General features: G+C 39.9%; 58 protein-coding genes (1 of these 58 running past the window's edge). 26 read left to right on the top strand and 32 right to left on the bottom strand.

Going from position 1 to position 57671, the window contains the following annotated elements; genetic code table 11:
• A protein-coding gene (glnE, locus tag D5018_RS06365; RefSeq protein ID WP_121838204.1) for a bifunctional [glutamate--ammonia ligase]-adenylyl-L-tyrosine phosphorylase/[glutamate--ammonia-ligase] adenylyltransferase crosses the window boundary here: on the bottom strand, positions 1 to 1688 show its 5' portion. The gene continues 1174 nt to the left of window position 1, outside the view; 1688 of the gene's 2862 nt are visible here — the first part of the coding sequence; the start codon lies at positions 1686 to 1688; the stop codon falls past the left edge of the window.
• A gap of 158 nt (positions 1689 to 1846) precedes the next feature.
• Here glnE and D5018_RS06360 point away from each other — a divergent pair, with 158 nt between their 5' ends.
• From D5018_RS06360 to D5018_RS06305, 12 genes are all read left to right on the top strand, one after another.
• A complete protein-coding gene (locus tag D5018_RS06360; protein ID WP_121838176.1) occupies positions 1847 to 2797 on the top strand; it encodes a hypothetical protein in 951 nt (316 codons plus the stop codon).
• Between the two features lie 11 nt (positions 2798 to 2808).
• Positions 2809 to 3708, top strand: a complete 900-nt coding sequence (locus D5018_RS06355) for a DUF350 domain-containing protein (RefSeq protein ID WP_121838175.1) — start codon at positions 2809 to 2811, stop codon at positions 3706 to 3708.
• Positions 3709 to 3797: 89 nt separating this feature from the next.
• Complete coding sequence (locus D5018_RS06350; RefSeq protein WP_121838174.1) at positions 3798 to 5531, top strand: polyamine aminopropyltransferase; 1734 nt, start codon at positions 3798 to 3800, stop codon at positions 5529 to 5531.
• 76 nt (positions 5532 to 5607) lie between these two features.
• Entirely contained in the window at positions 5608 to 6021 is a 414-nt protein-coding gene (locus D5018_RS06345) for a YjfI family protein (protein ID WP_121838173.1), read from the top strand.
• An 11-nt stretch (positions 6022 to 6032) separates the two neighbouring features.
• Positions 6033 to 6722 (top strand): PspA/IM30 family protein, encoded by a 690-nt coding sequence (locus D5018_RS06340; RefSeq protein WP_121838172.1) that lies wholly within the window; start codon positions 6033 to 6035, stop codon positions 6720 to 6722.
• A gap of 386 nt (positions 6723 to 7108) precedes the next feature.
• Positions 7109 to 7741 carry a hypothetical protein gene (locus D5018_RS06335; protein ID WP_121838171.1) on the top strand — a complete coding sequence of 211 codons (633 nt, stop codon included), beginning with the start codon at positions 7109 to 7111 and terminating at the stop codon, positions 7739 to 7741.
• Positions 7742 to 7812: 71 nt separating this feature from the next.
• A complete protein-coding gene (locus D5018_RS06330) occupies positions 7813 to 8154 on the top strand; it encodes a hypothetical protein (RefSeq protein ID WP_121838170.1) in 342 nt (113 codons plus the stop codon).
• A gap of 21 nt (positions 8155 to 8175) precedes the next feature.
• Positions 8176 to 8994: a potassium channel family protein gene (locus D5018_RS06325; RefSeq protein ID WP_121838169.1), complete on the top strand. Its 819-nt coding sequence runs from the start codon at positions 8176 to 8178 to the stop codon at positions 8992 to 8994.
• 180 nt (positions 8995 to 9174) lie between these two features.
• Positions 9175 to 9579, top strand: coding sequence for a curli production assembly/transport protein CsgE (locus D5018_RS06320; protein ID WP_121838168.1), 405 nt, complete (start codon positions 9175 to 9177; stop codon positions 9577 to 9579).
• 15 nt (positions 9580 to 9594) lie between these two features.
• Positions 9595 to 9987 carry a curli assembly protein CsgF gene (locus D5018_RS06315; RefSeq protein WP_121838167.1) on the top strand — a complete coding sequence of 131 codons (393 nt, stop codon included), beginning with the start codon at positions 9595 to 9597 and terminating at the stop codon, positions 9985 to 9987.
• 9 nt (positions 9988 to 9996) lie between these two features.
• Complete coding sequence (locus D5018_RS06310; protein WP_121838166.1) at positions 9997 to 10779, top strand: CsgG/HfaB family protein; 783 nt, start codon at positions 9997 to 9999, stop codon at positions 10777 to 10779.
• A 178-nt stretch (positions 10780 to 10957) separates the two neighbouring features.
• Complete coding sequence (locus D5018_RS06305) at positions 10958 to 11623, top strand: helix-turn-helix transcriptional regulator (RefSeq protein WP_121838165.1); 666 nt, start codon at positions 10958 to 10960, stop codon at positions 11621 to 11623.
• Between the two features lie 387 nt (positions 11624 to 12010).
• On the opposite strand, the gene D5018_RS06300 is transcribed toward D5018_RS06305, so the two are convergent.
• Together D5018_RS06300 and D5018_RS06295 are read right to left on the bottom strand one after the other, a co-directional pair.
• On the bottom strand, positions 12011 to 13540 hold the full coding sequence (locus D5018_RS06300) for a curlin (RefSeq protein WP_121838164.1): 1530 nt from the start codon (positions 13538 to 13540) through the stop codon (positions 12011 to 12013).
• A 14-nt stretch (positions 13541 to 13554) separates the two neighbouring features.
• Positions 13555 to 13995: a curlin gene (locus tag D5018_RS06295; protein WP_121838163.1), complete on the bottom strand. Its 441-nt coding sequence runs from the start codon at positions 13993 to 13995 to the stop codon at positions 13555 to 13557.
• Positions 13996 to 14415: 420 nt separating this feature from the next.
• On the opposite strand from D5018_RS06295, the gene D5018_RS06290 reads away from it, so the two are divergent.
• The gene (locus tag D5018_RS06290; protein WP_121838162.1) at positions 14416 to 16941 is read left to right on the top strand and encodes a S8 family serine peptidase; all 2526 of its coding nucleotides are present in this window, start codon (positions 14416 to 14418) and stop codon (positions 16939 to 16941) included.
• Between the two features lie 39 nt (positions 16942 to 16980).
• Here the strand turns inward: D5018_RS06290 and D5018_RS06285 are convergent, their stop codons facing one another.
• Positions 16981 to 17622 (bottom strand): CYTH domain-containing protein, encoded by a 642-nt coding sequence (locus D5018_RS06285; protein WP_121838161.1) that lies wholly within the window; start codon positions 17620 to 17622, stop codon positions 16981 to 16983.
• A 293-nt stretch (positions 17623 to 17915) separates the two neighbouring features.
• On the opposite strand from D5018_RS06285, the gene D5018_RS06280 reads away from it, so the two are divergent.
• From D5018_RS06280 to D5018_RS06250, 7 genes are all read left to right on the top strand, one after another.
• Entirely contained in the window at positions 17916 to 18596 is a 681-nt protein-coding gene (locus D5018_RS06280; protein ID WP_121838160.1) for a TIGR00153 family protein, read from the top strand.
• 24 nt (positions 18597 to 18620) lie between these two features.
• Positions 18621 to 19889 carry an inorganic phosphate transporter gene (locus D5018_RS06275; protein WP_121838159.1) on the top strand — a complete coding sequence of 423 codons (1269 nt, stop codon included), beginning with the start codon at positions 18621 to 18623 and terminating at the stop codon, positions 19887 to 19889.
• Positions 19890 to 20003: 114 nt separating this feature from the next.
• Positions 20004 to 20612, top strand: a complete 609-nt coding sequence (locus tag D5018_RS06270; protein ID WP_165905007.1) for a TIGR04211 family SH3 domain-containing protein — start codon at positions 20004 to 20006, stop codon at positions 20610 to 20612.
• Between the two features lie 300 nt (positions 20613 to 20912).
• Positions 20913 to 24092: a bifunctional proline dehydrogenase/L-glutamate gamma-semialdehyde dehydrogenase PutA gene (putA, locus tag D5018_RS06265; RefSeq protein WP_121838157.1), complete on the top strand. Its 3180-nt coding sequence runs from the start codon at positions 20913 to 20915 to the stop codon at positions 24090 to 24092.
• A 148-nt stretch (positions 24093 to 24240) separates the two neighbouring features.
• The gene (locus tag D5018_RS06260) at positions 24241 to 24837 is read left to right on the top strand and encodes a hypothetical protein (protein ID WP_121838156.1); all 597 of its coding nucleotides are present in this window, start codon (positions 24241 to 24243) and stop codon (positions 24835 to 24837) included.
• A 139-nt stretch (positions 24838 to 24976) separates the two neighbouring features.
• On the top strand, positions 24977 to 25792 hold the full coding sequence (gene tcdA, locus D5018_RS06255) for a tRNA cyclic N6-threonylcarbamoyladenosine(37) synthase TcdA (RefSeq protein ID WP_121838155.1): 816 nt from the start codon (positions 24977 to 24979) through the stop codon (positions 25790 to 25792).
• Positions 25793 to 25866: 74 nt separating this feature from the next.
• Positions 25867 to 26478 carry a superinfection exclusion B family protein gene (locus D5018_RS06250; protein ID WP_121838154.1) on the top strand — a complete coding sequence of 204 codons (612 nt, stop codon included), beginning with the start codon at positions 25867 to 25869 and terminating at the stop codon, positions 26476 to 26478.
• A gap of 94 nt (positions 26479 to 26572) precedes the next feature.
• Here the strand turns inward: D5018_RS06250 and D5018_RS06245 are convergent, their stop codons facing one another.
• From D5018_RS06245 to fkpA, 3 genes are all read right to left on the bottom strand, one after another.
• Positions 26573 to 26701: a DUF3149 domain-containing protein gene (locus D5018_RS06245; protein WP_121838153.1), complete on the bottom strand. Its 129-nt coding sequence runs from the start codon at positions 26699 to 26701 to the stop codon at positions 26573 to 26575.
• A gap of 131 nt (positions 26702 to 26832) precedes the next feature.
• Complete coding sequence (locus D5018_RS06240; RefSeq protein ID WP_121838152.1) at positions 26833 to 27201, bottom strand: YacL family protein; 369 nt, start codon at positions 27199 to 27201, stop codon at positions 26833 to 26835.
• A 102-nt stretch (positions 27202 to 27303) separates the two neighbouring features.
• Complete coding sequence (gene fkpA / locus D5018_RS06235; RefSeq protein WP_121838151.1) at positions 27304 to 28092, bottom strand: FKBP-type peptidyl-prolyl cis-trans isomerase; 789 nt, start codon at positions 28090 to 28092, stop codon at positions 27304 to 27306.
• 314 nt (positions 28093 to 28406) lie between these two features.
• Here fkpA and D5018_RS06230 point away from each other — a divergent pair, with 314 nt between their 5' ends.
• From D5018_RS06230 to lpoB, 3 genes are all read left to right on the top strand, one after another.
• Positions 28407 to 28619 (top strand): SlyX family protein, encoded by a 213-nt coding sequence (locus tag D5018_RS06230; protein WP_121838150.1) that lies wholly within the window; start codon positions 28407 to 28409, stop codon positions 28617 to 28619.
• A 97-nt stretch (positions 28620 to 28716) separates the two neighbouring features.
• Positions 28717 to 30087, top strand: coding sequence for a COG3014 family protein (locus tag D5018_RS06225; protein WP_121838149.1), 1371 nt, complete (start codon positions 28717 to 28719; stop codon positions 30085 to 30087).
• 41 nt (positions 30088 to 30128) lie between these two features.
• Positions 30129 to 30725, top strand: coding sequence for a penicillin-binding protein activator LpoB (gene lpoB, locus D5018_RS06220; protein ID WP_121838148.1), 597 nt, complete (start codon positions 30129 to 30131; stop codon positions 30723 to 30725).
• Positions 30726 to 30792: 67 nt separating this feature from the next.
• Here the strand turns inward: lpoB and D5018_RS06215 are convergent, their stop codons facing one another.
• Together D5018_RS06215 and D5018_RS06210 are read right to left on the bottom strand one after the other, a co-directional pair.
• Positions 30793 to 31359 carry a phosphoribosyltransferase gene (locus tag D5018_RS06215; protein WP_121838147.1) on the bottom strand — a complete coding sequence of 189 codons (567 nt, stop codon included), beginning with the start codon at positions 31357 to 31359 and terminating at the stop codon, positions 30793 to 30795.
• 177 nt (positions 31360 to 31536) lie between these two features.
• The gene (locus D5018_RS06210; protein ID WP_121838146.1) at positions 31537 to 32493 is read right to left on the bottom strand and encodes a HEAT repeat domain-containing protein; all 957 of its coding nucleotides are present in this window, start codon (positions 32491 to 32493) and stop codon (positions 31537 to 31539) included.
• 245 nt (positions 32494 to 32738) lie between these two features.
• On the opposite strand from D5018_RS06210, the gene D5018_RS06205 reads away from it, so the two are divergent.
• Positions 32739 to 33200, top strand: a complete 462-nt coding sequence (locus D5018_RS06205; protein ID WP_121838145.1) for an Sbal_3080 family lipoprotein — start codon at positions 32739 to 32741, stop codon at positions 33198 to 33200.
• Positions 33201 to 33334: 134 nt separating this feature from the next.
• A complete protein-coding gene (locus D5018_RS06200; protein WP_121838144.1) occupies positions 33335 to 33877 on the top strand; it encodes a BREX system ATP-binding domain-containing protein in 543 nt (180 codons plus the stop codon).
• Positions 33878 to 33928: 51 nt separating this feature from the next.
• Here the strand turns inward: D5018_RS06200 and D5018_RS06195 are convergent, their stop codons facing one another.
• The 23 genes from D5018_RS06195 to msrP form a co-directional block, all read right to left on the bottom strand.
• Entirely contained in the window at positions 33929 to 35167 is a 1239-nt protein-coding gene (locus D5018_RS06195) for a beta-ketoacyl-ACP synthase (RefSeq protein ID WP_121838143.1), read from the bottom strand.
• 1 nt (position 35168) lies between these two features.
• Entirely contained in the window at positions 35169 to 35894 is a 726-nt protein-coding gene (locus tag D5018_RS06190; RefSeq protein WP_121838142.1) for a 3-ketoacyl-ACP reductase FabG2, read from the bottom strand.
• Between the two features lie 2 nt (positions 35895 to 35896).
• Positions 35897 to 36370, bottom strand: a complete 474-nt coding sequence (locus D5018_RS06185; RefSeq protein WP_121838141.1) for a hotdog family protein — start codon at positions 36368 to 36370, stop codon at positions 35897 to 35899.
• Complete coding sequence (locus tag D5018_RS06180; RefSeq protein ID WP_121838140.1) at positions 36370 to 37581, bottom strand: beta-ketoacyl-[acyl-carrier-protein] synthase family protein; 1212 nt, start codon at positions 37579 to 37581, stop codon at positions 36370 to 36372. Before D5018_RS06180 ends, D5018_RS06185 begins: the two co-directional genes overlap by 1 nt.
• Before the next feature lie 3 nt (positions 37582 to 37584).
• Positions 37585 to 38154: a DUF3261 domain-containing protein gene (locus tag D5018_RS06175; RefSeq protein ID WP_121838139.1), complete on the bottom strand. Its 570-nt coding sequence runs from the start codon at positions 38152 to 38154 to the stop codon at positions 37585 to 37587.
• The gene (locus tag D5018_RS06170) at positions 38151 to 39425 is read right to left on the bottom strand and encodes an NAD(P)/FAD-dependent oxidoreductase (RefSeq protein ID WP_121838138.1); all 1275 of its coding nucleotides are present in this window, start codon (positions 39423 to 39425) and stop codon (positions 38151 to 38153) included. Before D5018_RS06170 ends, D5018_RS06175 begins: the two co-directional genes overlap by 4 nt.
• Positions 39391 to 41796, bottom strand: a complete 2406-nt coding sequence (locus D5018_RS06165; RefSeq protein ID WP_121838137.1) for an MMPL family transporter — start codon at positions 41794 to 41796, stop codon at positions 39391 to 39393. The genes D5018_RS06170 and D5018_RS06165 overlap by 35 nt, the downstream gene beginning before the upstream one ends.
• Before the next feature lie 13 nt (positions 41797 to 41809).
• Positions 41810 to 42526: an outer membrane lipoprotein carrier protein LolA gene (locus D5018_RS06160; protein ID WP_121838136.1), complete on the bottom strand. Its 717-nt coding sequence runs from the start codon at positions 42524 to 42526 to the stop codon at positions 41810 to 41812.
• Positions 42526 to 42948: an acyl-CoA thioesterase gene (locus D5018_RS06155; protein ID WP_121838135.1), complete on the bottom strand. Its 423-nt coding sequence runs from the start codon at positions 42946 to 42948 to the stop codon at positions 42526 to 42528. Before D5018_RS06155 ends, D5018_RS06160 begins: the two co-directional genes overlap by 1 nt.
• Positions 42945 to 44507, bottom strand: coding sequence for an HAL/PAL/TAL family ammonia-lyase (locus D5018_RS06150; protein ID WP_121838134.1), 1563 nt, complete (start codon positions 44505 to 44507; stop codon positions 42945 to 42947). The genes D5018_RS06155 and D5018_RS06150 overlap by 4 nt, the downstream gene beginning before the upstream one ends.
• The gene (locus tag D5018_RS06145) at positions 44504 to 46213 is read right to left on the bottom strand and encodes a glycosyltransferase family 2 protein (RefSeq protein WP_121838133.1); all 1710 of its coding nucleotides are present in this window, start codon (positions 46211 to 46213) and stop codon (positions 44504 to 44506) included. Before D5018_RS06145 ends, D5018_RS06150 begins: the two co-directional genes overlap by 4 nt.
• Positions 46214 to 46219: 6 nt before the next feature.
• On the bottom strand, positions 46220 to 46573 hold the full coding sequence (locus tag D5018_RS06140) for an ApeI family dehydratase (RefSeq protein WP_121838132.1): 354 nt from the start codon (positions 46571 to 46573) through the stop codon (positions 46220 to 46222).
• Complete coding sequence (locus D5018_RS06135; RefSeq protein WP_121838131.1) at positions 46566 to 47930, bottom strand: AMP-binding protein; 1365 nt, start codon at positions 47928 to 47930, stop codon at positions 46566 to 46568. The genes D5018_RS06140 and D5018_RS06135 overlap by 8 nt, the downstream gene beginning before the upstream one ends.
• Positions 47927 to 48448 (bottom strand): COG4648 family protein, encoded by a 522-nt coding sequence (locus D5018_RS06130; protein WP_243637392.1) that lies wholly within the window; start codon positions 48446 to 48448, stop codon positions 47927 to 47929. Before D5018_RS06130 ends, D5018_RS06135 begins: the two co-directional genes overlap by 4 nt.
• 23 nt (positions 48449 to 48471) lie before the next feature.
• Positions 48472 to 48720, bottom strand: a complete 249-nt coding sequence (locus D5018_RS06125) for an acyl carrier protein (RefSeq protein WP_121838129.1) — start codon at positions 48718 to 48720, stop codon at positions 48472 to 48474.
• Positions 48721 to 48731: 11 nt separating this feature from the next.
• Positions 48732 to 48983 (bottom strand): phosphopantetheine-binding protein, encoded by a 252-nt coding sequence (locus D5018_RS06120; protein ID WP_121838128.1) that lies wholly within the window; start codon positions 48981 to 48983, stop codon positions 48732 to 48734.
• Between the two features lie 2 nt (positions 48984 to 48985).
• Entirely contained in the window at positions 48986 to 49801 is an 816-nt protein-coding gene (locus D5018_RS06115) for a lysophospholipid acyltransferase family protein (protein ID WP_121838127.1), read from the bottom strand.
• Between the two features lies 1 nt (position 49802).
• The gene (locus tag D5018_RS06110) at positions 49803 to 50522 is read right to left on the bottom strand and encodes a beta-ketoacyl synthase chain length factor (protein WP_121838126.1); all 720 of its coding nucleotides are present in this window, start codon (positions 50520 to 50522) and stop codon (positions 49803 to 49805) included.
• 272 nt (positions 50523 to 50794) lie between these two features.
• Complete coding sequence (locus D5018_RS06105; protein WP_121838125.1) at positions 50795 to 51385, bottom strand: hypothetical protein; 591 nt, start codon at positions 51383 to 51385, stop codon at positions 50795 to 50797.
• Positions 51386 to 51552: 167 nt separating this feature from the next.
• Positions 51553 to 53829: a DNA topoisomerase IV subunit A gene (gene parC / locus D5018_RS06100; RefSeq protein ID WP_121838124.1), complete on the bottom strand. Its 2277-nt coding sequence runs from the start codon at positions 53827 to 53829 to the stop codon at positions 51553 to 51555.
• The gene (locus D5018_RS06095) at positions 53822 to 54925 is read right to left on the bottom strand and encodes a PQQ-dependent sugar dehydrogenase (RefSeq protein ID WP_121838123.1); all 1104 of its coding nucleotides are present in this window, start codon (positions 54923 to 54925) and stop codon (positions 53822 to 53824) included. The genes parC and D5018_RS06095 overlap by 8 nt, the downstream gene beginning before the upstream one ends.
• 269 nt (positions 54926 to 55194) lie before the next feature.
• On the bottom strand, positions 55195 to 55794 hold the full coding sequence (msrQ, locus tag D5018_RS06090) for a protein-methionine-sulfoxide reductase heme-binding subunit MsrQ (protein ID WP_121838122.1): 600 nt from the start codon (positions 55792 to 55794) through the stop codon (positions 55195 to 55197).
• On the bottom strand, positions 55794 to 56828 hold the full coding sequence (msrP, locus tag D5018_RS06085) for a protein-methionine-sulfoxide reductase catalytic subunit MsrP (protein WP_121838121.1): 1035 nt from the start codon (positions 56826 to 56828) through the stop codon (positions 55794 to 55796). Before msrP ends, msrQ begins: the two co-directional genes overlap by 1 nt.
• 246 nt (positions 56829 to 57074) lie before the next feature.
• On the opposite strand from msrP, the gene D5018_RS06080 reads away from it, so the two are divergent.
• Positions 57075 to 57545 (top strand): hypothetical protein, encoded by a 471-nt coding sequence (locus D5018_RS06080; protein ID WP_121838120.1) that lies wholly within the window; start codon positions 57075 to 57077, stop codon positions 57543 to 57545.
• Positions 57546 to 57671: the final 126 nt, after the last annotated feature.

Raw genomic sequence — 57671 nt, 5'->3', positions numbered from 1 at the left:
ATCAACTGATTGCGAGCACCGGGGTTTTCACATAATAAATCGAGGTAAGTGGTTCGTCCTATTACTCGATTTAATACCAATGCAATCGCCGAAAAAGCCAGTGCCGATTTAGACTGCTGACATAACTCTGCAATCAAATAAACCATGAGCTTATCAAGGGCGTCTCTCCCTTTGGGTCCTATGGGCTTTTTAAGAATATCCGCCCGCCAAGAAAACACTTTAGTGAGCAATTCACTGGCCTCAATGCCCTGCTTTTGAGCTAGGCGTTCCGCAACTTCAAGCTCTTGCTCATGCCAAATTTGTTCAGCCCAATCACAGCTATCTTCCTCTTGCTGAGTTTCACCAATACAAGCCTGAAAATGCTTATGGATGTTTTCCATATGTTCAATGATTTTCTGCTGTAAAGAATTTGGGCTATCTTCATCCATTGCCCAAGTAAGGCGCTGCCAATTCAAATCATTATCTGGCAAGGTTTGGGTTTGCTGATCATCAATGGCCTGTAATAAGTTCTCTACCCTTCTTAAATACAGGTAACCCGCTTTCAGCTCCACTTTGTCATTAAAGCCTATAAAGCCGTGATGGAAGACATTCTCAAGTGCGAGTAACAGGTTTGGTTTTCTTAAATCGGGTTGACGCCCACCATGGATCAACTGAAAGTTCTGCACAATAAACTCTGCTTCTCGGATCCCACCAGCTCCCAATTTAATATTATTATCAAGCTGGCGACGACGTACCTCTTGGTTGATCATACGCTTCATTTTTCGTAATGAATCGATAGCCGTATAGTCGATATAACGACGATATTTAAAAGGCCGTAAAAGCTCTTTCAGCTCACGTTTGTGTTGACAAAAAGGCCCTAAAACTCTGGCTTTGATCATCGCATAGCGTTCCCACTCACGACCTTGCACTTGATAATAATGCTCAAGGGCACTGTAACTGCACACTAACGGACCACTTTCTCCATAAGGACGCAAACGCATATCCACTCGATAAGCAAAGCCATCAATGGTGACTTGATCTAACAAGCTGATTAGCTTTTGTCCCATACGAGTAAAAAATTCTTGGTTATCTCTTGTTTTTCGCCCTCCTACCGTTTCTCCAGCTTCAGGATAGGCAAATATCAAATCCACATCAGATGAAAAATTCAGTTCACCGCCGCCTAGCTTACCCATGCCCATGATCATCAATGGCTGAGCCTCACCTTTAACATTAACAGGTGTGCCATATAAGCCACACAAGCCTTTATAAAGCCAGTCGCGAGTGCCGATAATTGTTGCTTCCGCTAATTTAGATAAATCATATAAGGACTGTTCTGTCGTGCAGTAACCTAAAAAGTCACGCCAAGCTATGGTTACCATCTGACGTTGTCTGAATAAACGAATGATCCGCTTTGCATCAGCGTCGTCTTTTACCTCATCTAACTGCCTGAGCAAGCGGCTGCGATAAAATTCACTTAGGCAATCTTCATGCAATTCTTCTAGAATATTAGCGATCCATTGAGGGTTGCGTAGCAGTTGTCGATAAACGAAGTCACTTAGCCCAAAAATTTGTTTCAATTCTTGTTGTTGCTCAGAATTAAGTTGTTGATATATTTCAGGGAAGCGATCTTTCAATTGCTGTACGCTTTGGGACGCAATTTTTTCAATATCAAGATTAAAAGGCTTGTTAGTCTGCTTATCCATAGTCATAATCATTTACAAAGCGCACACATTCGACATATTATGTCGGCTTATGCTATACAGTTAGAGTCTCTATTGGCAAGTATACCAATTAGATGAATCCTAAGGCTGTTGATCTTTCGTGTTTTTTTAATGATCAACACATACAAATTCACATGGGAGTGCATATGGCAGGAATGCTACGCCAAGCCATATTAATTATGAGTATTGGACTGAGTTTGCTCGTGTTAACGGGTTGCGGTGATGATCGCCCAGAACAAATCCAACACTACCAAAAATTAACCGATAATCGTTTAGCGACCTTGGCACAAGAGTTGAGAAACGGCCAATTACGCAATGCCGAATTACTCAAACAATATTCGGCCATTCTCGCTAAGCAGAAGCCGCAGTATACCGCGCTATTACAACAGCTGGCGAAAGATGCCACCGATCAAGGGCCGATTTTTAAAGGGCTAACAAGACGATTATCAGAATCTAAAGACTCTGCTAATTTCATCGATCTTGATGCACAGCTTGCCGAAATCGAAAACTTATATCAAGCCGCAGCTCCATCCTTATACAATGATATGCTTTCCGATCCTGTAAACGTCATTGCTGATATGTCTGGTGGAACACTTGCTAGAGTCAATTCCATCAGCAGACAAGCTGATTTAATGGCGAATAACGCTTCGGACTTTGGTGCAGGTAGCCAATTAGTGGGCAACCCTAGTTATGGTCAATGGCAAACAGGCAGCAATGGCATATCGTTTTGGGAGTGGTACGGTATGTATGCTTTGTTTTCTAACTTAGCGTCTCCGGTTCGTTATGATTCTTGGTCACGCCATCGAGGGTACAGCTATTATGGCGATGTAGGACGCTATCGATACACCTCCCCTAAGCAGATGAAAAAGCAGCAATCTGTTTATCAAAAAACACAAAGCAAATTTAAGCGCCAAGGTAAGAGCTTTACCAGTCCTTACGCCAAAACTCGCACAGGCTCTACCAGTTTGAGCCGTGCTAGCCAAGTGAGTGCATCAACCAAATCATCGAGCAGTAAATTTCGCTCTAATTACTCTAAAAGCAGTAATTTTCGTAACTCTTCTAGTCGAACGTCACGCGGTATCAGTCGTGGGAAATAAAAGGATATATCATGTCATTTTTTGAGGATTTCGGCCTAAGCCAACAATTGCTGATCATCTTGTTGATAGATCTAGGTATTGCCACCCTACTGTTGACGTTAATGCGTTTCATTTTGGGCTGGAGTGCTAACGTAAACACCCAGAAAGAGTTAGCAGAAAAGGATAACTTTGCCTTTGGTATCAGCACAGCAGGAGCCGTGGCTGCTTTAGGTATTGTGCTCACTGGCGCCATCACAGGTGAAGCCGCTAGCAGTTACACCGCTGAAGCAATAGGTTTACTCAGCTATGGTATTGTCGGCATTGTGCTTATTAAGCTTGGCCGTTTTATTCATGATAAAATTGCCCTAAACCAATTTAATAAAAATGAGCAAATTATTAGTGGTAACCTTTCGGTAGCCATTGTTGATGCCGGTGCTGTGATTGCAACTGCCATCATTATTCGTGCGACTTTATTGTGGGTTGAAGATTTATCCCTCAATACATTTATTGCCATTTTTAGTAGCTTTATTATTGCTCAGTTGATGTTAGTTTTATTAACTCGCTGGCGTGAAAATCGCTATCAAAAACGCAATCAAGGGCAAGGCCTTCAACAAGCCTTAATTCAAGGAAATACGGCCTTAGCTTTGCGTCATGCAGGTTATATGATAGCCATGGGCTTGAGCTTTAATGCAGCCAGTCATTTTATTGAATATGTACCCGATGCGTATGTGAGTAACCTGCTGGCTTGGTTGGTATTTTCAATCATCATGTTGGTTGCGCTCTCAATCTTGCAATTTATTGTGAAAGCAACGGTACTTGCTAAAATCAATCGCAGCGCCGAGGTTGAGTTACAACATAATGTTGGTTTAGCCGCTATTGAAGTAGCGATTAGCTTTTCGGTAGCCATGATCTTAACCGCCTTGATGGCATAAGCAAATCAAGCTGTGAAATAAAGCATCTCTCATATCCCTGAGTTCGAGAGATGCTTATTTAATTTTTAATTTCTTTTAAGGGATGTTCGATGACCATCGCCGCCCAAACATCATCTTCATCAAATCGCTCACTCACCAAATGGGATGATGCCCTGCTACTAATAACCATGGCTCTATTAGCAGGCTGTGGCTTAATTTATGAGTACTTGCTCTCTCATTATGCAGGTCGAGTTCTTGGCGCACTTGAAGCTGCAATCTACACCATGATTGGCATCATGATTGTGTCGATGGGATTAGGCGCATTTGCCGCACGTAAAATTCGTTGCGCGTTTACTGGCTTTGCGGTTTTAGAGTTAATTGTGGCTATTTGCGGTGCTAGTGCCATTATGATCACCGCTGCCATCATTGGTTTTACCGCCGAGTTTCCGGAATATCTTTCTCAAACTTTTGCACTACCACCAGATACTTTACCCAACGGTGGTGTGATGCACCAACTGCAAACCGCGAGTACATACTTACCCTATCTATGGGGCACGATCCTCGGGTTAATGATAGGAATGGAAATACCATTGATTGCTCGTGTGCGCCAAGCCCTATCTGATGAACATCTGCTTCATAACGCAGGAACGATTTATGGTGCTGACTACATTGGGGCAGGAATTGGTGCAGCAATTTGGGTAAGTGTCATGCTCGCCATGGATATTGAGCTAGCCGCTTCCTTAACAGCCAGTGTTAATTTACTGGCTGGCTTCGTATTTTTATTCCGATTTCGTAAACGTATTCGTCACTTCCCTTGGCTACTATTAGGCCATATTCTTGCTTCAATTTTATTGATAATGCTCGCACGTTTTGGACCAGATTGGCAGCAAGGATTCAATAATTTACTCTATAAAGATAAAGTGGTTTATGCCAAGTCCACTCGCTTTCAACAACTGACGTTTACCCAACGATTACGAGGTAATAGCTTACCGGCTGTCGATTCTTTATATATCAATGGGCGTTTACAGTTTTCCAGTGAAGATGAGCACATCTACCATGCTTTTTTAGTTCACCCCACAATGTCAGCTAGTGCTCGCCACGATAAGGTGTTGATTGTGGGTGGTGGTGATGGCCTAGCGCTCAAACAAGTTTTTAAGTGGCACCCTAAACATGTCGTATTGATGGATTTGGACAAAGGTTTGATTGATGCATTTGCTGGGAAAGATCCTAAAATGCCTCACTTTTTGAATCAGCAGCTGTTAACCCTCAATGGTAATTCGCTTAATGATCCGAGAGTATCGATTAAATATAACGATGCCTTTAACGGTGTCGATGAATTAATTCGAGAGCAACAAAAATTTGATGTCATTATTGTGGACTTGCCGGATCCTAGCCACCCCGATCTTAATAAACTGTATTCAGACATTTTTTATTTGAAGTTAAAGCAATTATTGAGCGGTGATGGCGCAATCACCATTCAGTCCACATCTCCGTATCATGCCAAGAATGCATTTATCTCTGTAGGTAAAACATTACAGTTAGCAGGATTCAAGGTAGAACAATACCATCATAATGTCCCAAGCTTTGGTGAGTGGGGATGGACTATTGGTACCATTATGGGTAAAGATGCGTTAACCAGATTACAAAGTGTTCAACAATTTCCGATTGACGAACACTGGCTAACCCCCGCGTTGACTCGGGCAGCGTTTGAGTTTCCGGGGAATTTTTATGATGATAACAAAAACGTAAAGGCTAACGTGTTAGGGTCATTGCAGCTCTACCGATATCACTTAGCCGCATGGAAGGACGAACTAGGAGTCGATCCTTCAATGACTGGCAATTAACCAAAAAAACTGCTTGACATATTATGTCTCAGTGCTATTGTTTGACTCAAGACATATTATGTCAATAAGGATAATTATGAACATTCACGCAATTGCAAACTATCTCAATGAATTGGGCGATAAGGGTGAAACAGGCTTTAATTTTGACTGTTATCCCATTGATGGCGAAGTGGAAGTGCTACAAGTTAATGTCATTGATCGTGAAGAAATTCCGGTATTTATCTCCGTTACCGATAATCAAATACTGTGCATCAGTTATTTATGGGATGAGAACGAGGTAAATCCAGACAAACGAACAGAAATGTTCGAAACCATGCTAGAACTTAATATCCCAATGCCACTATCGGCTTTTGCCAAAGTCGATAACAAGTATGTGGTTTATGGTGCTCTGTCACTGAACTCTAGCATGAATGAAATTGAGCAAGAAATCGCCGTGTTGTCGGATAACTGTCTTGAAGTTATCGACGAAATGGTTGCCTACTTGAAATAAGGAGACAGGATATGGGCATTTTAAGCAAAATTCTAACCGCATTTCGTGGTGGTGCTACCGAAATCGGTGAAAGCATTGTAGATGCAAACTCAACGCGAATTTTTGAACAAGAAATTCGTGATGCTAAAAAGCATCTAACTAACGCCAAGCGTGAACTAACTGACGTTATGTCTAAAGAAATGCAGGCCAGTCGAGAAGTTGATCGACTAAAGCGCAGCATTGAAGAGCATGAAGGCTATGCAACACAAGCACTTGAAAAAGGTAATGAAGCTCTAGCCCTAGAAGTAGCAGAAAAAATCGCGACTCTTGACCAAGAGCTTACTGAACAGCAATCAGCACTCGATAGTTTCAGCGCACACGTTGCTCGCCTTAAAGAATTAGTGAAAAAGACAGAACGCCAGCTTTCTGATTATCAGCGTCAACTCAGTATGGTGAAAACCACTGAAAGTGTGCAAAAGGCCACGGCGACCATTTCTGATTCGTTTGCAACCAGCAACTCTAAGCTAATGAATGCCAAAGAGTCACTAGAACGTATTAAAGCGAAGCAACAACAGTTTGATGACAAGCTAAAAGCAGCTGAAACGCTTGAAAACGAAAACAGTGATAAATCACTGCAGGCAAAGCTAGCTGAAGCGGGTATTGGTGAAAAGACATCTGACGCCAATGCCGTGCTGGAGCGTTTAAAAGCACGTAAAGGTTAAACCCACCCTTGCCCATCTATGTGAATAGATTTGAGGCTCAGCGACTCATCGGCAGGATCCAACCACTGCCATTGAGTCGCTTTCTTGTTTTTAATGATGTTAGGGCATGTTGATCTTTCAGGATTAAATTTTGTGCTATTTGAGCACTTTTTTGTTCAAGGCGTGAGCAGTGAAGCTTAGCCATCTAAGTAAACTGCTCACAACAAAGAACAGAAAGTGCTCAAAAGCATCGAAGATAGCGTAAATTGGTCACTTCTGCTGCGTTATAGTTTGTTTATGTGGGACAACCACACTTCACAAACTCTGCCTTGCATAAGATAACCAGTTTATCGCTGCAAAAATAAACACGAAAGTTCAACACGCCCTAGTCTTCTGGAGGAAGGTACATGAGTTTTTTTAGTTCTCTTTTTAAAACAGACACCCCTGCACGTCAGTTGAATCATCCAGAACAACTGATTGTGGGTGATATGATCACGCTTGATGATAGTTTTGCGCTTCCTCCCCATTTACGTGGCCAACAGCTAAAAGTCGAGTCTATCAATACCTATGAATACGAACGCTCTCAGCAAACTGAATGGCATTTAAAGGGAACAGGAAGTCATAACCTTTATCTCACACTAGATAAAGATGAAGACGTATATCTCGCTTTCTCTTTAAAAATTACTCGAAGTGACGTCGAGCAGTTATTTGACTTAGATACTTTCAGTGAAATCTTTGAAGAGACTTCTCAAACAGTGCTTACAGTAAACTCAGAACACCAATGCAATGACTTAACTCAGTGGCTTGGGGAAACCTACAGACGCATTAAATTCGCTCAACAAGGTTTTTTCCACGATAAAGATTATAGGAACCAGAATCCACCTAGTGATCGCGGTGACGAATTTGAGAACTACTTTTTAATCGATGATGTCGAAGAGCATGCCATTGATATCGAAGTTTTTGATGGTGGAGAAACCGACGTAAGCTTAATTTTATACCGCCCTTTGTCCGACATTCGTCAATATTGGCCGATTTCTTAGCTATTACGGGCTAGGCAATTTTGAAATATTTGGTAACATTGACCAAAGAAAGAATAAGGAGCAGCTTAATTTTGAGTAACACTAAAAGCAAATTACCAGAAAAATGGCAACAGAGTCAAAAAGCGGCGAAAGCCACTCAGGTTGCTTTTGATTTGGATGAAAAATTTCAATACTCAATACGAAAAGCTGCACTTGATTCAGGCGTAAGCCCCTCTGATCAAATTCGCACAATTTTAGGTTTAGAAGTATCCAAGCGCCCAAAACGTCCTCGTCTTACTGTTTCTTTGAGCTTAGATGACTATCAAATTCTCGCAGAGAAGTATGGTCTCGACTCTGAAGAACAACTCGAAATAAAAAAACGAGTATTAGATGATCTCGTCAATTACGTAACAGACGAATTGATCGACAGATAACCTTTTCACCAAGGACGAAGCATGACTCAGCGTAGACGGTTATTTGACCAATTAGACGGCCCAAAACCTTTTGAGCTAGCAATGATGATACTTTCATTGATCGCCGTTACTATCATGCTATTTCTAGCTTTTGGTGATTTATCTGATCAGACTCATAAGTTATTATTTTTTATCGATACATCTATTTGTTTAGTATTTCTCGGGCATTTTTTTTACTGCTTATTTCGCTCTAAACATAAGCTCCAATACTTGAAACATCATTGGATTGATTTTGTCGCCAGTATTCCTGCTATTGAACCACTCAGAGCAGCCCGCATTTTTCAGGTATTACGAGTCTTACGCTTGATCCGAACCAGTCGTTCATTACTACTTCCGTTGCTCAAACAAAAGAAAGAAGCAACGTTTGCCAGCTTATTAGTCGCCATTGTTGCCATTTTGTCTTTATCATCTGTTTTGATATTGATCGTAGAAAGCGGTGTTGACAGCGCCAACATTCATACGGCTGAACAAGCAATATGGTGGGCCTTAGTAACGATTTCGACTGTAGGTTATGGTGATTATTACCCGGTTACTACCGTCGGCCACATTATCGGTGGCTTAGTGATCATCTCTGGTGTCAGTTTCTTTGGTGTGGTTTCTGGCTATATGGCTTCAGTCTTTGTCGCACCAGATGAAGATGAAATAAAAGAAACCCAACGAGAACACAGAGAACAAATCAAATTTGAACTCCAACAGGCTCTTGCTCGAATGGAAGCCAATCAAAAGCAGATGGAACAAAACCAACAGCTGTTATTAAACGAAGTTAAAAAGTTAAGCCAACAAATTAACGATAAAAAATAGCAGTAATTGCCGCCACTATTCCCAAATATATCTTATTTAATTAGTGCGTTCAGTTTTGAAATAGAGCAAAAGTACTAGTACTTTAGTGCTATATTTCACAAACCATTAACATTGTGAGTGTGGTTTATAAAATAAACTGATAGCTTAGACTTTCGTTGGGGTTTATATGCAACAAAAGTCATGATTTATAAATTAAAAAAAATCACGCTACTTTTAATTTCAATAGTCCTTTTTTCTACTCAAAACACCGCTGCCAACGAGATAGAACTCAGTGGGCTGGTAATTGATAGAACTCTCACTCGTTTTGGAAAGGATTTTACTTTCTATTATTCAGGATACTGGCGTGAATTACCCTACACACAGGGCCACAACGTCACTATTAGCGAAACGGTTTTCCCTCAAGCCGGAACACTTCTTGTGGTGAAACTCAATGATAAAAAAATATACCAAACCCATTTTGGGCGACGCATGCTAGCCGTGGAAAAAAGGGCAGAACAAGCCATGCTAGTGACCATTGACTATTTGGCATACCTTCAGGCTCAACAATATAACAACGATTTTGACGATCAAATAGATGGATATTAATGTTAAGGGACTATCATGAATAAAATAAAAACAACGGCAGCCATCATTGCGCTTATCACCACTCCTGGCCTCAGTGCCTCTGAGTTGGTGTATGAGCCCATCAACCCAACCTTTGGTGGAAACCCACTCAATGGCTCTTACTTTTTCACAAAAGCGAAAGCACAAAATAACCACTCTGAAAACGATGCCAGAGACTTTGTTACTCGTTTTAAACAGTCCTTAGAAAGAAACATAATGAGCAAAATCACTCGTGATTTTGCTAATAAAGAGCTAAAAGAGGGCACATTCGATGCGGGTGACTATACCATCACTGTAGCAGATCTGGGCGGTGGCCGATTTCAAGTCACAATCTTGAACGAGCTAACTGGTGAAACCACTGTCATTGACATGATCAATCCTGGTTACTAGGAGCCTATCATGAAAAAAACGCTTTTACTTGCAAGCAGTTTATTAATGAGTGGCTGTGGTCTATTAACTCATCCTGCATTAAATATTACCCCAGCAAAAATCAATGCTCCTAGTGAATTATTAGTTCAAATGCAACAAAACCCAAAGCCTAAATTTCGAATACCTGTTGCTGTTTATTCATTCAGAGACCAAACTGGGCAATATAAACCCCAACAAAAAACCAGTACTTTTTCTACCGCTGTGACGCAAGGGGCTACTCCAATGTTAGTGCAAACCCTTCTGGATAGTGAGTGGTTTACACCAGTTGAACGAGAAGGCTTACAGAACTTATTGACCGAGCGAAAAATATTACAAAAGAATCAAATTAAGATTGATAAGAAAAACAGCGACCTGCCAAGCCTAACCAATGCCCGGCTATTACTTGAAGGAGGGATCATTGGCTATGAAACCAATACTACAACTGGCGGTAAAGGCGCAGGGTATTTTGGTATCACTGCATCAGATTTATACAGAGAAGATCAAGTAACCGTTTATTTACGTGCGATAGACGTTCATAGCGGCAAAGTTTTATTGTCAGTTAATACGACTAAGAAAATATACTCTCAACAAGTTCGCGCAGGTCTAAATCGATTTACTAGTTTAAATCGTTTGGCAGAGGCTGAGTTTGGTTACAGTACCAATGAACCTGTTCAATACTGTGTTAAACAGGCTATTGAGCTTGCAGTCTTTGAGTTAATTGAACAAGGTAAAAAGAATAAACTATGGACAGCTCAGCCAACTATCAAAGGATAACTTATAACAACGAACAAAATTCAACCAGAATTTGCTTTCGTTATTGTTAACAGATTGATAAATTAATTAGGCGCAATTGGATCTAAACATAAAAGCTAATAAAGCACGTCTTGTACAACGGGTCACAGAGTTATTAAAACAATATTCGCTACAAGATAAAATTTAGGGAGAAGCTTTAATGCAAAAAGTAAAGGATTTACTGTTTATTCATGAGCTCAGCTCACCTTGCCATTTAGCAGTATTGGCAGAGTCTATCGGTATATCAACTCAGGTTGTTTCCAGCATAGAGGAAGCACTTAGCTGCAATAGTGAAGGACGTTACCTCTGTTTGCTCCCACAAACGGGGCTATCTTTAGATGCAAAAGGTTTACCGCTGCAACTCACAAAGCTTGTGGCAGAGATGCCTGTTGCTTTATTTCAAGTACAACCAAAAAGCATTGACGAAAACGCTTGTATTTTACTTGGCGTTCAAGGCGTTTTATACAATAACCTCAGCATGGATTTACTACTTACAGGCCTCAAAAAAATGCTTGAGGGAGAACTTTGGTATGATCGAACGACACTCAGTAAAGTTATATCTGAACTCGTTCATAGTAATGAGCCTGCCGGTTCACATATTAGCAATGAAAACAGACTCTCTGTTTGGCGCATGTTAACGCTAAGAGAGAAAACCATCATTCAATTAGTATCCAGTGGAGCTAGGAACAAAGAGATCGCTAATCGATTGTGTATTAGTGAGCATACGGTAAAAACTCATATTTCTTCCATTTTTCGAAAAACGCAATCTCGAAATCGAGTGGAGTTATTACGCTGGTCTAATCACCATCATGCAAAATTGGCTTAAGCCGCTTGATTTTATTCTATAGACATTAAAACCAAATGAGAGTTGCCTACCCCAAAGCAGAAAGTTGTACCTATGAAAAGGCAGCTCTTTTTTCTCACTCAGAAATTCCCTCTAAAAGAACCACGCTGCTGAAAGTAACTCGCCATTTGGGCGTGAAATTATAATGTTAGGGGATCTTCACACCTTTCAAGCTCACTTCTTACACCTTTCACTTCTATGTAATGTATTAGAAGAAATAACGCCTCATAGCTTTAGAGGAATTGAAACAATGTCGTTGCAAAGTTAAAACCTTTCTAAACACTATCAAAGAAAAGTTAATGGTATACCCATTTGTTAACCAACAAAAAAGGGAGGCGATTGCCTCCCATCTGCACGTTATAGGTTTAATTAGTTTTGACCTACAATCGCTGTATTTAAGCTACCAGTTTGAGTCACTTCAATAGTGTTACCATTACCAATGCTGTAACCTTCAACAGTATTTTCTTCACCAGACTGTACGATAGTAATATTGTTATCATTACCTTCTACTTTAAATGCATCACCATGCGGATCATGGCCCACGATGTCATTTGAATCACCATCTTGCTCAAGTGAGATTTCATTATTGTTACCAGCAACGAGTAAATCAAGCAGGTTTAATTCACCATCTTGCATCGCTTGGATGTCATTTCCTTCACCTTCTGCTGTCACGATAGCTTCATTCTCAAGGCCAGCTTGTTCAGTATCAACTTCGTTATCGTTACCACGAACCACTGTCCATGCTATATTGTCGCTTGAATCATCACCCGTTTGACGAATTTCAACATCGTTATCATCACCGAAGATCGCAGCTCTCGCGTCATTGTCATTACCGTCAGAGCCAACATAAAGGTCATTGTCATTACCTTCAGCACGCATAAAGGCATAGTTATTATCACCTTCTTGATCTAAATCTAGGTCGTTTTCATCACCAATAACAATGAGGTTTAACCGGTTAGCATCACCTTCTTGTTCTAAATCTATGGTGTTGTCAGTTCCTTCTAACTTGGCAATATGTTCTCCACCATCGAAATTGTCACCAATCAAGTTACCATTGCCTTCTTGGTCGATTTCAACATCATTTTGATCACCTCTAGCGAGATCAATAAAGGCTTTGTTACCATCGCCTTCTTGGGTAATTTCAAACTCGTTTTCATTACCAATCAAACCATAAACAAAGCCCTTGTTATCATTGCCTGTTTGCTCAATGATGAAATCATTACTATCGCCTGCAACACCTTTGACTGCACCAAGGTTATTATTACCATCTTGAGTTACAATAAGATCATTATCATTACCAACATTTGGCGTGATATCGAGAGAAACAAAGCCACCAACGTTATCAATACCTCTCTGGTTGATATTACCATCATTTAACTCACCTTCAACTCGGAAAGTTGCAAAGTTATCTGTACCAAATTGCTTAACCTCTGCAGTATTTTCATCACCGACAAGCTCAGTAACGTTCCTGTTTCTAATACCGAATTGATCAACTGTAACGTTATTTATATTACCTGTTATATCAATATTTGAGTCATTAATTCCGAACACTTGATCTACTGTTGCCGTATTTTCATCACCAGAAACAACGATATCACTTTTGTGTTCTGCGCCACTTTGATTAAGAGTTAACACGTTAACGGTTCCTTCAGAAACAGCATCTGAGATACTATCAGCACCAACTTGAATAACGGTTGCTTGTTGATCGTCACCTCTTTGAGTAATCGTGCTTTTATGGTTGTTACCAGTCTGCAACGATTTAGCAGTCTGACCAACTGCATCTGCAACAGTGTCATTAACCTGAGTAATTTTGATTTCACTTGAATCGGCAAAAGCTGGCACACTAATCAATGATGTGACAGCTAAAGCAATAAGTGTTTTTTTTGAGCGCAAGAACATGTGTCTCTCCCTAACTATTGTTGTGTAATCCTAAGAACTGCATTATCCGAGGCTTGAAGTATGAGCAATTCAGTGCCGCCTACCTGATCTAACTGGATCAGGTTATTGTCACCAAATTGAGTAAAATCACTTACATTGTCATTCCCAAGCTGGTTCAAACTGACATCATTGTTATTACCGACTTGAGTGATGTTGGCTCTATTCTTTGAACCATACTGTGCGAGATCAATACCGTTAAAACTTCCATTTTGTATTAAGGTCGCACTATTATTTGTACCTTGTTGAAGCAATGAAATAACATTTTCGCGATTTGCACTGGTTAAAAGACTGTGTAGAGTCAATGACAATTTTACCGCTTTAATATCGTCTTCATTGTCAGCAGCAACGGATTTCGAATTCATTGCGAGTAACATCAAGACGATGAGACATAAGCTCCTAAAGCTTTGAACGATCATTTCAGCACCCCTTTGATTAGGCTGTTATCCATATATTGCAAATACAATCCTATGCAACATTACAGCCTGAACAACAACATGAATATCAGAAAAAAGTATTGTTTTTTCCGACAAGAGATAAACTTTAAAATGACCACGAACACCATATAACAATCTGTTTTTAAAGTATAAAAATCAAAAAAAGATACTGAACCTTCAGTTTCTCCCCCTTAATCGCTAGTACAAAAGCACTAAATATGGTGCTAATTCTTCAAATCCCTCTCAGCCTATGACAACAATGTTGAAGCAAATCAGTGTTGCAATTCAGTGGTTCTGCTTTTGTTGAAATAAATATGATAAAAAATTATCAACTTACTTAATCAATCAGTTGCTCAGTTGTGAAGTTGATAAATTCTTAAATGGACTATAGGAAACTGGGAAATGTTTAACAAAATAACCCCTCTAGCTATGGCGGTAGCTGGTGTGCTCTCTATTACGGCACACACAGCTGAAGCGAAGCTCCAACCAACGCATGAATATGTACAGAATTCAGTTTTAATAAAATTTAAAGAAGGAACAACCAAAAAAGAAAGACTGGCTGTTCAATCACTAATCAATGCAAAAATGGCTGATAAAAATGCCGATGGTATTGATGACAAGTTTGCTCAACTTATGGGTGGGAATCTTGCACAACTCTCACTATCTGGTGACATGGATGTGATGGCTGCAATCAAAAAGTTAAGCTTAAATCCAGCCGTTGAGTATGCAGAGCCTGATTACATAGTCAAAGCAATTGCTACGCCTGACGATCCTCGATTTGGTGACCTTTGGGGTCTACACAACACAGGGCAAAACAGCGGTACTGCAGATGCTGATATTGATGCACTAGAAGCCTGGGACACTACGACAGGTAGCAGTGATGTGGTTATTGGTGTAATTGATACCGGTGTTGATTATAACCACCCTGATTTACGTCCAAACATGTGGGTGAACCCGGGTGAAATTGCAGGAAATGGCATCGATGATGACAATAACGGTGTCGTTGACGATATCCACGGTTTTAACGCTATCAACGGCAGTGGCGATCCTATGGATGCAAACGGTCACGGTACTCACGTTTCTGGCACCATTGGTGCAAAGGGCAATGACGGTGTTGGCGTCGTAGGGGTGAACTGGGATGTTAAAATTGTTGGTTGTCAATTTTTGAATGCTAGCGGAAGTGGTAGCACTTCTGATGCCATCAAATGTATTAATTACATGACGGATCTTAAAACAAACCGTGGTGTTGAACTTAAAGCAACCAACAACTCATGGGGCGGCGGTGGTTTTAGCCAGACACTAAAAGACGCTATTGATTCTGGTATAGAAGCAGGCATTCTGTTTGTTGCAGCTGCAGGTAATAGTGGTTCAGATAATGATGCCACTCCAAGCTATCCAGCCTCTTACGACAGCGATGGTGTATTAGCTGTTGCCTCAACAGATAGACGTGATGCTCTTTCTGTATTTAGTGTTGGTTCATCAAGCTATGGTGCTACTAGTGTTGATTTAGCCGCTCCTGGCTCTGCTATTTTATCAACGACACCTAACAATAATTACTCTGTATTTTCAGGCACTTCAATGGCGACCCCACATGTTGCGGGTGCAGCTGCCTTGGTTTGGTCTATCGCTCCAGATCTAAGCCCTGTGGAAATGAAGCAAATTCTGATGGATTCAGGTGACTCATTAGATTCATTAACAGACAAAGTTGCATCTGGTAAACGCTTGAATGTTGCCAATGCATTGGCGGAAGCCGATCCTGAACCAGGCTTTAAACTGAATGTAACCCCTGGCTCGCAAACCATTAATGCGGGTCAAAGTGCATCTTACACCTACTCTGTTGGTAGTGTTGCGGGTTGGAATGGTGATGTTGAGCTTAGCGTAGCCGTATCACCTGCACTTGAAGGCGTTAGCTTATCAGCGTCAACAGTAAGTACTGGTGGTGAATTTACCCTAGATGTGACAACCACTGAAGACACACAGTGGGGAGACTATTCATTAACCGTAACAGGTATGGGTGATGATGTTGAAAAATCCAAAGCGGTATCATTAAAGATACTACCTGCTGGTTTACGTGATTTTGATTACTCCAATGAAAACCCAATAGCAATACCTGATAATGATCCTGAAGGCATTGCAAGCACCATCGAAATTGCTGATGATTTACAAGTATTTGGTGTTACCGCTCACGTCGATATTACACATACTTGGATTGGCGATCTCTCAGTTAAGCTCATTTCTGCAGAAGGTACTGAAGTAACACTTCATGATAGAACAGGTGGTAGTGCTGATGATATAGACAGAAGCTATACCGTTACTGACTTTAATACAGAAATGGCTAAAGGCACTTGGACACTTAAAGTATCAGACAATGTAAGATTAGATACTGGTACTCTAAATAGTTGGGGACTTACTATCGCAGCTACAGGCGAGGCAGCACCAGCAGCGCCAGTAGCGGACTTCACAGCCGATATTGAGTTCTTAACCGTTACTTTCACCAATGCGAGTACTGATGCGAATGAAGACATAGCGTCTTACAGTTGGAACTTTGGTGATGACAATACGTCAAGTGAGGAAAACCCTGTTCATAGTTATGCTGAACCAGGTCTTTATAATGTAATGTTAACTGTTACAGATGAAACGGGTAGAGAAGCTACTAAGAGCATGGAAATTGAAGTATTCGAGCATAGCATTGATGCTAGCATCAGTCGTACTCGAGTTTCTCGTTCAGGCACCGCAAGTATCGATCTACGTTGGAGCGATGCAATGGGAGAGAACGTCAACATCTATCGTAACGGTGAAATGCTGAAAAACACTCGTAACGACGGACGTCACCGCGACCGTATTCGCCGTGCCGCTGGGACTTACGAATACAAAGTTTGTGAAACTGAATCTAGCTTATGTTCAGATCCAGTATCAGTAACATTCTAAATTAATAGCTTGTTTTAAAAGCCAGTCTTTGACTGGCTTTTATTTTTTATGTGATTTTTCGAGTAAGCCATACCCTCGCTGCGCTTTACTGATTTCACATTTTTCTAGTTTAAATCGATCAATTAGCGGCTGAGCAAACTTTACTAAAGCCTCTGAATCACCCGAAATTAATTCCAGCTCAACTTCACTTATCGGTATTTTTCGTTCTACCCCTGAAAAGTCAGATGCAACCTCACCATCATCAAGTACGACTTCAAACTGACTTCCATCCAATTCTACTCGCCAAGTATGTCGAATAAAGTTCGTGTTAAACAGGCAAATTAAAGCTTGCTGTATACGTTTAACATCACAATTATCAGGCCATATCAAATTGGGAAACAGATCAAGTTTTGGAATATTGCCTTCGATAGCATGGTTATATTCATGACGGACATGCATACCATCACAAACCTCACCTGCGGTTTTTAGCGTTTGCTCTTTATAACTGTCTGCTTGCCTAATCCTAAGCCCCACCTTCAAACGACTAAGTTGTAGACTACTTGTATCGAAGTAATCATTCTTCAATTGTTCACGCTTAACAAATACAGCATGATTAACTACCCCCATGAATTCAATGAATCCCTTGTGCTTATCTTTGGGTATTGTCAACTTTAGCTCGACTTCTTTATGCTCTTTATTCATAAAAAATTCACCAATTTCATATTAAACTTTAATAATGTGAACACTTAACGCACAAAATGTAACATTAGTGTCATATAAAGGATTCACAATCAGCCCCGACTTCATATTATGAGAGTCAACGAATATAGAAGCACTTACAAATTTCAATCGATTGGTGGTTTTTAAATCAAAACAGGTGCAAAATACGACCTATAGATCGATTTTCATAGTGATAAGCTGTTTCAAAAAGCGGGTGTATAAGTTAACATTCGCCCGATTTTTCCATAAGGAATAACAGAAATAGGTACACGGCAATGCCAGTAAACTCTATTTTAGGCGTGTTTGCAAAATCGCCAATAAAACCATTGCAAGAACACATCGATAAAGTACATGAATGTGCTTCCATCCTTGTGCCATTTTTTGAAGCTACTGTGAAGCAGGATTGGGATGAAGCTGTAGCGCTTCGTAAAAAAATCCGTCAAGCCGAACAAGAAGCTGACATCCAGAAGCGAGATATCCGTCTTCAGCTTCCGGGTGGGCTGTTTATGCCTGTTGAACGAACTGATCTATTAGAATTAGTCACTCAACAAGACAAAATAGCGAACAAAGCCAAGGACATCTCTGGTCGTGTCATTGGTCGTAATATAGTTATTCCCTCCGAATTGCAAGAGCTCTTCTTCGCTTACCTTACTCGCTGCTTAGACGCAGTGTATATGGCCAAGGAAGCCATTAATGAGCTTGACGATCTTCTTGAAACCGGTTTTCGTGGACGAGAACTCGAACTTGTGGAAAAAATGATCCACAAGCTGGATAACATCGAAGCGGATACTGACGATATCCAAATTCAAATCCGACGCCAGTTATTTGAACTGGAATCCGAATTGAACCCTGTCGATGTTATGTTCTTGTACAAAATCATCGAATGGGTGGGCGACCTTGCTGATTTAGCAGAACGCGCAGGTTCCCGTTTAGAGCTGATGTTAGCTCGCGTTTAATTAACACATTTCAAGGTTGTAACAATGGTTGATGTATTAGTCACCAACGGTCCATGGCTTATTGCCTTTGCGGCCGCATTCGGATTTTTAATGGCATGGGGTATTGGTGCCAATGACGTTGCTAACGCAATGGGTACCTCTGTAGGCTCTAACGCTATCACAATCAAACAAGCAATCATCATTGCGATGATTTTTGAGTTTGCAGGTGCTTACCTAGCAGGCGGTGAAGTAACCAGTACCATCCGTAAAGGCATTATTGATAGCGCTTACTTTGTCGATGTTCCTGAACTGCTTGTTTACGGTATGATTGGCTCTCTACTTGCTGCAGGTATTTGGTTAGTTGTTGCCTCTTCGCTAGGCTGGCCTGTATCGACTACTCACTCTATTATCGGTGCAATTATTGGTTTTGCTGCAGTTGGTGTGGGTACTGATGCTGTATCTTGGGGCAAAGTAGCAGGTATTGTTGGCTCTTGGATCGTTACTCCAGCCATTTCCGGTTTTATCGCATTCTTGCTATTCCAAAGCGTTCAAAAGCTGATTTTTGATACTGATAATCCGCTAGCAAATGCCAAGCGTTATGTGCCGTTCTACATGGCGCTAGCTGGTTTTATCATGTCACTAGTAACCATTACTAAAGGCCTAAAGCACGTCGGTGTTAAGTTTGATACTCACGAAGCTTACATTCTATCTTTAGCAATTGCTGCTATTGTTGGTGTCATTGGTAAGGTTATCATTGGCCGCTTAAAAATGAGTGAAAGTGCCGATAGAACTACCCATTTCGGTAACGTAGAACGTGTTTTTGCGGTACTGATGGTAGTAACAGCTTGTTGTATGGCGTTTGCTCATGGTTCAAACGACGTAGCTAACGCGATTGGTCCTCTAGCAGCTGTTGTATCGGTAGTACAGCACGGCGGTGAAATTTCGAAAAAAGCAGAATTAGTTTGGTGGATCCTTCCATTAGGTGCGGTTGGTATCGTATTGGGTCTGGCTATTTTCGGTAAGCGTGTAATGCAAACCATTGGTAAGAACATTACCCACTTAACCCCAAGCCGTGGTTTTGCCGCAGAGCTTGCCGCTGCAACAACTGTTGTTATCGCATCGGGTACAGGTCTTCCTATCTCAACGACACAAACCCTTGTTGGTGCGGTGCTAGGTGTGGGCATGGCTCGTGGTATCGCTGCAATCAACTTAGGTGTAGTTCGTAATATCGTAGTATCTTGGGTGGTGACTCTACCTGCAGGTGCGGCATTATCGATTATCTTCTTCTACATCATTAAAGGCATTATGAGCTAACACTCGCTTTTACAAAAAAGTAGATTAAAAGAGGGGAGCGATTATGCTCCCCTCTTGCATTCCAGTTTATAAATTCATAGCATTAACAACATAACAACTTATAGGAAATCCCTAGTGCTACGACTATTCACTTTTGTTTTTTGTATCTTGCTTTCGGGACTGACAACGGCTCAAGAAGACACCCGTTATGTCTCTGAAAACATCTACATTTATCTACATTCAGGACCAGGATCTCAATACAAAATTTTGGGAAGTGTTGCAGCGGGTAAAACGATCTCGTCGTTAAACGAAACCGAAAATGGTTATGCAAAGATCATTGATGACAAAGGCCGAGAAGGTTGGGTTCAAGCCAATATGATCACTAGCAAACCCACTTTTCGTATTACTCAGCCACAACTTGAACAGCAACTTGCTGATATTAAACAAAGCTTGAGTCAAAATGACAGTAAAGAAGCTCAATTAACCGCACAACTACAACAAACTACAGATAAGTTATCGTTAGCTGAACAAGCAAAAAAGAAAGCGGAACAAGAGCTTTTAAAAGTGCAGATGCAGACAAAAGACGAAGTGGCTCGTTTGCAAACTCAAGTTAATGAGCTAAATGATGATGCTAAATACCAGTTCTGGCGTGAAGGCGGCATGATTGCTGGTATTGGCTTATTAATAGGATTAGTAATCGCCTACTTGCCTAGGCCAAGTCGTAAACATAAAACTCGCTGGTAAATAACCACCTATTCAAAGATGACTCAGTCGCGCACACAAGCGCGATTGGGTATTTCTCAAATTCATATCTTCTGACAACCATTAAATTGTAAATAAACCTATCATTTACACACAATAGATTTACTTAAAATTTACAAACTAAGTAAAGGAAAGAAATCTGAACAAATAAATCATTATTCACCGCAAATTTGCTTGATCTTAACTAGTGTTCTAAACCACATTTATGGGTATAATCGCCGAAATTTTGAAATTGTATACAAAATAATACCCCGCTAAGTGGGTCAGAATGGAAATACGATTATGTTCAAAGCGAGTGAAGTATTGGCTGGTCGCTACGACAACGCCACCCTACCTGAACTGTTCCAAATCATTACTAATAACTATGCAGTAGATGAAGAGCAGTACTTGTCTGAGCTGATTGAGCTTGTACCTTCTTCAACCGAAGAAATCCAACGTGTCACCCAACGTGCCCATGATATGGTGAATAAAGTTCGCCAATACGAAAAAAAAGGGCTAATGGTTGGCATTGATGCGTTTTTGCAACAATACAGCTTAGATACTCAAGAAGGCATTATTTTAATGTGTCTAGCGGAGGCTCTGCTACGCATTCCTGATGCCGCTACCGCTGATGCCTTAATTGAAGATAAGTTGTCCGGCGCTAAGTGGGATAAACACATGAGTCAAAGTGACTCTATGCTGGTTAACGCTTCAACTTGGGGTTTAATGCTAACGGGCAAAATCGTAAAACTCGATAAAAGCATTGACGGCAAGCCAAGCAGTTTACTCGGCAAACTAGTAAACAAAATGGGCGAACCTGTGATCCGCCAAGCCATGCTAGCAGCAATGAAAATCATGGGTAAGCAGTTTGTTCTTGGTCGCACCATTGAAGAAGGTCTAAAAAACAGTGTCGATAAGCGTAAGCTGGGTTACACCCACAGTTATGACATGCTTGGTGAAGCGGCGTTAACGCAAAAAGACGCAAAAAAATATTTCAAAGACTACGCCGATGCTATTCGTGCCTTAGGAGCTCAGAGCTATAACGAATCAGAAGCGCCACGCCCAACGGTTTCCATCAAGCTTACGGCTCTGCACCCACGTTATGAAGTGGCCAATACAGATCGTACTTTAACTGAGCTTTACGATCGCGTAATCGAGCTGATTACCCTAGCCCGTAGTGTTAATGTTGGTATTTCGATTGATGCTGAAGAAGCGGATCGCCTTGAACTTTCTTTGAAACTATTCCAAAAGCTGTATCAATCTGAAGCCGCTCAAGGCTGGGGATTACTGGGCATTGTGGTTCAAGCTTATTCTAAACGAGCGCTGCCAGTATTGATGTGGTTAACTCGCTTGGCTAAAGACCAAGGAGATGAAATTCCACTGCGTCTAGTAAAAGGTGCATACTGGGATAGTGAACTAAAATGGGCACAAGAAAACGGTGAGCATGGTTATCCACTATACACGCGTAAAGCTGGAACCGATGTTGCCTATCTTGCTTGCGCGCGTTACCTGTTATCCGAAGCTACTCGTGACGCCATTTACCCACAGTTTGCTACCCATAACGCACAAACCGTTGCCAGCGTGACCGATATGGCGGGTGATCGTCAGTACGAATTCCAACGCTTACATGGCATGGGCGAAGAGTTATACGACACACTTCTGGCGGAAGCTGGCGTTAAAACGGTTCGTATTTACGCGCCAATTGGCGCTCACAAAGACCTTCTACCTTATCTTGTACGCCGCCTACTTGAAAATGGGGCAAACACGTCTTTTGTACATAAGTTGGTTGATCCTAAAACCCCTATCGAATCACTTGTGGTACACCCTTTAGTGACCTTGAAGAAATTTAAGACCCTAGCTAACAACAAGATTGTTCTTCCAATTGATATTTTTGGTGAAGAGCGCAAAAACTCAATGGGAGTCAACATGAACATTACCTCTGAATCTGAGCCATTTTTCAAAGCCCTAGATACTTACAAAGAAACTCAATGGACAGCAGGTCCATTAGTTGATGGCGAAACCATCACCAATAATGGTATTGAAGTACTAAGCCCATTCGATACTCGCCAAGTAGTAGGTAAAGTTACCCACGCCACTACACCTGTTATCGAGCAAGCACTATCTTCAGCAACTTCAGCCTTTAATGATTGGTGCCGCACTCCAGTTGAAGTACGTGCGACAGCACTTCAAAAACTAGCTGACTTACTTGAAGAAAACCGTGAAGAATTAATTGCACTATGTACCCGGGAAGCGGGTAAGAGCTTACAAGATGGCATTGATGAAGTCCGTGAAGCAGTAGATTTCTGTCGTTACTACGCTGTTCAAGCTAAAAAGATGATGGCTCAACCTGAGCTTATGCCTGGACCGACTGGTGAGCTTAATGAGCTATTCCTTCAAGGCCGTGGCGTATTTGTCTGTATCAGCCCATGGAACTTCCCACTTGCGATTTTCTTAGGCCAAGTCACTGCGGCTCTTGCTGCGGGTAACACGGTTATTGCCAAACCTGCCGAGCAAACCTGCCTTGTGGGTTATCGTGCCGTTCAACTTGCTCATGAAGCAGGTATACCAACCAATGTACTGCAATTCCTACCGGGTACAGGGGCAACTGTAGGGGCAACCTTAACGGCTGATGAGCGTATTGGCGGGGTGTGCTTTACTGGTTCAACAGTCACTGCAAAACGCATTAACATGACTCTAGCTGAGCGTAATGGTGCCATTATTCCACTTATTGCAGAAACCGGTGGTCAAAACGCCATGGTGGTTGATTCAACCTCACAACCTGAACAAGTGGTAAATGACGTGGTTTCATCTTCATTCACCTCAGCGGGTCAACGTTGTTCAGCGCTACGTGTACTTTATATTCAAGATGACATTGCTGATCGCGTATTAGATGTAATGCAAGGTGCAATGGACGAGTTATCAATCGGTCACCCTGGTTTGGTGAAAACCGATGTCGGCCCAGTGATTGATGCGACGGCTAAAAACAATTTGAACGCTCATATTGATCACATCAAGCAAGTAGGTCGTTTGATCAAGCAAATCGATTTGCCAGAAGGCACTGAACATGGCCACTTTGTGGCACCTACAGCAGTAGAAATTGATTCAATTAAAGTGCTAGAAAAAGAACACTTTGGTCCAATTTTACACGTTATCCGTTATAAGAGTAATGAGCTGGATAAAGTGATTGCTGACATTAACTCAACAGGCTTTGGGTTAACTCTAGGTATACACAGCCGTAACGAAGGTCATGCCTTAGATATTGCGAGTAAAGTTGATGTGGGGAACGTCTACATTAACCGTAACCAAATTGGTGCCGTTGTTGGTGTGCAGCCATTTGGTGGCCAAGGGTTATCTGGTACAGGTCCTAAAGCCGGAGGTCCTCACTACTTAACGCGTTTTGTAACTGAGAAAACTCGAACTAACAACATTACTGCGATTGGTGGTAATGCAACACTACTTTCTTTAGGTGATAGCGAAGATTAGACCATCTTAAACCTAATGGCTAACCGTTACTAAGCTGGCCTTGCGCCAGCTTTTTTATTATTGTGATTAAACATCGTTAACATTCTTTGACTCACGTTTTATACCGTACCAAACTTAGATAACCGATATAAAATCAACGAGTAACATAATGGCAGAAGCCAAAGCTATAATGACTTCAGATATTGCAGGAAAGTTATTTCAAGCCGCTTATGAGGCTAATGTAATAGAAGGGAAAACATCAACCAACTCTTGCTTTATATTAGAAATCAATAAGGTGGAATACCTACTTGATTGCGAACAAAACAGTCAGCACTTTTTTGCAAAACCATTAGTTGAAAAAAAAACCTCTTTTTGGGGGAATAAACCAGATCCAGTCTTAATAAATTTGCAGGTAGAACTAGGCCGTATGCATGTTCAAGAGGGTATCAGAAAATATAGAGTCGTGAGCTATGATAGCAATCGCCCCTGCTACCAAAGTCGACAGGAAGAAGTGTTGAAAAATCAAAGAACTTCATCTCCAGCAAAAACTATGCCTTCAACAGTCGAAAAAAATAGGGAAGTTCATTCCAAAAACCAGACATACGAAGAGCCTAAATCAACTGAATCAAGCTTAAATGATGGCTTTGAAATAATAGACATGGCTGTAGAAACATTTCTGCCCTTTCTTCCAAAGGATAATAGAGAGTTATCTGACAGTGGCTCATTATCAGAGGACGAACCATTTTACCTTGATGAGAATAGTTGATATTTTAAAACCTTACTGTAGCTTTTTTATTCCTAAGTTTGTAACGGTGCTTCTCAAAAAATAACTATCATTTCAATTTTCAAAAGAAAAAAATAAAGAATTTGTTATAATCTCAAATCTATCAGTTTTTTTTAACACTATGTCAGCTTCTCAACCTTCATTTTCAGACTCTTACCTACAACGATTTTCTGGTATTGGCCGATTATACGGTCAAGCAGCGTTAGCCAAATTTTCCCAAGCTCATGTTATGGTTATCGGTATCGGCGGGGTGGGAACTTGGGTGGCAGAATCTCTTGCCCGCTCAGGCATTGGCCAAATTTCTTTAATGGATTTAGATGATATTTGTGTTACCAACAGTAACCGCCAAACTCACGCGTTAACATCTACCATTGGGCAATCTAAAGTAGCAGTGATGGCTGAGCGAATTAAACAAATTAATCCAGAATGCCAAGTCAATGAAATTGAAGATTTCATCATGCCCGATAACCTTGCTGAGTACTTGCAAAGTAAAAAGCAAGGCGGCAGCCTCGATTATGTAGTCGATTGCATTGATGCCGTAAAAGCTAAAGCCGCAGTAATTGCGTGGTGTAAGCGTAATAAACTACCGATTGTCACAGTGGGTGGCGCTGGCGGACAAATCGACCCAACTCAAGTTCAGTTGTGTGATTTGGCTAAGACACAACAAGATCCACTGCTGGCAAAAGTGCGAAATTTTTTACGCAGAGAATATAATTTTTCTAAAAATTTATCTCGCCGCTTTGGTATTGATGCAGTGTATTCTACAGAGCAACTGGTTTATCCAAAATCTGATGGCACTGTCTGCCAAACCAAATCTGAAACCGATGGCAATATGAGAATGGATTGCGCTTCAGGCTTCGGTTCAGCCACAAGCGTAACAGGTACGTTTGGTTTTGTTGCCGCCAGCCGAGTATTAAAAAAATTGGCTACAAAATAGTTAATAATAAGATTTAACTGGCATAGAATCTGCTAACCAGATGAGCGGGTTCAAATTTATGACGGTAAAATCTCATGGCCAAATTTTCTCATTACATTAAGAAATACCTCACTCAAACAAGGTGGCTATATACGCTAATGCTCTGGACACTGCTCCTAAGCAGCAGCTTGTTGTTCCTACCAGCTTCTATCATTAATCAATTAGGCTTATCGGGACTTCAACAAAGTCAGCAACATTTCATTGGATTGAGCTTATTAATTTCAGCGGCGTACTTCTTAGCTAAACTGTGTGATCATCTGCTCGATGCCGGTATTGAGCATTACAGCGAAAAACGTATCAACGCTGTGATTGATGAAAAGATCAACTTTTTTGACGCTTATGAGCGCGCTCTACTTCGGGAATTCTTTTTACAGAGCAGCCCGATCCTCTCACTCCCAATGGACAATTTGGCAGTTCAAAGCCTAACAAAAGCGCATATTATTGAGTGTATCGGTAATGAGCAGCATTTTGCGATCCAATCCGCAACGGCAGACTATAAAATCACCTTGCAAGCACGCCGTAAACTGAATCGAAAAATACTAAGGTTACCTGAAGGCACACCAAATGAGTTGGAGCTACAGCGACTCATTAAGTCACGTCCAGCTTTTATCAACAATTTGAGTTCAACGAGAAAACAAGTGGCGTAAACACAAATAAAAATCCGATATTACAGCCGGAGAGGGGGGGGAAGCTGTAATATCGGTGTCTACAATAAGAACAAGGCAAGTTTGTATGAAAGAGTTATTCTGCGCGTGACTTAACTACAAACATCCATAGCATATAAGAAACAATGCCTAGCGTTGAAAAAATCACAATCATGGATAATAAACCAATCCAGTTGCCAAACATCAAATCTAACCAGAATGCCATAGTAGAAATCCTCTTTCATTTAAATACAGCTACAGGTTAGTACAGTTATTCGGTGTAATTAATGATCAGGATCAAACAAGTTTTGTGAACAATTTATCTTCGATTAAAACCGAACATCAACTTGATCTACATCAATTTTTTACAAAGGATTTAAAGCTCATTAACGCTTGTTCAAAATCTTCTAATCCACAAGTAGCCGTTAACTCTGAGTCGTACAAATTCATGTCTTCTTGCAGGTCTTCTTCACAGTCAATACCCAAACTATTATCAACAATGAGTGCTTGATCTCTATGGAGCTCGAGTGAAAGTGTACGCCCAATCAACTTCCACTCATGGCGTTTCCCTGACTGTAACTCTTCGATAACTAGCTCTATTTTTGAAATGGTATCGGGTTGTTGTGAAAGCTCTTCGGTGAACCAACGACCGAGAGCATGATGCTCCATTGAAAAAAAAGCGTGGATACTGTCATCAAAAGTGCTGTGACGAAATTCGAAATCCATTGATACTACCTATATACTCATTTTGGCTGTTATACCATGAGTTATATACGACTGATACAAAAAAGGCGCCATCGGCGCCTTTTCAGTCAAGATTTTGCCAAATTAGTGGCTGTGACCTGCGTGAGAGTCAGCTTTTTTCTCTGCTTTTGCTGCATCTTCTTTAACGATAGACTTCAGCACAACATCAAAAATTAACGTTGAGTTTGCTGGGATTGTTCCCATGTCACGATCGCCATATGCCAAGTTTGAAGGAATAACGAAACGGAACTTCGAGCCAACAGGCATTAATTGAACACCTTCAGTCCAACCAGGAATAACACGGTTCAGTTGGAATTTAACCGTCTGGTTACGCTTGTAAGAACTGTCGAACTCAGTACCATCAATCAAAGTACCTTTGTAGTGAACTTCAACCGTATCCGTTGCTTTAGGCTTAGGCCCTTTGCCCTCTTCTAATATTTGGTATTCAAGACCTGATTTAGTGGTTACTACACCTGGCTTTTTCGCAAAATCTTCTAAATATTTTTTACCTGCTTCCAGGTTCTTTTTCGCCATTTCATCAGCATGTGCTTTACGCTTCTCTGCTAAACGCTTATCCAGACCTTGTAATAACGTTTGCATTTCTTCTTCTGTCAGTTTCGACTTATCGTTCAAACCATTGGCAAACCCTTCAACAATAAGCGTGCGGTCTACAGGTAAACCCAGCTCTTCTTGTTCTTTGATATGGTTAGCCATGTATTTACCAATAGAAGCGCCCACACTGTACGATTCTTTTTGTGCTTGTGTTGTCAGTTCAGTACCCGCAGTGTCTTTGGTGGTTTTTTGCTCTTGGTTACAAGCTGACAGACCTAATACGGCCAATGCCACTAAAGAAATTTTATATACAGACTTCATTTAAACGCTTCCTCAGCATAAAAATCGTTTTAGCTAACTCTATGAATTACTTTATAAAGTTAATTCAACCTCATAAAGAAATTCATAAACTCACACCAAAAAACGAAATATAATTAATGATTGTAGAATACACTAAGTCACTGTTTTAACGGCACTAGCCACCAGTGTCAACCCTTTAGAGATAATCCACAAGAATAAGTTCAGCCACAATTCAGGGCAATATAGCCTACAATCATCTCAAGTCTGCCTTTATGCCTCTAGGATCAATCTTAACGAGTAGGTACAATAGCTTATTTACTCACTCTGATTTTTTTATGCAAACTCTCCAACAACAAGTCGATGATCTTGAAGCCAAACTGAGTTTTCAAGAACTGACCATTGAAGAATTAAACCAAGAAGTTATAAAGCTCAACGATATTATTGCCCAGCAGCATCATCAGCTAGAGCTGGTAGTACAAAAATTACTGTCGATGGAGCCTAGCAATATCGCAAGTCAGTCGGAAGAAACGCCACCGCCTCACTACTAAATTTGCAAGCCGCTGGAATTAATTACTATGCTAACAGTCTATTAAGAATAAAATATGAACCAATAGCGGTGTATTCAGCACTTTTTTAGGATAAGGCATGAAACGAGTTTTAGTCTGCTTAGCATTATGTTTTTCAATTTCAGGTTGTGCGACCAGCAGTCTATTCGTTAGCTATCCATCACAACTCCAAACTCAAAAGCAGGCTTTAAACTCGTCACAACCCGACTCACAACTCCCACAACTAACCGGTAATATTTCCAGCAACGACGGGCTTCTTTATGCTCAAGAAGCGGGGCGGGTTGCTCAAATATCTGGTAACTTTGCCGAAAGTAAAAAATACTATCAACAGGCCATTGAGAAATATCTAGCTTTCGATAATAAAGCTGTCGTCAGCGCCAGCGATATTGGTGCCAATGCCAGCAGTTTACTTCTCAACGACAACACGATCCCTTACGAAGGCTCTGGATTTGAGCGTATCATGCTGCATCAATACCAAGCCTTTAACTATCTGTTTGAACATGACTTTGAAGGCGCGTTAGTGGAAGTTCGTCGCGCTAATGAGCTTCAACAGATCCAGCAAGACAAGTATGAATCGTCCAAAAAGTCGGTACAACGTATCGCCAATGGTGTGGTTTCCGATCAAGAAGAAAAGTTAAGACAAGGCACCGGTTCCGTTACCAGCTCTTTTCTCAATGCCTACAGTTATTATGTCACTGGGTTATTACATGAAATATTAGGCAGAGCTAATGATGCCTTTATTGACTACCGCAAGGCCGCGGCCATTTGGCCACACAACCCGTTTGTCGAGCAAAGTCTTGTGCGTTTAGCAAAACAGTTGTCGATGCCACAATATAGCGAATTTAGACGAAAATTTGGTGAGCCTAAGCTACCTAAGAGCAATCAAGGTGAGTTGATTGTTATTTATGAAAAAGGTTTTGTACAACCAAAAGGTCACTTTAGTGTGCCGTTTACCGTTAAAGGCAATTGGCAAACCATTGACCTACCCACTTATTATCAAGCAGCGACTTATCCAGGTTCAGCAAATATTTCAGGTCTTCCTACAGAACCTTTACGTGCAGCTTCAATTACCAGCATCGATGCATTGGCAATGAACGCCCTTAGAGAAGATCTGCCATTTATCTTAACCAGACAAGCAGCTCGTGTGTACGCAAAAGCTGAATTAGCTCGACATATCACTGGCAGGCACCAACAAAATAACGATGTATTTGATCTAGGCTCTCTTGCCGTTCAGGTATTTAATGTCGTAACTGAACAAGCCGATAGACGAAGCTGGCTCACTTTGCCTAATCAAGCTCAAATAGCTCGAAAATATGTACAAGCAGGCACTTACCCGATCAGTGTCGAACAGAGCCAAACACAAAATACTACTATTGAAGCGGGCAGAAAAACCCTTGTATGGGTAGTAAAAACTGGAAATTACGTTCGTTTTTATTCAATATTGATTTAACAGAATTACAATGACTTTAACTACTACTTACGGAACTGACCATGAAACAATTTAAATCTGTGCTCATTTTAGCTGGAGTGCTGGCACTCACAGCCTGTCAATCCAAAGTCGAATATGGCGATGCGAAAGAAGTTGAAACCGTCAACGCTAACTTTGGTTCAACTGACTTACAAGCTATCACCGATAAAATGGTAGATAGCATGCTCACTTTCCCACCGGTGTTAATGTTAACAGCCAATAATCAGCGCCCAATTATTTTTGTAGATAGCATTAAAAACAAAACTTCTGAGCATATCGATACCGAGTCAGTCACTGATTCCATCAGTAATCGCCTGCTACGTTCAGGCAAGTTCCGCTTTATTGATATGACAAAAGTCGATGCCGTTCGTAAACAGTTAGATTACCAAAACAACTCTGGTATGGTTGACCCATCAACTGCTATCAAATTTGGCCGTCAAATTGGTGCGCAATACATGCTGTATGGCAACCTTTCAAGTATCGTGAAACAAGCGGGCAGCACCAAAGACGTTTACTACAAAATGACCATGCGCTTAATGGATCTGGAAACCGGTTTAATAGAATGGTCTGACGAAAAAGAAATTCGTAAAACTAAGACTAAGTCTCTATTTGGCCTATAAGATAATTTGATGATAATAAAAAGCCGATGCTTAGCATCGGCTTTTTATTTCACTAAGCTCAGGGTGCTTAAACAAAAAGATGACGAATATTCGCTAAGTCCCCTTTCCCCTCTGCGATTTCTTCTGGTGTTAACCCTGACACTTCATGTGGGAAAACTAACCATTCATCTGATTCATGAATAAAATAATCTGGTTTCAAAGGCACAGCGGTATTCGCTGGTTTGTAATATGGGCAGGCAATACGAATATCTTTAGGTAAATTAAGACGCATTTGCTCTTTTAGCTTTTCAATCAAAGCATGCACAGAACGCCCTGAATCAAATACATCATCAACGATCAACAAGCCTTCATCTGCATTGGCATTTTCAATAATGTAATGCAAGCCGTGAACACGGATCTCTTTGCTTTGCTTATCAGTACCAATACCATAGTATGATGATGTGCGAACAGCAATATGGTCGGTTTCGACTTTTTTAAAATCAAAAAATTCTTGAACAGCTATACCAATTGGAGCGCCACCACGCCAGATCCCGACAATGTATTGTGGACGGAAGCCATCCTCGTAAACTTTTGCTGCTAAGCGAAATGAGTCTTCCAATAATTGTTGCGCGCTTATGTAGTGTTTTTCTGACATGACCAAGCCTATATTGTTGTTGTGACAATCTAAGGTGCTAAAGAAATAGAGCCCTTACACTTGGCAGGGAATTGTACCTGATTTGAATTTAATACTCTCGATTTAATTGGTTTATTGCAAAATTTACGGTAATTGCTAAAAGGCCACGACTGTGACCTTAACTTTTAGTAAAGAATACTATAAATAAAGTCGAATGATTTCCGAACTCCAAATTTGCTCATGTGAATTTACAGTATTAAGTTGTTCAGTCATTTTCATTAAAAAAGCTTTGGCTTCATCAGTCCCTAAATCTCCAATTGCTTTGAGTGCCATTGCTCTATCAGTCCACGTTTCACCATTATTAGCAACTCGCTTTAAATCATCAAAATGCTCATTAGCTCCAAGAATTCCTAAAGAAGATATTGCAGCCATTCTGACATACTCGTCACCAGTTTGACTCAACTCATACACATAAGGAATTGCACTAGGATTATTACTAAATCCAAGCTGGTATACGTCTAGATATTTTGTTTTTTTGTCCTTACTATTTTTAATTTTATCAATCAGTTTTGTAACCTCGGTATCGCTCATTTGTCCTTTATAAACGTACTTATTTAGCTTTGCTGAAAATTCTTTAACCAATAGTGACAATGGTTCATTCAAAGTAGGCTGTATAACTTCATTGAATGACCAAACTGGCACTTTACCTCGTTTAATAAAAAACCCTAAACGTTTAGTACCTGCATCTGTCTCAACATCAGCACTTAACATTGTCAGAGTAATAAAAGGTGTATAGCCATTGGTGCGATGATTTCGCATAAGAAGCTTATTAATTTTTACCTGAGTCGTAGCTAGGTTTTGTGAATCTAGATTCACACCTCTAGCTTGAAGTTCTTTTACTGTATTGTTTTGTAAATAAGAAATTGGTTCAAGCTTTTCCTCTCCCAGCATTAAACCTGCTGGCAACACACCAAAAGAAAATATCTTTTGATCTTCATGACGATGATCTTCAAACTGAAGAGAACCTGCGTTTTGTTGCTTAACAAAAGCAATATTGCTAGCAATTGGCTCTTTAACATTATAACTAGAAGGAGCACACCCTTGTATAGCCACCCCCAAAAAAACACTGGCAGCTACAGTTATTATTTTTTTCACTTTTAATCTCCATATTGTGATTGTTATATAGCCACGATTATTATGACCTTCGAATCAGTATCATATTCCAACAAAAGTAGATTTAAAATTAAATACACATAAACACAACAATTATTTTTCAATTTATTCATCAATTAGTTGAACAAAGATCACTAAAAAGGAAATAAGTTATACTCACAATTGAAAACTAGATTGCGCTAACTTATCATTCTTCGAAATCACGAATACATACAGATAGCTACAACATGAAACGATTACTGCTGTTAATCCTCGTTACTATTATAACCTCTGGCTGTGCTTCACCTAAGTATGATGGCGCTTCTATTTCAAACAAACTTATGGATTCTAAGCCAGAAATTAACCTAGTACGAGATGACAATACGAGAAAAGGTTTTATTGAAACCGTAAAGAAATGGTTGGATAAAAATGGTTACAGTTACTCTGTTGTACCAAGTAACTCTATAACCGATTTAAAAAAACTCACTATTGAGTACGTTGGAATATGGAGATGGGATTTAGCATTATTTTTAAATAGAGCAGAGATAGAAGCCTTTCACAACGGGCAGAAAGTAGGCTTTACCAGTTATAAAGCACCGAATAATTTTAATACTAATAAATTCAGCAATGCAGAAGAAAGGATAAAATACATGATGGATATTTTGTTCGGAAAAATTACCGCCTCTGAAGCAACTCAAGCAATTAAATAAATATGACGTTTAGAGCTCATAGAAATTTGGGCTCTAAAAAAGAATAGATTCATTAGTTCCCCCCTTTTGCTTCCAGTTAGAAACAAAGCATGGTTTAATGAGTTTGAAACTAAACCACCATCAAGGAAGATAAAATGATGAATCTTTTTAAATCGTTTGTTTGCTGCATCTTTGCTGTCACCCTTTTAGGCTGTGGTGCAGCTCATGTCAATACAAAAATTCACAGTGAAAATTTAAAAAATTACAAAAATGTATACCTCTCTAAAGTCAACGTATACTCCTTAGAAAGTTCAGCAAAAGATAATGCTAAGCTTCAGGCTAAATTGAAAAATTGGCAACGTTTTTCAAAACATCAATTAACCCAAACTCTACAGAAAAATGGCTACAAAATTTCGCAATCTATGGATACCTCTAATCCACAGTTATTGGCTGATTTAGATATTAATGTCAAATATGGAAACCGAGCATTAAGGTGGCTGGTTGGTGAGTTCGGCGCAGGAAAAGGAAGAGTTCACTCAATTTTGAAACTAAAAGACGCCAGAACCAAAACTGTTGTATATCATATTGAGTCAGAAAGCGATTTACGAGTTGGTGGTGCTGGCGGGGATATGGAAAAAGTATTAAAAAACAATATATATAAGCTGATGGCTGAATATAAAAAGCAACATAATTTGTAAATTTATTGCATTTCATGCCAGCTTTCACTTCAAAAGCAGGCATGAAAGTCGTCAATCTTCATAGCGCCTGAAAATCAATGACGTATTAATCCCGCCAAAAGCGAAGTTATTACTCATTACTACATCTGTGTTGATCTCTCTAATATCGCCCTTGATATAGTCCAAAGATCCGCAATCAGGATCGATATTTGCTAAGTTCAACGTTGGTGCAAACCAACCTTCACGCATCATCTGAATACTTGCCCAAGCTTCAATCGCTCCACAAGCTCCTAAGGTATGACCCGTATAACTTTTTAACGATGAAATTGGCATTCGACTGCCGAAGACATTCTGTGTTGCTACTGTTTCAGCTATATCACCTCTATCAGTCGCCGTGCCATGAGCATTAACGTAACCAACAGCATCTGGCGAAACCTTTGCATCAGCCAAAGCCATCTCAATAGCCGCCTGCATTGTTTCTGAGTTTGGTTGAGTAATATGAAGTCCGTCAGAATTAGTACCAAAACCAATGATTTCAGCATAAATGTTTGCACCACGAGCTTTAGCATGCTCAAGCTCTTCTAAAATAAGCGTGCATGCGCCCTCACCAATAACTAAACCATCACGCTCTGAATCAAAAGGACGTGGTGTGGTTTGAGGCTGAGAATTCTTAGTACTAGTAGCAAATAGCGTATCAAATACAACCGCTTCTGTTGGACATAACTCTTCTGCACCACCAGCCATCATAAGAGTTTGATGACCATATTTAATAGCTTCATATGCATAGCCAATACCTTGACTTGCTGAAGTACAAGCACTGCTTGTCGTGTGAACTCGCCCTTTTAAACCAAAAAACACACCAAGATTAACTGCGGTAGTATGTGCCATCATTCGAATATAACTGGTTGCCGTTACACCTGACATATCACCGTCTTTAAGCATGTTTCCGAAAGGAATTAATGGGTCTGTACTCCCAGTGGAAGAGCCATAAGCAACTCCCATAGCGCCCGATTGAATAATAGGGTCATTAAGCAAAATTGCATCTTCTAATGCAAGCTCACTAGCTCTCGTAGCCATTAATGAAACTCGACCCATTGAGCGAACTTTCTTTCTTGAATAATGAGAAGGCACTACAAAGTCTGTCACCGGTGCAGCAAGACGAGTATTTAAACCATCGAACTTTTTCCAGTCTTCCATAACCACAACTTTATTTTGTTTATCTCTGAGGCTCGCTGAAATACTTTCCCAATCATGACCTAATGAAGTTATTCCAGATATCCCTGTAATAACTACTCGCTTGTCTGATGTCATGCTAAATCATTCCCCCATTAACAGAAATTACCTGTCTAGTAATATAAGCAGCATCATCGGTCATTAGAAAGCTCACAATACCTGCAATTTCATTCACCTTCCCCATTCTGCGCATTGGAACTATTTGGTTTACAATTTCTTTATCAATACCTTCGACCATATCGGTTTCAATCAAACCAGGTGCAACACAGTTTACTGTTATCTTACGTTTGGCCAATTCTAGCGCAAGAGCTTTAGTCGCTCCTATGATCCCTGCTTTAGATGCACTGTAATTAACTTGTCCACGGTTCCCAGCAATACCTGCAACTGATGTCATACTAATGATGCGCCCACCTTGACGATTTTGAACCATTGGCATAATACACGGGTGCACTACATTGTAAAAACCATCTAGATTTGTGTGAATAACACTATCCCACTCATGTGCTTCCATAGCAGGAAAGGCATTGTCTTTATTAATACCAGCGTTTAGGATCACACCGTAATAGTGACCATTTTCAGTAATATCTGCTTCTATAGCTATTCTTGCTTGGTCTCTATTCGCTAAGTCGAACTTTAAAATGCTAGAGTGTACACCTAAGCTATTCACCTGCTCTTGTGTATTGATTGCTGCGGTATGATTACTGTGATAATGAATAGCAATATCAAAACCCTTGCTGGCTAAGCGCACTGCAATTTCTTTACCTATCCCGCGACTGGCTCCTGTCACCAATACTCTTTTTTTCATCGTTATTCTCCAGCTATTGATGTTTTTAAATATGTCTCAGCATCACTTGGCTGAAACACATTCACATTTGCACTTGCTACCACTTGGTCTTGATAAAAAATCTTACAATCGAAAACGGCAAGCCCTGAATCCTCTTGGTAAAGTCTCTTCACCTTTGTTTGATAACTTTTCGCCAATAAAAAATGCGGTATAGCAAATGTGAGTTTTCTTGTACCGAGTAAAAAACCGATTTGTATCGGGCAATGTTGTTTTTTGGCTTCCACTCCACCAAACGCAGCAATGGTTTGCGCCATGTACTCAATACCAACATAATTTGGAACTCCCATAATGCTTTCATCAAAATATGGGCTGTTTTCAGTAACATGGATTTGTGAAATCAGATGATCTTGATCATAAGATATGATCTCATCGATTAACACCATCGGACGACGATGAGGCAACAACTCTTGAACGTCAACTGTTGTAAAATCAATCATTATATATTCTCTTTGCCCTTTACTTTGCTGAGGATCAAACTGCAATTACTGCCACCAAATGCAAACGAATTACTCAAGGCATGATTGACTACTATTGACTCTTCTCCCTTTGCTACAGGAAGTTTAGGAATACAAGGGTCTAGTTCTCTATCCCAAACTTGTTTAGGTAAAGGACCTGCTTTTTTTCGATTTAATAATAAAAAACAAAACGCAGCTTCAACAGCCCCTGCGGCTCCTAACGTGTGACCTGTAAGCGATTTAGTCGAACTGCAAAATGGTAAATGTTCATGAAACACATTTGCAATAGCCCTACTTTCCATGGAATCGTTTAATGGTGTAGCTGTGCCGTGAACATTAATATAATCAATATCCTCTGGTGCTAGGTTTGCAGCCGTTAATGCTTTAGTCATAGAAGCAATAGCACCATTTCCTTCAGGGTGTGGCGCTGAAATATGATAGGCATCACTCGACTCGCCAACCCCTGCAACAATTATATCATTTGCTTTAGCGTCACGGTTAACGAGTACGAATAAGGCAGCACTTTCACCAATATTGATACCATCCCGGTTACGGCTAAATGGATTACACAATCCATCACTTAGTGATTCAAGAGAGTCAAAGCCATTAACCGTTAACTGACATAAACTATCCGCTCCACCAACGATCACCACATCGCATATTTTGCTGTCCAACAGTCTTTGAGCCGATCCGAATACTTTTGCCCCTGAAGAACAGGCTGTAGAAATACTATAACAAGGGCCTGTGACATCAAAAAAACTAGCGATAAAACGACTGCAATTTCCCAGCTCCTGCTGATGGTAATCATAACTAGGAGGAAAAACATCATGTTCAAAGAAGTGTTGGAATGCCGACTCTCCCTCTGCAATACCTGAGGTACTGGTACCAAGCACGACAGCAATCCTATGCTTACCGAATTGCTTTTTCAGCTGTTCAATTGATTGAGATATTTTTTTGCTGCAGTGCTGAAGCAGTCGATTATTCCGACTCTCATATTGAGTGAATTCTTTTGGTAATGAAACTAATTCAGCATCAACTTCACCGACATAAACTTCTTTATTAAACCTCAGATCATGACGTTTTTTGAGACCACTTTGGTCTCCTTGATATAAAGCTTTAAGAACGGTTTCAGGAGTGTCACCAATTGGTGAGCAAAACCCCAATGCTTCTATCACTGTTTTATTCTTATCCATTTTTTATTCACTTTCTAATGGGGAGATATTGAGTATTAGTTGCGCCTTTGGCATGGATAATGTTACTTTTGAATCCCACCCCATTGCTCTGCCGCTATAGTCTATCTGAATGACAGGCTCCATATCGTTACTTAATATTTGCCGAAAATTTCTGCTGACGATCAATTTACCTTTTTCGATGCCAGTTTTAACATCCAATTCAGGCCAATATGCAATTTGCAGTAAGGCTAATATATATTCAGGATTAAACTGCTTTCCAAGCAATATGTTATGCTCACTGACTAAATGTTCACCGTCAAAGGTTAAGGTAAATAGTGCTTGTCCTATTGGAGCAAGCCCGACCACAATCATTTTCCCATTTTGTATTTCAACATGAAGTAGCATTTCATGTTGTAGCTGTTGACGTTTAAATACAACATTTAACTCGTGATTACTCTCTTGTACTTTAGCCATTCCTTGTAAACAATAATGAGTTTCTGTGTCAATGCTGACACAAGATTGCCTTGACTGAATGACCTGACATCCTGACAAAAGTAGAACTAAAAACACCCATAAAGATAAAGCTAATCTCATGATTGCATTTCTTTTTGTTCTTGGAGTTCACACAATTGTACCAAAGTTGATAACCTTTTTTCAGCGTCAGCCACAAATGGATTAGTTTTATCCCAAGCATACCCCGCCAAAATAGAACAGACCATTTGCTTCACTTTAGGATCAGGATTTTTTGTAAAAATTACTTTTTGGAAGCTTACGTCATACCAAGCCTGAACATAGATCCTAAAAGTATTCACTCCGAACATTAAAGGCTGTGAATATTCTTTTTTCCAATCTATATCTTCCCCATTCAATTGACGCAATAATACTTTAGCGGCCAAGGAAGCTGACTTCATTGCAATGGTCACTCCTGAAGAGAATACAGGATCAAGAAACTCTCCAGCATTACCTAAAAGAGCAAATTTTTTAGTAGCCAATGTTTTTACATTAGCTGAATAGCCTCTGATATGACTACACTCTTGAGCAATCGTAGCATTTCTTAATAAACGTTTTAGACTTGGCTCTTGAGAAATCAATTCCAGTAAACGCTGTTCATCGTCACCTTTAATGTGTTCAATCAAGTTCGGTTCAGCAACAACACCAACTGAACAACGACCATCGTTGAAAGGAATTAACCAATACCATATATCTTGGTGCTGAGGATGAACACTGATCAAAATTTTGTCTCGATCGAAATCAGAGTCTGAAATGTGGTCATACACATGAGTGAAAATCGCTGTACGAGGCGGAAGATCAGATGGTACCTCCAAATCTAATAATTTGGGTAAAACTCGGCCAAAGCCACTAGCATCAAGTATATATTTAGTTCTTATGGTATATTCAGTACCTTGTGGTTCTGTAACAATTACAGAGGTTGTAGGTTCAAGTTTAACGTTCAACACTGAATGCCCATAACGTATCTCAACGCCTTGCTCTGAAGCTGTATCGGCCAATAACTTGTCAAATGAGCCACGCTGAACTTGAAATGTTGTACCATGCCCTTGAGAAAACTTTTGAGTAAAATCAAAAGTTCGATGTTGTTTTTGATACTGAAAAGCGGCGCCGTTTTTGAATTGAAAACCAGCTTTGTTTACGGCATCAAGCATTCCAGCTTCTTCAATAAAACTCATACAATGAGGCAGTAAACTTTCCCCTATCGAAAAACGTGGAAACTGCTGCTTCTCAATTACTACAACCTTCTTTTGCTGCTTGTGTAATAAGCTCGCAGCTATGGCACCTGACGGGCCAGCTCCAATGATGACAACATCGACATATTCAATACGCGAGTTTTGATTGTGTTTTTTTATCATTGTACTTCCTTGTAAAAAGACTCACGAATGGAGCAAGTAAAAAAGTAATTGCGATTCCGACTGCTATTGTAAAGCCAAAATAGTGAATTGCAGGAGTGTCACTCAGACTAAGTAACCCAAAAGCCAACATAGTCGAAATTGCTGATAGTGTTACCGCCGTCATTACGGAAGGGGAATGATGATTTTTGGCAAAAAAAAGTGAGTAATCTACGCCAAAACCAAACACCAGTAACAAAGCCAATGCATGAAATAGTGTAAATCCAGATTGTATGAAGCCCAAAGTAGCTAAAGTAAGCAATATTGCTAATATTGGTACTGCAACAACAAGGAGGCCTTTTTTCATACCGAAATGGAGCATAAAAATAGCAGAAGCAATGACCAAAGATAAAACAACCAACCACAATGTTAACTTACTAAAGTGCGCCATTATGTTTGAAATATCATTGACCTGATCAACCAATTGAGCATTGGGAATAGAGGATATCCGTTGAGACAGCTTATCAAGCTCTTTGATCCCACCAAGTAATATAATCGTCGCAAATTCATTGTGGTAAGAACTTGGAGTAATTAATAGTTCATTAAAAAAGCTATGTGGGATTTTGGATAAAGCATCCAAAGTGAGATATTGTGTTTTTTTCTCAACAAATTGCTGTTGCAGTGCTGGAGCAAGCTCTAAAGGCAATCCCATTTGCTGCAATATATTGGGCAAAGAGTTTCCATAAAGTTGAGACAATAACTGATAATTTTGCTTTTGCTGTTCGGTACTTGGTACATAGCTTGCCAAATTCATAAAGCTTGATAATTCACCTTGCTCAACAGCTTCCAATAAAGGAATATTTATTTGATGCAATCTCGCTAATAACTCTTGTTCATTGTTTGCAGAAACTAATATAAATTGGTTATCCGTACCACCTGATAACACTTGTCTCAATTGCTGTTCAGGTTCAGTTATCCAATTTGGTGCTTGCTGTAGATTACGAATATCATTATTCGGCGTTAATAAGTAAACACCCCATATGCTCATGCAAACAGTAATAATCAATACTGAAACTGCAGAGCCTCTTGTTATTAAAAGTCTAATGACTATTCGCTCAAGCTTTTTCAAATACCACTGAGATAACCTAAAATCATATCGTCGTTTTGGAGAGAACTTAGCTAATGCAGGATAAGCCAACACAAGGGTTACAAATGCTCCAATTAAGCCTCCCGCACAAAATACAGCGACTTGTTGCATACCGATAAATGGAGTAAAAGCAATAGTAAGATAAGCTATAATACTCGTCAGTAAGGCTAAGGATACCGTTGGGGTTATCTTCTTTACTGTCGTTTGCAATGACACATTTGGATTAACCATACGCTCACAATAATAATGAAACGTATAATCGATAGAAATTCCAACTAAGCTGCTACCAAAAACAAGAGTGATCAGATGCAATTCACCGAATATTGAGATTGTCAAAACAACGGCAAATAAAAATGCAGACGCCATCGTCAGTAAAGCCATTGAAATTGGCATCACTGAACGAAACACGTACAAAATCATAATAATGATCATTATTAGTGAACCAAAACCAATAATCGAGATTTCAAACTTAGCATTTTCGGTTGCATAAGCGGCATGAAATAACGCCCCTGCCTTCAAAAAATCAACATTCGGATATTGAGCTTTCACGGCCTCTAATGCTCGGTTGATTACCTTTAATTGCTTTTGCTGAGCATCTGGATTAAATACACTGCCCTTTCCTTTTGCTTGTATGATCCCAATGGTTTTATTGGCATCTTTTGCAAATAGAATGCCTTGCTTGTGATTAAGAGACTGTTGCCTTGCTAGTGAATTTAAAAAATCAGTAAATAATAGGAGCGGATCTTGTTCTAATTGTTGGCTGCTCGCTACTCCAAAACTCGAATACAACGCTTGCTGAGCATGATCTATTAATGATTGAACGTCATGTTGAGTGAGCAGCTTTTGTTGCTCATGACTAAGGAGGTGAAAACGGTGAGAAAAATATAATTGGCCTAATTGTACTGAAAAGTCTTCAGGAACGCTCTCTATATTAAAAAAAGGGTGCTGCGCTTGTTCAGAAAAGTGAGTTAACTTTTTCAAAAATAATTTTGAAGCATCAATAGCTGTCACTTCTTTTTGAGCAACCACACCAATAAAAAGCTGCCCAGCTAATTTGGCTTCAATACGATTAATTGCAATTTTTTGTAGTGGATTTTCTTGAGCCTTTGGCAGCATAGCCAAAATATCACGCTGTATATGAGCACCTTGCTGAAACTGATATAGACCAGATGCCATTACACCAAGAGTAATGAATGTCCAAATCACCAAGCGCATTTGAGCGGTTGACGTGCAAAAAGTCCGTTTCATAAAATATCAATTATCACAGGACTGAATTACTGGAACTCAATTCAAACAGCTGCAAATCATTTTTTCCTAATGAATGAGTTTGCGGTTCGATAAATCGAATAGTTGTAACATCGGACTTTTTATTTTTTATAGCATTAGATGTTAAGACGATAGTTTGGATCGAAAACTCACTTTTAGTTGCAATATTATCCCCTCTGATCACAATGCTTGAAAAAGCTTTCTTTGCTAAATTATTTTTTGGGATCAGCCCTAACAGCCAGTATTCTTTATCCACATCGTTTTGAAAGTAAAGGTCAAATGATTCTTGTAAAGCCGCGATATTACCAGTAAACATACCATTCATCACAGGAGATAAAAGCTCTGATATAGTGTTACTTTCGCCTCCTGTGATAACACTTACCTGACCTTGACTATTAACTTGAGTCAACGAGTTGGCTTGCAAAATTAACGTCGTTTTAAACGGTTTTTGTTGCTGCCAAATCACGCCTCGTTTAGGTGAAAACGATACGCGGCCAGAACTCTTTAACGGTCGTTTAAGAATTGCTAACTTCCTCGTTTGCTCGAATTGAGTCTGCAAGGGATTGGAATTAACCAACAGCTTACTCATCTGTTTCAACTCTGATGCGGTAATGGGATGCGAAAACAAATTCTCACAGGCCAACGCTCTTCCAGATAGAAGCGCTACCAAAGTGAATATGAATATCTTCGACAAGGAATTTCTTATTTTCATTATCGCTCCAATAATGGCAATACTTTTTCTTGGAAAATTTTTGGCGTAACAAAACACAACTCTTGAGTATCATTGTCAACCGCAGCTTGTATGGTGTACCCCTTTGTCAATCTTTTCCCCGTATTAGCATCTGTAATTACATAATTAATACGAATACGATTTTCCCACTCGACCAACGATGCCGTAACCAAGATTTTTTGGTCAAAAAGACTCGGCTTGACATACTTTATATGTAAATCCACGATCGGCCATGAATAACCAGATTCTAACATCTGACAATAGTTATAATCTAACTTATCAAGTAAATCACAACGAGCAATCTCAAAATAGCGTAAATAATTGCCATGCCAAGTAATTTGCATCGAATCCACATCATGAAAGGGAATTTTAATTTCCGTCATGCAGGTTAATATCGCTTTCATTTGCAAACTTCCCATGCACCAAGCTGAATATCATCAACTACTTTTCGTAAAACTGATTCTAGCGGTCTATCCTCAATCAAAGGCTCAAACACATATTGAACCTGCGATAAGGTCTTTTTTAGTGAAGGGGTTAAAGTCTCAAAAGATAACTCTTCGGCGTCGATTCTCAATTGAATACCCTGTGTCATCGACAATAAAGCCGCAGCGGCAACCTGCTCTGTTAATTGCAATACACGTAGGCAATCTCGCGCAGCAATAGTTCCCATACTTACTTTGTCTTGATTATGACACTCTGTTGAACGAGAAAATACACTCGCAGGCATCGTATGTTTCAATGCTTCTGCAGTCCATGCTGAAGCGCCTATTTGTACCGCTTTAAAACCATGATTAATAACCTTTCGAACTCCTTTAGCACCTGATAAGTTCGGCGGCAAACCATTATTGAATTTAGTATCCATAACTAATGCTAACTGCCTGTCATGCAAGTCGGCAATATTAGCAACCAAGGTTTTCAATGAATCCATAGCAAAAGCAATGTGTCCACCATAGAAATGCCCACCATGAAGGATATGTTCACCTTCTGCATCAACAATTGGATTGTCATTTGCACTATTTAATTCCGTTTCAATAAACTGTCTTAAAAAAGGTAAAGCATCCTGCATGACCCCAATAATATGCGGAGCACAGCGAATTGAATAGCGATCTTGTAATCTATCTGAATTTCTAGGGTGCTGATAATGATTAAGGTCTTCACGGATCCAAGCTGCAATTTGAGCTTGCCCCTGATGCGGTTTTGCCGCAAATAAAATTTCATCAAAGTGATCTGAATTACCTTGCAAAGTTAACGACGCCATAGCCGTTATACGACTGCTTAGCTTTGCAAGATACTGCGCACGCTCATAAGCTAAGCAAGCAAGTCCTGTCATCACCGCTGTGCCGTTCATTAATGCTAAGCCTTCTTTTGGGCGTAAGCTAATATGATCAAGACCTAATTTATCAAAAACATCGACGCTTAATTGAATATTACCTTGATAACGAACTTCGCGTTCGCCAATGATGGCTCCAGCAAGATAAGATAAGGGTGTAAGATCACCGCTAGCACCAACAGAGCCTTCTTCAGGGATCAACGGAATGATCTGATTGTTCAGCATAACTGCAATGCGCTCAAGCAGCGCGTAACTAACACCAGATTTCCCAATCGCTAACGAATTCAAGCGACAAACCATTACCGCACGGGCTTGTTGATCATTTAGATATTGCCCCAAACCACAACCATGGAAACGAGTTAAGTGCAAAGGGAGTTCGTGAACATGTTCAATATCAACCGCAACGGTGCAAGAATCACCATAACCGGTAGTAACACCATAGACAACGCCTTCTTCCTCTAATAGACTATCAATGAAGCGCGCGCCCTTTTCAATTTTTTCAACATAGTCTAGAGAACGGGAAAGCTGTACCTTAGCTCCATTGGCTACAGCAGCGACCTGAGCAATGGTTAATGACTGTTCACCAACTTCAATAACATCTGATTGGATTTCCATTGAATTCATCTGCGTCATTTATTTGTTCCTTGAGCGGAAAAATCATTACCGCTTACCGTTTGTTGTTGAGGCTGCTTATGCCAAAAATCGAAAAAATTAAACCATTGCTGTGGATACTGTCCAGCATAGACAGACAAGCGTTTACTATAAATATCCACTGCATCCTGAAGTCTTTGCATGCGCTGCTTTCTTGGACCATTTAAACTGTCGGACAATTTTTCTAAAAAAACTTGATATTTATTATGCTGATTTTTAATACAAAATATGCTGTAAACAGGGCAATCTAGTAAAGAAGACAAAATGAATGGCCCTTGTGCAAACGCGGCTGTTTTACCTAAAAAGTCAGAGTAGAAAACCCGCTCAGAACCTTCTTGAGACGTTCTATCTGCAGCAATCACAACCAATTCACCTTGCGCTATTTTTTCTTGTAGCAAAACAGAAGTTGCTAAACTCATATCATCGACAGGCAATAAATTTACATCGCTATTAGGATTGAGTTGTTTAAGAATACGGTTAAAATTTTCGGCATGTGAAATTCTAACTAATACATTAATTTTTATATTCTTATTTTGAACTGACAGAGCTCGGCACAGTTCAATATTCCCTAAATGCGAAGCTAATAAGACAGCACCTTTGTTTGATCGGATCAGCTTATCAAATTCCATTCTTCCAGGAAAAATGACTTCATCAAGTTTAATTCTGTCACACCATGCATCTAGTCTATCGAGAGCAGCATCGCCAAAACTTAAAAAGTGCTTCAAACTCTTCCAAATGCTTGGTTTGAAACTAGACACACAGTGGTGATATTCATAAACTTGTTGATAAAAATTTAATGATGCTTTTCTTGCTTGCCTACCCGTGATAAAAAAATAACCAATAACAGGGTACATAATACTGCGACACAATATATGCCCTCCTAAACGATAACTAGCTGCCAGTATTTTTATTCCTAGATAACTACCACGTTCTTTGGTTTTTGACCAATGCTGTTCATTAGAGTTATTTTTTAACAACCATCGAGGTATGCGAGCTAGCATTCCAAAAAATAATTTAGTATGTAATTTGGATATACGTAAATTATCATGCAATCCTTGAAAGTGACTCACACCATTTTCTGGATAAATCACAGCAGTTGGCACATGTTTCACTCTCGTTCCACGCCAATGTAATTTAACTAAAATCTCGATATCAAAATCCATGCGCTTGCCTAAAGATTCACTTTCAATTAACCCAACAGTTGCGCATAATGGATACACTCTAAAACCACACATAGAATCTTTAATTTCAAAGCTAAGCGTTTCTACCCATACCCAAAAATGGGTAATATATCGCCCATATAATCGACCTTTGGGGATCGACTCATCGTATTCAGGTAGCCCTGAAATTACGCTATCTGGATACTGCGCAGCCATTGATAACATTTTTGGAATATCATTCAAATTATGCTGTCCATCTGCATCTATTTGAATTGCATGACTGTATCCATCTTCAAAAGCGGCTTTAAGACCGGTTATAACAGCGCCACCTTTCCCTTGATTATTAGAGTGATGAATGAGTGTTACCCATGAGTACTTTGTTTCTAAACTCTCCAATAAAACCGTTGTTTCCAAGTCACTACCATCATTAATCAAATAGCAAGACAAGCCAAAGTCAGTTAATTTCTCTAGAGTCTCTGAAATAGCATCTTTATGATTGTAATTAGGAATAACAATTGCTGTTCGCATAAAAGATCACTCGGTTTTAATTGAAATACGACCAGAAGCAAATTGTTTTTCACCTTGGGTGACTGAAAACAACAATTTTTTTTGTTCTAGTTTGTGTGTAATTCGCAACTCAACTTCTGTATTAGGCAAAATAAGTTGCTGAAACTTTAGTACTTCTAATTGAGCAACATTTGTTGGATATCCAAATGTTCCACACCCTATTTTTATCACCCAATCAAGTTGAGTTACCCCCGGTAATACCGCTTGCTGAGGAAAATGACCATTAAAGAAAGGTAATGAAGCATCAACAAAAAGACGCCAAAAGCCTTCTGTATCAGAAATATGTTGCTCTAAAATTTTGGGTAATTGCGACTTAATCATGTTCAAATAATTCTCTAAGTGCGCTTTGATCTCGTTTACCTTGAGACGATAGCGGGATCTGTGAAACAAAACGCCATTTTCTAGGGAGAGTCACTAACTCAAATTCTTTGGATAAATACTGCTTTAATAAACGGCTTTGTTGAAATTTCCCCATTTTTTGAAGCTGCTTTTCTCCTGAAGGTTTAAAAACGATAACAGCAGCAAGTTGGCGCCTTGTATGCTCTAAAACAGTTATTACCGCTTGTTCAATATCAGAATGCTGTAACAAGTATTTTTCCATTGCAGTAATGGAAACACGCTTTTCTTCGATCTTTACAATCCTGTCTATACGCCCTAAAAGCCTGAATTTACCCGTGTCTTCGATGGATATTTTATCATCGCACTCATACCAATCAGTGTTATGCAAATATGGAGATTGAATTCTTAAACGTTTACTCTTAGCGTCACATGTTACATTAACTTTCGGAAATGGCTGCCAAGTTGTATTGTTTGATACTTGCTGACGATACGCAATGCCACCTGTTTCAGTACTACCAAACACTTCGATAGGATGAACACCGAGCACTTCCTGGCTGAGTGAAGCACCTTTAAATGAAAGTGGGCCACCAGAACTAAATACAAGTAATTTGTTAAAGCCATTTGTTTTTTCACTAGTTAATCTCTCGAGAAAAGCAGGGCTGCTGATCAATACTTTATTTTTTCTAGAGTGAAATGCATCAAATAGAACTTCGGGATAACTAATCAGAGGTATAAAGATTGCACGTCCAGTGACTAATGGCCATAACACTTTAAACAGCAAGCCATATATATGCTGATGAGAAACTGTAGAATAAATCCTTGTATCCTCAGAAGCAAAATCTGCACTAAAACAGCGTTCCAAATTTTCTATCTCTGCAGCTAATTGACAGATACTCTTTTCAATTGCTTTAGGTTCACCACTGCTACCAGATGTATATAAGATCAATCGACCTAAATCAGAAGAAGCTGGCCACATTTCATGAGCAAATCGTTCTACTTTTTGTAAATGCAAAGCATCAGATTCAGAAAAACTCGGAGTTGGAGATAACTCAGCCTCGACAAGAGTACGCATTTTGTTTAACGTCTCTGGCTGTGTATTAGCAGGTAAAATCACTGTCTTACCTGCTAAAATAGCTGAAACTAAGCCGATGGCAAACCAATCACTGTTTTGCGCATGCACTAACCATGACTTTGCTTTATGTTCCGATAATATCTTGGTGTAATGGCTTATAAGTTGGTTGAATTGCTTTCCCTGCATTGCGCATTTATCATCAAAAAAACATACAGAGTCAGGATTAGCTCCATGACACAACCAAGAGTAGAAATCTGCAGTCTTCATCTTTTTAAGCACAACTTACGATAAAGCCACTCACCGACGAACAATGAACCGCTCAATAAATAAGAAATCAGGCCATTATATAAGCTCCAAATCTTTAAATTTGTCATCATAGCGGTATACATTGAAATAGAGGCATTCACTATAAAAAATCCACACCAAATTTGAGTAATCTTATATAAATAAGGTTTGGCCTCTTCTGGTAATTCAGGTTCTCTAATACGAGCAAACCGTTCAATCATTGGTAGCCCTGATTTAAGAGAATAGCCAAAAATAAATAAGAAAATAAGGTTAACCATTACAGGATAAAATAAAATAAAGCCCTGCTGCTCAGTGACAAAACTCAATGTGACTAGTAATAATCCAGCCCAAACCGGTAACCTCAGAGCTTTGTCAGCCTCTTTAAGTGCACTTAGCCTAATCAATAATATGACCGCGAGGGCGACAAGAACCCACCTTAAGTCAGTGAATTGCAATCCTAAATACACAATAAAAGGATAAGCAACCAATAAAACGGTCAATAATATTTTAAGGAACAAAGGCATTATGCAGTAACAAGTCCTTCCAATGAATCAAGTACGTCACTGATAGTCCTTACATTTTTAAACTCTTCAGGTTTAATTTTTTTTCCAGTAAGTTGCTGTAGCTTAATAACTAAATCGACTGCATCTATACTATCGAGATCGAGATCTTGGTATAAATTTGCCTCTAGGTGAATATCATTTGCTTCAATCTCAAATTCATCAACTAATATTTCAGTTAATTTTTGCAGCATTTGTTCACGATTTTGCATGATTTTCCTTATTATTTTTGTGACTCAATAAAATTAACAAGTGTGGCAACACTGTAAAAATGCTGCTTAGTTTCTTCTGAGTTTGCTTCAATCTTCACTTCAAATTTTTTCTTAATAGCTAATCCTAGCTCAAGCGCATCAATTGAATCTAATCCCAAACCATCATTAAATAGCGGTGCTTGAGTTTCAATATCTTCAATACTAATATCTTCTAAATCTAAACTTTCAATAATCAATTGTTTTATTTGTTTTTCTATATTCATAACTATTTCAACTTTTTCTTGTAATAATTTTCCATATCTCGGGTAAGATTTCTGACCTGTTTCGCATCTTGCTTATGCTCAGAATCATATTTTTGGTATGAAAACATTTTTCCAATATCTACTGTCATATTGATAGTCTGACGCGGAATCTCATACCATGGGTTTTGCTTTGTTAATCCTCTGACATCAAAATTTAATAAAATCGCCAATACATCACTTTCTGTTCTAATCGCTATATTGGCAGCACCACGCGCAAATGGATTAAGTGACTCTCCCAATTTAGTTCGAGTCCCCTCTGGAAATATTACTAAGTTGTTTCCACGCTCAAGGACTTTCTTACTGTCATACATCAATGCATCAGCGCCATTATTCGGAATATACCCAGCCATAGACACAACGCCACGCAGAAATGGGTTTCGCCATAATTCTCGCTTCACAATACAGCCAGCATTAGGGATCAAACTAATTAAAATGACGACGTCTACTAATGTTGGATGATTTGCAACAATTACTTTTCCTTTGGTATTAGAAAGTAACAGGGCTGCTTTAGCATCAACATTAATTACTCCAGCCCATTGCATCATGCTGACAAAAAACTTAAACGTAAATTGAACAGTCTTCTGGACTCTAGCTATTTTTACGTCCTGCTTTCCAGGCCATAACCGTAATAATGGTAACGCCGTTAATGAAAGCAGTAACCCTCCTAACCCAAAAAAAACATAACAAAGTATTCCGCCCACCCATCTCGGGATGTAAGATAATCCAGTCAATTTTGGAGCTGGATTCACCTGATTTGTATAAACTCTTTGCAACACCATGTCATTGCTCTTGATATATAGTCCAAGCCCAGCCTTCTAGGACACCATTCAAAGAGTCTTCCTTGGTAATAGCATTCATTACATCAACATATTTGATAGTATCTGAATTTCTACCATTAGTTGAAGGCTCGATTATTAATTTACAACCTTTATTACTTGACCTTAAGTTGATCAATAAAGCTAGCGATATCACTTCTGAATCACTAGCAAAAAAATCTTGATAAGCTTCAGGGATTTCATCTTGTCCAAAAACTAATAAAACAGGGTTATTTAGAGCAGAAGATTGCGCATAACTCTCAATAGCTGCCATTGTAAAAGTTTGTTCACCAGCGGCAATTGAGGTAAGGGCTTCTGTATTTTTTTGCAAAATACTAAATAAGCCACTCGCAGTATTGTGTACTGACTGACTGAATGCTGTAGGAGATAAACTTTCTTTTAAGCTGATACTTTTAAGTAACTCCGTCGTTCGAGCGAGTTCCCCATGACGTGAAGCAAAAACAGCAGGATATTTGATATCGTCAACACAGTCGAAAGCTGCTGATAACATCATCTTAGTTAATACACTAAAACGCCTCGTTTGCATTTTACCTACATTACCTAAAACAGGTGAGACTGACCCATTTTTAAAACAGGGTAAAACTGTAGTGGTTTGCCATGATTCCTGTGTACCTGCATTAGGTGACCACACTCCCCATGACAATACATCAAACTCAATCTTCATTATGACCCCATCTTACTTTGTGACGGGCAATCTTTGATTAAAGAAGTGCGAAAATAGAATATGCATGAAAAGAAATCCGTATCGAATAGTGCCCGACGCTCCATCTATGCGGCGCATTCTACCTTATGTCTTAAAGTAAAAAAAGGTTCACAATCACAATAAAAAAATATACTTGAAGAGTAACATGTGTAACACATATAAAACTTTTGAAAAACTTACATTTGTCAATTGGTGCCTCTTGGCAATTGCAAGAAGCACCAATACTAACGCTTTTATTTAATAATTTCTGAAATTTCACCTTTACTATTAAACTCTATAATAAAGCGTGACCAGCGATTAGACCAATACGTCCAACTTGTAGCATCTAAATTTGGATTCGCATGAATAGGGGGTCTCCCCAAAGCAATCAAGACACCTTCTTTAGACATACCAACAATAGGTGTTCCTCGCTGTATACCTTTCTTGTCTATTGATGATAACTCAGAAATATGTGTTTTTATTGCTGCACAAGAAGGAGCAAAGTAAGCCTTGAAATTCTCTTGAAGTGTCTCGCCTGCTTTTCGAGTATGGCTATCCCAAAAGTACTTATAATTTGTGCCAGCATGTTCTACTTCAATGACTTTTGTAGCAGTACTTTTGATAACAAATTTACTGCATACTGGTATTAAATTTGGTAATTGGTAATTTAAAGCAAATAAACGATTTCCTTTAGGGTCCGCATGCAAATTACTAATTGAATATACAGTTTTTCCTTCAGCGAAACTAGGGGCGATCGGTGTTGTTGGAGTTGACTTACATCCTATTAAACCGAACAGCATTAGCGCAGAAATAATTTTAATTTTATTCTTGAAGCTAGCAGGCATAATTAATTTCCTTATTCTAGAGCAAATAATTTTCTGCATTTTAAATAAGTTACCGACATTAAACAATAAAACTGAACTATCCAATACAAAGAGTTAATTGGGATTTAGTCAATCAGCTTAAAATTCGATGCCGTCAGCTTTATCTAACTGCTTCCACCACTTCAGAATTAAAAGCCATCCACTACACTCACCTCGCCCCCAACTTCAACTTTATCGACTCGTTGCAACCCTCTTGGTAATTTAGCCCCACGGCGGCCGCGCTCTCCACGATAATGTTCCAAGTCAGAGGCTTTCAAGGTAAGTTTACGCTTACCAGCCCATAAAGTAACAGCAGATTCAGCAGGGATAACTTCAAGGTGAGTCAGAAGCTCTTCTCTATCTTTGGCACGCTGGGATGGAATACCAATGATCTTATTCCCCTTACCTTTGCTTAACTGAGGTAACGCATCAAGGCTAAACATTAACATTCGGCCTTCATTGGTAATGGCTAATAATGATGCACCATCGGTATTGTCAATTTTTCTTGGCGGTAGAGCTTGTGCATTTGCAGGTAGGCTTAGTAGAGCTTTACCCGCTTTATTACGCGACACCATATCTTTAAATTGACAGATAAAGCCGTAACCTGCATCACTCGCCATAAGGTAACACTGGCTGTCATCCCCCATAACTACATGCTGCATTAACTCACCTTGTGCGACATTAAAGCGTGTGGTGATGGGCTCACCTTGGCTTCTGGCAGATGGCATCGTGTGAGTGTCTGTAGCAAAAGCTCGACCAGAAGAGTCAATAAACACACTCTGTTGATTACTTCGACCAGTAGCGCTGCTGAGGTACTTATCCCCTGCTTTGTAATTTAAGGCAGTTGGATCAATATCATGCCCTTTAGCACAGCGTATCCAGCCTTTATCCGACATCACTACGGTTACAGCTTCACTTGGCACCAAATCTTGCTCAGATAGTGCTTTCGATTCTTGCCGTTCAATGATTGGTGTACGGCGTTCATCACCATAAGTTTCGCCATCTTTGATGAGTTCTTTTTTCACCAAGGTTTTCATGCGGCGCTCTGAGCTTAATGTAAGTTGCAGGCTGTCTCGCTCAGCCGCTAATTCTTCTTGCTCAGTCTTGATTTTTATTTCTTCAAGTTTGGCAAGATGACGTAACTTAAGCTCTAGAATGGCTTCAGCTTGTTTGTCACTTAAATTGAAACGCGACATCAATTCGGCTTTTGGCTCATCGTGGAAACGGATGATTTCAATCACTTCATCAATGTTTAGGAATGCAATCATTAACGCATCTAAAACGTGCAAGCGAGCTAAGACTTTGTCTAAACGGAACTGCAGACGTCGGCGCACAGTTTCGATTCGGAAACTAAGCCACTCAGTCAGGATTGTCTTCAAACCTTTAACCTGAGGGCGTCCATCTAAACCAAGAATATTGAGATTGATACGATAGTTCTTTTCTAAATCAGTGGTTGCAAATAGGTGCGCCATTAATTGCTCACAATCAACGCGATTGGAACGAGGCACAATCACCATACGCACTGGATTTTCGTGATCCGATTCGTCACGAATGTCCGACACCATCGGCAGCTTTTTCGCCTGCATTTGTGCAGCTATTTGCTCTAACACTTTTGCGCAGCCCACTTGATGTGGCAGTGCAGTGATGACGATTTCCCCTTGCTCAACGCTATACACCGCTCGCATCTTGATTGAGCCACGACCAGTATCGTAAATCTTATGAATATCGGCCTTTGGCGTAATGATTTCCGCTTCGGTTGGATAATCTGGCCCCGGTACTAATTCTAAGAGTCTTGATAGCTCAGTTTTTGGTTGCTCCAATAACTCAACGCTGGCAGCAACGATTTCGCGTACATTGTGTGGTGGAATATCTGTTGCCATCCCCACCGCAATACCTGTAATGCCATTGAGCAAAATGTGAGGTAAACGAGCAGGAAGAACTTGCGGCTCTTTCATCGTACCGTCAAAGTTCACGCCCCAATCGACTGTACCTTGCCCTAATTCACTTAACAGGACTTCTGAAAATTTAGATAACTTGGCTTCGGTATAACGCATAGCTGCGAATGATTTAGGATCATCTGGGGCACCCCAGTTTCCTTGACCGTCTACCAGCGGATAGCGGTACGAAAATGGCTGTGCCATCAACACCATAGCTTCATAACAGGCACTATCACCGTGAGGATGATATTTACCCAACACATCACCCACTGTACGGGCTGATTTTTTATATTTGGCAGCAGCCGATAACCCCAGCTCACTCATGGCATACACAATACGTCGCTGTACTGGCTTTAAACCATCGCCAATATGAGGTAATGCACGATCCATGATCACGTACATGGAATAATTAAGATAAGCCTCTTCAGTAAAGCGTCGAAGTGGCATTTGCTCTACGCCATCTAAGCTCAGTTCTACAGCATCAGTCATGTTTCACTTCCTGTTGTTGTGCAGGCATTGGATCCTTATAAAACAGGCGATAGATGTTGCCTTTCAGATCGTCAGAAATATACATTGCGCCATCTTTACCGATGGCAAGAGAATAAGGTCTTGCGACAGGGAACCCGCCATCAAGAAAACTCATGAGTGTATTACGGCTCACGACTTTATTATTTTCAATGTTAAGCCATACCACTTGGTAACCAACTTTACTTGAACGATGGCGAGAGCCATTTTCAGCAATAAACAGTTGATTATGATATTTTTTAGGCAATTGCTTAGCACGGTAAAATAGCATTCCCACAGGTTCAACGTGAGCTGGAAGTTCGTATTCAGGTGCTTTTACCGATAAATTAACTGGCTGCTTATAGGCAGGCTCTTTCACATCTTTTCCATGAACATACGGAAAACCAAAATGCTGCCCTTTGTGGTCAAGACGATTAATTTCATCGGCTGGAAGATTATCTCCCATCCAATCACGTCCACTGTCTACAAACCACAAATGTTCGTCATCCGGTGACCAATCAAACCCTTTTGCGCTGCGAATGCCGCTTGCAATTTGCTCGGTATTACCCGTTCTGAGATTAATCGCAATGATACTGCCAAATGGGGCATCACTGTCACAAACATTACATGGAGATCCTAAGGATACATATAGGCGTCCATCTGGGCCAAAGTGCATTACGCGTGTATAACGCTTGTCCATTTCGGGTAAGTTATCGTAAACCACTTTTGGACGAAGTGGGCGGCGTAAGCGTCTTTCAATATCACGATATTGTAAAATTCTACTATCTGAAATCACATATAGACTGCCCTGCTGGTAGGCAATCGCTTCTGGGTACTTTAAATTTTTAGCAATAGTATAGCGTCGCTCTACACGACCATCTTGATTGGCATTAACTAAAGCCGTGACTTTACCGGACTTACCTGAACCTACGAAAATGGTTCCTTGATCGCCTACGGCAATCTGCTTGGCGTCACCAAGATCAGATGCGTATATCGAAACACCAAACCCTTTAGTAACGGTAATGTGCATTGAATTCGACGCTTGCACTAAGCCTATACAGCCCGTTAGTAACGAGAACATGACTCCAAGTCTTATCAAAATCTTTTGCTTACTACTCAATTTTGTTACGTCCTTTCAACCATAAGATGCCATTTATCACTCTTATTTTTATTCTTTTACCATCTTACCAGACAACATCAACGACATGAAAATCTAATGTTTAACAAGGCTGAAATTGGTAAATTTTATCAGTATAACTTCTAAAAATTTCGTCACAATCAAATCCCATAAAAAATGAGCGGGTACCTGAAGTTTCCGCTCATTTTTTCTAATTTTTTATGAAAAAGGCTTTAGTCTTTAAAGAATCCGATAAGCTTTCGCCAGCGGAATGAAAGCAACACTATGACTAAGCCTATATATATACTAGGTTGAATAATTTCTGACTTTACCGACCAAAAGAAGTGAATCGCTACTAAGATAACAGCTAAGTAAATAAGGTTATGTAATGTCTGCCATTTACGTCCCATCTTAGACATCAACTTTTTCAATGAAGTCACCGTTAATGCGACTAAGATCAAATAGGCGACAGCACCAACTAAAATATACGGACGTTTAACGATTTCTTCGCCCAATAATCGCCATTCAAATAACAGATCCAAACTAAAATACGCCGCAATATGTAAGGTAGCGTAGGCAAAAACATATAATCCCACCAAGCGGCGAGTTCTCATCAACCATGGCCATTTCATTTTTTTAGCGATAGGACTGATCAATAGCGTTATTAAAAGCGTGTTTAAAGCCCCAATGCCTGTGTAATGAATGATGTATTGAACCGGATCTCCTCCTGCGCCCCCACTAAACACATTGAGCACCAAAAAAACAATTGGTGTTAACGCCACAAGATGAAACAGCCCTTTAATCCAAAAAAGCTGTTTAGGAGTCACTCTCATTAAAAGTTTTTCCTTAAATCTAAGCCTTTATACAAGCTTGCAACTTGATCACCGTAACCATTGTACATTTGAGTTGGGATCCGTTTTGCTGAAAATAAACCACCAGCACCAATTCTTCGTTCAGAAGCTTGAGACCATCTTGGGTGATCCACTTGAGGGTTCACATTGGCATAAAATCCATATTCATGCGGTGCAAGAATATTCCAGCTGGTCGGCGGCATTTTCTCAACTAAACGAATTTTTACAATCGATTTGATGCTCTTAAAACCGTATTTCCATGGTACAACTAAACGAATAGGCGCCCCATTTTGTGGTGGTAATGTCTTACCGTATAGACCCACTGCTAAAAAACTGAGTTCATTCATTGCTTCGGGTAAAGTAAGACCTTCTACATAAGGATAACTTACACCACCACCAACGTAGCGATTTCTCTGCCCCGGCATTTGCTCAGGATCATATAACGTTTCAAACGCCACATATTTCGCTTTACTGGTTGGATTGGCTTTTTTAATCAATTCAGCCAAAGAAAAGCCTACCCACGGGATAACCATCGACCATGCTTCTACGCAACGTAAGCGATAAGTTCTTTCCTCTAAAGCAATCAGCTTATATAGATCTTCGTAATCCAGTGTGAGTGGCTTTTCGACTTCACCTTCTATCTTTAACTGCCATGGATTGACTTTAAATCCTTGGGCATTGTCTTGAGGATCTGTCTTTCGAGTACCAAATTCATAAAAATTATTATGAGAAATCACCTTGTTTTCTGGCGTTAAAATTTCTGATGTTTGATAACTTTGATTCTTGGTAAATGTTAGTGGAGATACCTCAAACGCTTTTTTGGGCTTGTCGTTACCAAATACATCAAACAGCCCAGCTTGCACATTGGTGGATAAGCTTGCCGATGCAGCCCCTAAACCTAAGGCTTTAATAATATTTCGGCGTTGCTTGAATACTGATTCAGGCGTTACCTCTGACTCCGACATATCCCAAGCCGCTTTTTGTGCGATCCCTTTAGTAAAACCTTTAGCTTTCATCTCATCATACCTTCTAAAGTTCGATATATATTAGACACTGCTAGCCACATTAATCTTTCTAAAAAGTAGCACAAATTATCAATCCATCGAGAATAGCCTCTTGTTAACCACTGATGTTTTCGATTCTATGCTCGGTATTTCTGGTAGCCTATACAAGTGCTGTATAAATTATATCCACTTCGAATAAAGAAAAAGATCGATAAGGCTTATTATTGATACTTAACAACTATTCCGAGAGGTAAAAACATGAGTGCGACTATACAAGGGACACTACGTTCAAGCCCCGATTATAATTCAACAGAATTAGATGCATATCCTTTCCGTCACTCACCTGAAGCAATCAAAAGCCGACCAGTTCAAGATGGAGTTCAAATGCAAAAAGAGGCACTGAGTTCTGAAGACAGCCCACATCCTCATCCTTCAGCAATGTTTACAACAAACCTTCAAAGAGTAAGAGTAAATAGATTAAGCGCGAGAGATGTAGTAAGACATAACAATATAAGACCTCTGAAAGCGGCTAACTTTGCGGTTCAACAAAATAGACACGCTCAAGAACTTCAAAAAAAGCTAGGTGAGCTCACTAATCAAAGGTCGAAGCTTACAAAAAGAAATGGTCGAACAGATGGAAGACTATCAGCAATAAACCATCAAATTAACGAAACAGTTCGTAAACTCCAAGAAGCACAAGCAACCGTCAAGTTCTTAAATAATAGATAAATAAACTACCCCGCAGCAAGCTGTCTCACCTTCGGCTCGACTTCGCTTCGCGAAGCGGGGTATTTATCTCAGAACAACGTTAACTGGTGATCTTTATGTAGCGCTTTGTACTTATCACCTTTTCCT

The organism is Parashewanella curva (assembly GCF_003675895.1).
Classification (GTDB): Bacteria; Pseudomonadota; Gammaproteobacteria; order Enterobacterales; family Shewanellaceae; genus Parashewanella; species Parashewanella curva.
This window is presented reverse-complemented; position numbering and strand designations above follow the sequence as displayed.

Bases quoted from the DNA above. Each gene is read 5' to 3' on its own strand.
- D5018_RS06205 (WP_121838145.1), top strand. From the start codon at position 32,739: ATGAAACGATTACTGCTGTTAATCCTCGTTACTATTATAACCTCTGGC.
- D5018_RS06105 (WP_121838125.1), bottom strand. From the start codon at position 51,385: ATGCCTGCTAGCTTCAAGAATAAAATTAAAATTATTTCTGCGCTAATG.
- D5018_RS06115 (WP_121838127.1), bottom strand. From the start codon at position 49,801: ATGGTGTTGCAAAGAGTTTATACAAATCAGGTGAATCCAGCTCCAAAA.
- D5018_RS06120 (WP_121838128.1), bottom strand. From the start codon at position 48,983: ATGAATATAGAAAAACAAATAAAACAATTGATTATTGAAAGTTTAGAT.
- D5018_RS06135 (WP_121838131.1), bottom strand. From the start codon at position 47,930: ATGAAGACTGCAGATTTCTACTCTTGGTTGTGTCATGGAGCTAATCCT.
- D5018_RS06225 (WP_121838149.1), top strand. From the start codon at position 28,717: ATGAAACGAGTTTTAGTCTGCTTAGCATTATGTTTTTCAATTTCAGGT.
- D5018_RS06280 (WP_121838160.1), top strand. From the start codon at position 17,916: ATGCCAGTAAACTCTATTTTAGGCGTGTTTGCAAAATCGCCAATAAAA.
- D5018_RS06125 (WP_121838129.1), bottom strand. From the start codon at position 48,720: ATGCAAAATCGTGAACAAATGCTGCAAAAATTAACTGAAATATTAGTT.
- D5018_RS06340 (WP_121838172.1), top strand. From the start codon at position 6,033: ATGGGCATTTTAAGCAAAATTCTAACCGCATTTCGTGGTGGTGCTACC.
- D5018_RS06095 (WP_121838123.1), bottom strand. From the start codon at position 54,925: ATGTTCTCGTTACTAACGGGCTGTATAGGCTTAGTGCAAGCGTCGAAT.
- fkpA (WP_121838151.1), bottom strand. From the start codon at position 28,092: ATGAAGTCTGTATATAAAATTTCTTTAGTGGCATTGGCCGTATTAGGT.
- D5018_RS06300 (WP_121838164.1), bottom strand. From the start codon at position 13,540: ATGTTCTTGCGCTCAAAAAAAACACTTATTGCTTTAGCTGTCACATCA.
- D5018_RS06295 (WP_121838163.1), bottom strand. From the start codon at position 13,995: ATGATCGTTCAAAGCTTTAGGAGCTTATGTCTCATCGTCTTGATGTTA.
- D5018_RS06190 (WP_121838142.1), bottom strand. From the start codon at position 35,894: ATGAAAAAAAGAGTATTGGTGACAGGAGCCAGTCGCGGGATAGGTAAA.
- tcdA (WP_121838155.1), top strand. From the start codon at position 24,977: ATGTCAGCTTCTCAACCTTCATTTTCAGACTCTTACCTACAACGATTT.
- D5018_RS06140 (WP_121838132.1), bottom strand. From the start codon at position 46,573: ATGATTAAGTCGCAATTACCCAAAATTTTAGAGCAACATATTTCTGAT.
- D5018_RS06145 (WP_121838133.1), bottom strand. From the start codon at position 46,213: ATGCGAACAGCAATTGTTATTCCTAATTACAATCATAAAGATGCTATT.
- D5018_RS06345 (WP_121838173.1), top strand. From the start codon at position 5,608: ATGAACATTCACGCAATTGCAAACTATCTCAATGAATTGGGCGATAAG.
- D5018_RS06160 (WP_121838136.1), bottom strand. From the start codon at position 42,526: ATGAAAATAAGAAATTCCTTGTCGAAGATATTCATATTCACTTTGGTA.
- D5018_RS06275 (WP_121838159.1), top strand. From the start codon at position 18,621: ATGGTTGATGTATTAGTCACCAACGGTCCATGGCTTATTGCCTTTGCG.
- D5018_RS06320 (WP_121838168.1), top strand. From the start codon at position 9,175: ATGATTTATAAATTAAAAAAAATCACGCTACTTTTAATTTCAATAGTC.
- D5018_RS06250 (WP_121838154.1), top strand. From the start codon at position 25,867: ATGGCCAAATTTTCTCATTACATTAAGAAATACCTCACTCAAACAAGG.
- D5018_RS06230 (WP_121838150.1), top strand. From the start codon at position 28,407: ATGCAAACTCTCCAACAACAAGTCGATGATCTTGAAGCCAAACTGAGT.
- D5018_RS06185 (WP_121838141.1), bottom strand. From the start codon at position 36,370: ATGATTGATTTTACAACAGTTGACGTTCAAGAGTTGTTGCCTCATCGT.
- D5018_RS06245 (WP_121838153.1), bottom strand. From the start codon at position 26,701: ATGGCATTCTGGTTAGATTTGATGTTTGGCAACTGGATTGGTTTATTA.
- D5018_RS06215 (WP_121838147.1), bottom strand. From the start codon at position 31,359: ATGTCAGAAAAACACTACATAAGCGCGCAACAATTATTGGAAGACTCA.
- D5018_RS06350 (WP_121838174.1), top strand. From the start codon at position 3,798: ATGACCATCGCCGCCCAAACATCATCTTCATCAAATCGCTCACTCACC.
- parC (WP_121838124.1), bottom strand. From the start codon at position 53,829: ATGACTGATGCTGTAGAACTGAGCTTAGATGGCGTAGAGCAAATGCCA.
- D5018_RS06195 (WP_121838143.1), bottom strand. From the start codon at position 35,167: ATGACATCAGACAAGCGAGTAGTTATTACAGGGATATCTGGAATAACT.
- D5018_RS06305 (WP_121838165.1), top strand. From the start codon at position 10,958: ATGCAAAAAGTAAAGGATTTACTGTTTATTCATGAGCTCAGCTCACCT.
- D5018_RS06175 (WP_121838139.1), bottom strand. From the start codon at position 38,154: ATGAGATTAGCTTTATCTTTATGGGTGTTTTTAGTTCTACTTTTGTCA.
- D5018_RS06170 (WP_121838138.1), bottom strand. From the start codon at position 39,425: ATGATAAAAAAACACAATCAAAACTCGCGTATTGAATATGTCGATGTT.
- D5018_RS06200 (WP_121838144.1), top strand. From the start codon at position 33,335: ATGATGAATCTTTTTAAATCGTTTGTTTGCTGCATCTTTGCTGTCACC.
- D5018_RS06080 (WP_121838120.1), top strand. From the start codon at position 57,075: ATGAGTGCGACTATACAAGGGACACTACGTTCAAGCCCCGATTATAAT.
- msrQ (WP_121838122.1), bottom strand. From the start codon at position 55,794: ATGAGAGTGACTCCTAAACAGCTTTTTTGGATTAAAGGGCTGTTTCAT.
- D5018_RS06315 (WP_121838167.1), top strand. From the start codon at position 9,595: ATGAATAAAATAAAAACAACGGCAGCCATCATTGCGCTTATCACCACT.
- lpoB (WP_121838148.1), top strand. From the start codon at position 30,129: ATGAAACAATTTAAATCTGTGCTCATTTTAGCTGGAGTGCTGGCACTC.
- D5018_RS06110 (WP_121838126.1), bottom strand. From the start codon at position 50,522: ATGAAGATTGAGTTTGATGTATTGTCATGGGGAGTGTGGTCACCTAAT.
- D5018_RS06325 (WP_121838169.1), top strand. From the start codon at position 8,176: ATGACTCAGCGTAGACGGTTATTTGACCAATTAGACGGCCCAAAACCT.
- D5018_RS06165 (WP_121838137.1), bottom strand. From the start codon at position 41,796: ATGAAACGGACTTTTTGCACGTCAACCGCTCAAATGCGCTTGGTGATT.
- D5018_RS06285 (WP_121838161.1), bottom strand. From the start codon at position 17,622: ATGAATAAAGAGCATAAAGAAGTCGAGCTAAAGTTGACAATACCCAAA.
- D5018_RS06290 (WP_121838162.1), top strand. From the start codon at position 14,416: ATGTTTAACAAAATAACCCCTCTAGCTATGGCGGTAGCTGGTGTGCTC.
- putA (WP_121838157.1), top strand. From the start codon at position 20,913: ATGTTCAAAGCGAGTGAAGTATTGGCTGGTCGCTACGACAACGCCACC.
- D5018_RS06355 (WP_121838175.1), top strand. From the start codon at position 2,809: ATGTCATTTTTTGAGGATTTCGGCCTAAGCCAACAATTGCTGATCATC.
- D5018_RS06155 (WP_121838135.1), bottom strand. From the start codon at position 42,948: ATGAAAGCGATATTAACCTGCATGACGGAAATTAAAATTCCCTTTCAT.
- D5018_RS06260 (WP_121838156.1), top strand. From the start codon at position 24,241: ATGGCAGAAGCCAAAGCTATAATGACTTCAGATATTGCAGGAAAGTTA.
- D5018_RS06335 (WP_121838171.1), top strand. From the start codon at position 7,109: ATGAGTTTTTTTAGTTCTCTTTTTAAAACAGACACCCCTGCACGTCAG.
- D5018_RS06150 (WP_121838134.1), bottom strand. From the start codon at position 44,507: ATGACGCAGATGAATTCAATGGAAATCCAATCAGATGTTATTGAAGTT.
- D5018_RS06240 (WP_121838152.1), bottom strand. From the start codon at position 27,201: ATGGATTTCGAATTTCGTCACAGCACTTTTGATGACAGTATCCACGCT.
- msrP (WP_121838121.1), bottom strand. From the start codon at position 56,828: ATGAAAGCTAAAGGTTTTACTAAAGGGATCGCACAAAAAGCGGCTTGG.
- D5018_RS06360 (WP_121838176.1), top strand. From the start codon at position 1,847: ATGGCAGGAATGCTACGCCAAGCCATATTAATTATGAGTATTGGACTG.
- D5018_RS06180 (WP_121838140.1), bottom strand. From the start codon at position 37,581: ATGGATAAGAATAAAACAGTGATAGAAGCATTGGGGTTTTGCTCACCA.
- D5018_RS06310 (WP_121838166.1), top strand. From the start codon at position 9,997: ATGAAAAAAACGCTTTTACTTGCAAGCAGTTTATTAATGAGTGGCTGT.